This window comes from Amycolatopsis orientalis DSM 43388, assembly GCF_000411975.1.
GTDB lineage: Bacteria > Actinomycetota > Actinomycetes > Mycobacteriales > Pseudonocardiaceae > Amycolatopsis > Amycolatopsis orientalis_D.
This window is the reverse complement of sequence record NZ_ASXG01000127.1, coordinates 1-56,709: the sequence shown is the minus strand read 5'-3', so window position 1 is coordinate 56,709 and position 56,709 is coordinate 1. Positions and strand designations below refer to the sequence as shown.

Genomic DNA, 56,709 nt, shown 5'->3' with positions numbered 1-56,709 from the left:
TCGGTGGGTCGAACCCAAGCAGCTCCGCGGCCCCGGCGGTGAGGTGGGCCAAGTTGTCCACAGCTTCGTTGAGCGGGTGGCTGACGCAGGCGATGTCCAGCTCCAGCGCACCGAGCAACTCCGTGCCGAGCGCGAGCCCAGCCGCGGTAGCCCCGCTGGCGTGCGGGGCAATGACGCGAGCGCGGTCCAGACCCAGGTCGGCCAGCTGAACCGCCAGTTCCCGAGCGGCATCCACATAGCCGAGAACGCCGAGTGGGTCGGACCCACCGACGGGAACTGTCCGCACTTTCCGGCCCTCGTCCGCGGCTTCGGCGAGCAGCCGTTCGTACGTCGCAGTTGCTTCCGCGCCAGACGCGCGGATGTGCACCCGCGCGCCGAAAAGCAGGTCGAGCGGGACATTGCCGGACCGCTCGTAAGCGTCGCCGGATCGAGGCACCTCGGCGGTCAGCACCAGTTCGCACCGCAGGCCCAGCTTGGCGCACGCCGCGGCGGTCTGCCGCCCGTGGTTGGTCTGGACCGCGCCGAAGGTGAGCACGGTGTCCGCCCCGTCGGCGAGCGCCGCGCCGAGGTGGAAGTCGAGTTTGCGCAGCTTGTTGCCGCCGACGCCGAGCGGATGGACGTCGTCGCGCTTGAGCAGCAGCCGGGGAATGCCGAGCGCCTCGCCAAGCCGCGGCGCCGGGACGAGCGGGGTCGGGCCGTGGTGGAGACCGGCGCGCGGAAAGCCGGCGAAAGAAGGGAACCGAGCGAAGTCGAACGTCATCGATCCTCCGATGCGCTGGCCGGGCTGGTGATGAGCAGTTTAGGGGGATTTTCCCGCCGCGGCCCCGGCTGCGCGCTCGATTTCGGCCCGCCGGGCTTGCCAGAAAGCGGCGTCCTGGCCGCGTTTGGCCATGGCGTCCGCGTCCACTTCGACCGTGCCGTCCAACTGCTCGCGCAGGATGTCGGCGTGCCCGGCGTGCCGGCTCGTTTCGGTCAGCAGATGGACCAGCACGTTGAACAGCAGCACGTCCGGCCGCGGCCACCAAGGCACGTGTCCGGGCGCATCGATGGCGAGCGCGGCGATAGTGACGTCGGAGTGCGCGCAAGCCCGTTCGTAGCGGCTGGTGATTTCCGCGCGAGTCTCATGCTCGGTCGCCCACAGGTCGCGACCGCGCTGGTCCAGGTCGTCCCACCGCGGGACCGGCTCCGGAAACGGCCGGCCGAAAACCTCGCCGAAGTACCGGGCCTCGGCTACCGCCAGGTGTTTGACCAGGCCGAGCAGGTTGGTTCCGGTCGAGGTCAGCGGGCGGCGAATGGCGTATTCGGACAGTCCGTCCAGCTTCCGCAGCATCACCTGCCGGACCTCTTTCAGGTCGCTGTGCAGGTACTCCTTCGCGAAGTCATCGATCACGGCTGCCAGCCTGCCCGAACTTCGCCGTCCGTGGTCAGGGGTGCGTTTCCGGAGATCGCCGTGATACGTTCGTTCGAGCGAACGAGAGAACGGGGAGCTGCCGATGCCTTCCGCGACGACAGAGTTCACGACCCTTGCCGAGCAGGCCGCCGCGCTCGCATCCGGCGAGGTCACGGCCGTGCAGCTCACCGAACACGCGCTCAAGCGGGCGCACGCGAGCCAGCCGGTGCTCAACGCGTTCCGCGTGCTGCGGGACGACGCCGCGCTCGCCGAGGCCGACGAAGCTGATCGACGCCTCGCGAACGGGGAACGCGCGCCGTTGCTCGGGGTGCCGGTGGCGATCAAGGACGACGTGGACCTCATCGGCCTGCCCACCGCGTTCGGGTGCCCGGGCGACTTCCCGGCGGCGACGGCGGACGCGCCCGCGGTAGCGAAGCTCAAGCAGGCCGGCGCGGTCATCATCGGCAAGACGAACACGCCTGAGCTGGGACAATGGCCGTTCACCGAGGGACCCGCCTTCGGCGCGACGCGCAATCCGTGGCAGCCCGCGCACACGCCGGGCGGGTCGTCCGGCGGATCGGCCGCGGCGGTGGCGGCCGGGATCGTGGCCGCCGCGCTCGGGTCGGACGGGGCCGGTTCGGTGCGCATCCCGGCGGCGTGGACCGGGCTTGTCGGGATCAAAACCCAGCGCGGCCGGATCCCGACCGACGGCGAACTGTTCCACGGCCTCACCGTCCTCGGCCCGCTGGCCCGGACGGTCGCCGACGCGGCCGCCCTGCTCGACGTCACCGCCGGCACCGGCGCGTCGTTCCAGGCCGCCGCACAGCGCGAACCCGGACGGCTGCGGATCGGCCTCTCCACCCGGATTCCTTTCACCGCCACCAAAACCAAGCTCGACCCAGTGGTCGAAGCGGCGGTGCGGGAGACCGCCGAGACCCTTGCCGGACTGGGGCACGACATCGTCCCGGTCGAACCGGGATACGGCCTGATCGGCCTCACCTTCCTGCCCCGCTCGCTCACCGGCGTGCGCGATTGGGCCCGGCGCGTGCCGGAACCGTCCGCGCTCGACCCGCGCACCCGCAGCAACGCCCAGCAAGGCGGCTTGCTCGCCGGCCCCGCCTTGAAACTCGCCCGCGCAGCGGAACCCGTGCTGCGCCGCCGGATCGGCGGGATGTTCGGCGACATCGACGTCCTGCTCACACCGACCACCGCTACCCCGCCGCCGGCGATCGGGGCGTTCGACGGGCTTTCCGGCTGGCAGACCGACCAGACGATGATCGCCGCGTGCCCGTACGCTTGGCCGTGGAACGTGCTGGGCTGGCCCGGGGTGAACGTGCCTGCCGGACTGACCGCGGACGGGTTGCCGCTCGGCGCCCAGCTGCTCGGCCCGTCGTATTCCGAGGAGCGGCTGATTTCCGTTGCCGCGCAACTGGAAGAGGAGCTGCGATGGCCGGACCGGCACCCCGAGCCGGAGTGGTGAGCACGCGCGACGCGATCCTCCGCGCCACCCTGAAGGTGGTCGGCGAGCAGGGCGTCGGCGGGCTCACCAACCGGCGCATCGTCGCCGCCGCCGGGGTTTCGCTCGGCACGCTCACGTATCACTTCCCGAGCCAGACGGAACTGCTGCGCGAGGCGATGCTGCTGTTCGCGGAAGAGGAAACGGCGAAACTGGCGGGAATTGTCGAGGCCTACCGAGAACAGGGGCTGAGTCTCGAACAAGCGGCGACCGTCGTGGAGCACGTGATCAAACAACTGCCGTTCGGCACGGACGAACTCGCGCCGCACGAGCTGTACCTGCAGGCCGCGCGCGACCCGGGATTGCACGAGGCTTCCGCGAAATGCTTTGCGGCGTATGACGAATTAGCGATCACGATCCTCACCGCGCTCGGTTTGCCGGATCCCGAACGAGTGGCCGGGCCAGTGGTCGCGCTGATCGCCGGGCTGCAGTTGCGTCGGCTAGCGACCGGCACGGACGTTCCGGCTGCTGAGCCGTTGATGATGCTGTTGCACGGCGCGCGAGGCTGAGATGGCCCCGCCGATCGTCCGCGGCACCGCGGCTTGGCGTTATTTCGGCGACTTCCGCGACGCGCTCCTCGCCGGTCAGGTGCTCGTGCTCCAAGTCGCGCATCCGATCGTGGCGGCCGGAGTGCGGGATCATTCGGACTACCGCGAGGACCCATGGACCCGGCTGATGCGCACTGTCGCTTCGCTGTCGATCTATGTGTACGGCGGGACAAAGGGCGCGCAAGCCGAGGCCGCGCGGTTGCGAAAACTGCACCGTTCGTTCACTGGAATCTCCGATGGCCGCCGATACAGCGCCCTCGATCCCGGCGCCTACGCGTGGGTGCACGCGACGCTGGTGATGGCTCCCGTTGACGCGCAACGGTTCTTCGGCCGTCCGATGTCCACTTCGGAGCTTACGGAATATTACGGGCAGATGTGCGGCATCGGCCGGATCCTCGGCGTGCGCGAGCGGGACCTGCCGCCGACCTGGCCGGAATTCGAGCGCTATTACCGCGAGATGATCGCCGGGTTCGGTCCGAACGAGACGATCAGCACCTTGTTCGAGACCATCGACACGGTACGGAATCCCTTCTCCCGCATGTCGGATCGCCGATGGTCGAAACTCCGGAAAAAATACTCGACCGCGCAGATGTTCCTGATCCGCGCGACGCTGCCGCCCGAAGTGCGGGACCGCCTCGGTTTGCACTGGACCGCCGAAGACGCGCGCAAGTTCGCCCGCTTCCGCCGCGTGACCAGAATCCTCGGCACGATGACTCCGCCCTCACTGCGCACTGTTCCGATGAGAGCGGTCGGCAAACTGAATGTCTGGCTACGCGCCCATCCGTGGGCTTACCGGTTCTTCGTCCGCTCGTAATGCGCCCGGGCCTTCGCCCGGTTCCCGCAGCGGGACATCGAGCACCACTGCCGCGTCCGGCGGGGCGAGGTGTCGACGAACCGCAAGCCACAGTCGTCCGCCGCGCAGATGCGAAGGTCTTCCGCGCCGGTCGCGAGGTCGACAGCGTCAGCGGCCAGCACGGCGAACGCCGTCGCCACCGGATCCGCCGGTGCGGGTTTCTCCCGCTGGAGCACGCCGTCCTTCAACCGCAACCGGTCCGGCTCCGGGGCGGCCGCGAGCGCGTCGTTGACCAAGCGGACATCCGCGGCCAGCGGCTTGGCGGTCAGCAGCCGGTTGACCGCCTCGCGCAGCTCCTTCGCCGTGGCCAGCTGAGCGGCGGTCACCGGCAGGCGGCCGAATCCGGCCAGCTCAAGCCATTCCACGAGGGCGTCCGGGTCGGTGAGCAACTCGATGCCCTCGGGGAGATGCCGCGAGCGGAGCGTGTTCACCAGGTGCAGACACGGCCGTCCGGCGTCGAACACCCAATCCATGCCGCTCATTCTAACCATTGAAACCGGTGAGAACCCGCGCTACCGTCTAACCTCATGAGCCGGTTAGAAGCAGCGATGGCCCAAGTAGACGACCTGCGCATGCACTACCTTCGCGGCGGCGACGGTCCGCCGCTGTTTCTCCTGCACGGCTGGCCACAGACGTCCCACTGCTGGCACCGCGTCGCCGGACCGCTGGCCGAGACGTACACGGTGATCGCCCCGGACCTGCGCGGATACGGGCGCACCGACAAACCCCGCACCGGCTACGACAAGCGCACGATGGCGGCCGACGTCGCGAAACTGGCCGAACAGCTCGGATTCGCCCGGGTCTCGGTGGCCGGGCACGATCGCGGCGGCCGGGTCGCGCATCGATGGGCACTCGACCGTCCGGACCAGGTCGAACGGCTGGCCGTACTGGACATCGCGCCGACGCGGGAGATGTGGCGTCGACTCGACAAGGATCTCGGGAAGGCTTACTGGCACTGGCTTTTCCATCTCCAGCCAGACCTGCCGGAGCTGCTGGCGGGCCAGAACGTCGCCGCCTACCTCGGGTACTTCTTCGAGCGCTGGACCTTCCAGCGGCAAGGGCTGGCCGCCGAGGACGTCGCCGAGTACGTGCGCGCGTTCGAAGCACCCGGCGCGCTCCGAGCCGGTTTCGACGACTACCGCGCCTCCTTCCCGGACGACGCCGAGCTGGACGACGCGGATTACGCCGCCGGGAAACGCCTCACCCAGCCGGTACTGGCGGTGTGGGGCAAGGCCGGCCTGCTCGGCAACCTGCCCACGCTCGACATCTGGCGCGACTACGCGGACCACGTGACCGGCATCGGCCTCGAGGACTGCGGCCACTTCCTGCCCGAGGAACAACCTTCACAAGTCGTGGCGCATCTGCGGGAATTCCTGGCCAGTTAACGAAATCCGCGCGAAACCCGCCCCCACGGCCCCGTTCGGAAGGTGATCCCCTCCAGCCGCGAACGCGGTGGCACCGAGGGTCGGCATGGTGAGTGCGTCGAAGCGCGCGAACACCGCGTCCAGGCGGGCACGGATCGCCACTTCGACCGCGCGGCCGGTTTCGTGTCCACCGTGTTCTCGACGCCTTTGCGTGCGAAAGCCTGGCAGTACGGCGTGATGACGCCCGGATTCCGCCGGTCCAATTCCAGGACCTGAGGCCACCGGGAAATCGCCAGGCGCTGGGCAACACGCAACGCGGCACCCTGGCACGAGGCCCAACTCGATTCGCGCCGCGGGCAGCCGCGAATGCGGGTCCTCGCCCGCCATGACGTTCTGCAGGAGCGCGCAATCGGCGACGATCCGGGCATCGGGCTGTGGTGGCAGTACGTCTCCAATCCGGCGGGCGGGAGGACCAGGTTGCGGCCGCGCGGCGGCTTGAATCCCACGACACCGGTGAAGGACGCGGGCGCCCGAAGCGATCGCCGATGTCCGAACCCGCAGCAAGAACGTCGGTTCCGGCCGCCAGCGCAGCCCCCGAACCGCCGGACGGGCCGCCCGCCGCGGCCTCGAAGTTCCACGGATTGCACGTGGTCCCCAACGCCACACGTGAGACAACGGCAGGCAGCAGAACTCAGACGCCGGTACGAGCGTGCAGAATCCCGCCGGCCGCCTGGATCCGGCTCAGCCCGATCGCGGTCTCCTGCGCCACCCGAGGCGGGCGCAGCAGAGTGCCCTCGGTGATCGAGTACCCGGCCAAGGGCTGTTCTTCCTTCGCCGCGATCGGCAGTCCCTCGAGCGGCCTCGGCTGGCCACCGGGCGCGTGCTGCTTCTCCGCGACGGCCGCCAGTCGCAGCGCCTGCTCGAACCGCTGCTCGGCGAACGCGTTGACGTCCGGCTCCGCTCGTTCCACGACCGCGTGCATCAGCTCGACCGGCGAGAGCTGCCGAGTCCGGAAAGGCGCAGTGCTTCGCCGACTGGGGAAGTGGGGCCATGGCGCGCTCCGCAAGCCGCACCGCTCAACCTGCCCAGCTGGCGACTCTCGCCAAACCGACATTCAGCCCACGACTCCAACCACCCACAGTGACCAGGGCACCCGCCAAGACCACCCGATCGAGTGACTGTTTGCGAATCGCTCTCCGCGGAGACCTCGCCGTGGTGGACTACTCGCTCGGCGGCAGGTCGAACTGCCCCGCCTTGACCGCGACGAGGAAGGCGTCCCACTCGCCGCGGTCGAACACCAGCACGGGGCTCGCCGCGAGTTTCGTGTCGCGCACGCCGATCAGCCCGGGACGGGAGAGGTTGACCTCGACGCAGTTGCCGCCGTTGGGTTCGCTGGCGAACGACTTCGCCCAGGCCCCGGCCGCGAACAACGACTCCGCCGTGTCCGGGTCGTAATCCTGGGGCGACGGATAATCCGCCATGGGTCGTCCACCTCCGAGCCTTGTGCAGGGCGTGCGTTCTGCTGCACGGTCCCCGGCTTCTTTGCGTCACTACGGAGCAAACCGCAGGGCCAAGCGGGTGATCAACTCGACCCGATCTCGACATGAAGATTATTCCAGGAGTAGGATTAATCGCAGCGATCGGGGCGTCAGTGGTGGGTGAATGGCTTGCGACATTCAGTCCAACACCGGCGGTACCGGCCCGGGCACCCGGCCCGGGCGGCGGAACAGCCGCGAGACATCGGGAGGTGTGCGGATGCGAGCCGACCCGTTCGGCGAGACGAGCAACTCCGCCCGCCTCGCCGGGATCAGCGCTGGTCCAGGTGCCGCGACGACCCTGCGGAGACACCGCAACGAGGCGGTTTCCCTGGTGCCCGGCGTTGACCCGCCGAGCGCGAACCACCCCGATCCGGCCGGCGCCGACCCGCGCTGGTTCCCGTTATCCGAACTGGGGGTGTGATCCCATGGCCGTCCGGCTCACCACGCTTTTCCGCCGTGAGGACGAACACACTCGCGGCCGGCGTGGGATCAATCACGAGTTGCGCAGCCGGTTCGGGTTCAGCCTGATCCAGGCCCCGCTGCGCAGCCCCATGGTGGTGGACACCGAGATCGAAGTACCGGCTCCGCGCCAAGCGGACACCGTCCACGCCACCAGCCACCGTCGCGAGACACGAGTACCGCTGCTTCACGGGCTCGGCTGAGCCGCGGTCCGCATCGTCCACGCTCCCCGGAACTCCTTGCCCCGGGGAGCGTTTTCGTATCCGGAACCAAGACCGCGCAGGTCCGGACCATGCCAGCCGGTCTAGACCATGCACTCCGCGGAAGTCCGGGAGGGAAAGCTGGTTCCCCTCCCGGACCTTCGCTTCGGACTCCGTGCGCGAGGGTCAGGGCTTGCGGCCCAGGGCGCAAATCCCGCCGCTGAAGGAGGGATCGTCCGCCATCCGGTCGCCCGCGCTCGATTCGCCGGCCTCCGGGTGCCAGTCCGAGACCCACGAGATGCCCGGCTCGACCAGTTCCAGCCCGGAGAAGAACTCCGCGAACTCCGCCCGCGAGCGGAAGTGGAACGGCGTGCTCGACTGCTGGTACTGCTTGTGGATCGCGTCGCGGCGGTCACCGTCGTGCGTCGGCACGCCGTCGTCGGTCAGGTGCGAGGACAGGAAGTACGAGCCGGACGGCAGCAGCGACAGGTACTTCTGCACGATCTCCCGCGCCGGTTCGTCGCGGCCGATGAAGTACAGCACCCCGACCATGATCAGCCCGATCGGGCGCTTCGGGTCGAGCACGCCGGTGTCGAGCGCGCGCGGCCAGATGTCGGCCGGCTCGCGCAGGTCGCCCTGCAGCACCGCGTGCCGGTCGGCGACGCCCTCGCGTTCCAGCAGGATCTGCGAATGCGCGACGGCCACCGGCTCGTTGTCGACATAGACACAGCGCGCGTTGGGGTTCACCGACGTGGCGATCTCGTGCACGTTGCCGACCGTGGGCACGCCGGAGCCGATATCGAGGAACTGGTCGATGCCTTGTTCGGCCATGTACCGCACGCCGCGGCCGAGGAATTCGCGGCCGGCCCGGGCGATGGTCTTGATCATCGGAAAGGTCTGGACCGCCCGTTCGCCGAACTCGCGGTCGATCGCCCAGTTCGCGGTGCCGCCGAGGAACCAGTCGTAAATCCGCGCCGCGTTCGGCCGGTCGAGGTCGACGCCCTCCGGGGCTTCCGGATCCGGTGCCTGAGTCATCAGCTTCCCCTTCCGTGCGGGTACCAGTGTGCCCACTCGCCGCGGTCGCGCGCCGCCAGCCCCCGGCGACCGCCCCGAAAATGCCACGACCGACCTGCCTCCGGGCCGCTAGGTTGCGGTGGATGCGCATCCTGTTTTCGTTCGTCGGCGGTCGCGGCCACTTCGACCCGATGGCACCGGTCGCGCGAGCACTGGTCTCGCGCGGTCACACCGTAGCCGTCGCCGGCGGTGGTTCGCACGTACCCGCGCTCGCCAAAGCCGGGTTCACGACCTTCGCGGTCAGCGAGCCACGCGAGATCGACGCGACGCGTCAGCCGATGCCGCCGGTCGATCCGGCGCGCGACGACTGGGAAATCCAGGAACTGTTCGCCCGCCGCGCGCCGCGCGAACACGTGCCGGTGCTGCTGGAGCTGGCCCGGGAATGGCGGCCGGACCTGATCGTCCGGGACGAGGTGGACTTCTCCGCCGCGATCGCCGCCGAGGTGCTGGACCTGCCGTGCGCCACCGTCCTGGTCCTCGCCGCGGGAACGTTGCTGCGCAAGGAACTCCTCGCCGAGCCGCTTGCCGAGGCCCGCGCCGCGCACGGGCTGCCGGACGACCCGGGGCTGGAAATGCTGACCCGCGGCCAGGTGCTTTCGCCGCTCCCGCCGTCCTTTCGCGACCCCAGCTCGCCACTGCCGCCGGGCACTTTCTCGTTCCGCCAAGGAGATCCGGTCGCGCCTCGTCCGCCCGCCAAGCGGCCGCACGTGTACTTCACGCTCGGCACGAACTTCAACCTGGAGTCCGGCGACCTCATCGAGCGCACCCTCGCCGGGCTGGGCCGCTTGGCCGCCGAGGTGACCGCCACCGTCGGCACGCAGATCGACCCGGCCGAGTTCGGGCCGCAACCAGCGCACGTCCGCGTGGAACGGTTCGTCCCGCAGGCCGAACTGTTGCCCCGCCTCGATTTGATGGTCTCGCACGCCGGGTCCGGCAGCGTGGTCGGCGCGCTCTCGCACGGGCTGCCGTCGCTGCTCTTCCCGATGGGCGCCGACCAGCCCGGCAATGCCCGGCGCTGCGCCGCGCTGCACGTCGGCCGGGCGCTCGACCCGGAAACGTCCACTCCGGACGAAATCTGCCAAGCCGCCGCGGAGTTGCTCGCCGAGCCCGGCTATCGCGAGGCCGCGCAACGCGTGCAGGCGGAGATCAACGCGCTGCCCGCCGCCGAAGAAACCGTGCCGGTGCTGGAAACGCTGGTCACGACATTTGCGCGCGGTAGTGTTCCGCCAGTTCCTTGAGGAACTGCCGCGTCTCGCCGCGCTCCAGGGCGGCGCCGCGCAGCCGGTCCCACGAGTCCACGAAGATGTTGAAGTCCTTCACGTCGTCGAGGTACAGCCCGCCCGCGGAGTGTTCGATGTAGACGAAGTCGCGGGTGCGGTCCGGGAACCGCATGATCGTGAAGTCGTTGGGCACCGCGGCGAGCTTCGCGCTGAACGGCAGCACATGTACGTACACGCGCGGGTGCCGGTCGAGCGCGAGCAGGTGCTCGACCTGGTCCAGCATCACCGCGGGCGCGAACCCGCCGGGCGCGCGGCGCAATGCACCCTCGCTGATGATGAACCGGTAGTACGGCGGCTGCTGCTGGTCGAACACCGCCTTGCGGTCGAGCCGGTTGCGCACCAGCGACGTGACGTCGGTGGCTCCCGCTTCGGTGAACTGCTTGAGCATGTAGTGCTCGGACTGCAACGGCCCCGGCACGCGCTCGCCGTGCCAGGTGAGGATCTCCGCGGCGGCCGGCTCGAGGTCGGTGAAGGTGCGGAACCAGTGCGGCACCACCGACCGGTAGCCCGACCAGTGGCCGCGCTGCCCGGCCGCGGCCCGGGCCAGGTTCATCAGAGTGTCGGCTTCTTCGCCGTTGATCCCGAACGCGTTCAGCATGGTCCGCACATCTCCGAGCTTGACCCCCACCGCACCGGACTCGATCTTGTTGACCTTGCCCTGGGTGCAGCCGAGTACCTCGGCGACTTGCTGCTGCGTCATCTTCGCGGCGTTTCGAGCATGCCGGAGCTCATTGCCGAGCTGCTTGCGGCGCGAGGTGACGGTGCTCGCCATCTCCCCTTGCTCTCCTGGACCCCTACTGCCGACGGGCTCTCCGCCGGACCGCGAACTACGAACCACCCAGGCCACTGCGACCCAACGGGGTTCGATGATGACACCCGGCAGCGTTTCAGGAAATGCGCGAGAACGCCAGTCACCCGGCATGTCACCCTGCCGGAGCAGTGTATGCGAGGCAGCGCGGACATCTCGGCTACTCCATTCGGACTAACAGGAGACTTCCGGGCACAGCTCGGCCGCGGACTCCCCACGCCGGCGGTCCGGGCGGCATAGTGTCGGCGTGATCGATCGATCCCCGGGCGCGGCGAGCGTCAAACAGCTGGCAGACGGCGCGTTCGGCTACGTCCAGCCCGACGGCTCCTGGTTCATCAACAACTGCGGCTTCGTCGACGCCGACGGGCACGCTGTGCTCATCGACACCTGCGCGACCGAACGACGGACGCGCGCGCTGCTCTCGGCCGTCGGCGACACCGTCGGCCCGGTCACGACGCTCGTCAACACCCATCACCACGGCGACCACACCAATGGCAACTATCTGGTCGGCGGCGCGACCGTCGTCGGCCACCGCAAGACCCGCGAAACGCTGCTGGCCGACGGGATCCAGCGGTACGAGGGCGTATTCACCGACAGCGACTGGGGCAAGCTCGAACTGCGCGTGCCCGATCTGGTCTTCGACGACACGGTCACCCTCTACGCCGGACAAACCCGGATCGACCTCATCCACCCCGGCCACGCCGCGCACACCACCAACGACGTCCTGGTCTGGCTTCCCGAGCAGCGCCTGCTGTACGCGGGCGACCTGGTGTTCAACGGCGGCAGCCCGTTCGCACTGATGGGTTCGGTGGCGGGCTGGCGGGCCGCACTGAACGTGATCCGCGAACTCGACCCGGCGGTCATCCTGCCCGGCCACGGCCCGGTGTGCGGACTCGAGACGGTGGACGCGGTCGACGACTACCTGGAGTTCGTCCAGCGCACGGCGGAAACCGGCAAGGCGGCCGGGCGCGCGCCGCTGGAGCAGGCGAAGGCGACCGACCTCGGCCGGTTCGCCGAGCTGACCGAACAGGAACGGCTCGCCGGGAACCTGCACCGGGCGTACGCCGAACTGGACGGGGCGCAGTGGGGTGCGCCACTCGATCTGGTGGCTCCGCTGAAGGACATGCTGGCCTGGAACGGTGGTCCGATCCGCTGCTTCTCGTGAGCACCGGTTTTGTGGCTAGGCTCGGAATCCGGCAGAGGTTTTCGGAAAGGTTTCGGATGAGCAAGAAGGCGAGCATCGGGGTCACCGGCCTCGCGGTCATGGGCCGCAACCTGGCGCGGAACCTGGCCCGGCACGGGCACACGGTCGCCCTGCACAACCGCTCCGAGGAGCGGACCCGCTCGCTCGTCGAGCAGTTCGGCGACGAAGGCGACTTCATCCCGGCGTACTCCGCGCAGGAGTTCGTCGACGCGCTGGAGCGGCCGCGGCAGATCGTGATCATGGTGAAGGCGGGCGGCCCGACCGACGCCGTCATCGAGGAGTTCGCGCCGCTGCTGGAGCCGGGCGACGTGATCGTGGACGCGGGCAACGCGCACTTCGCGGACACCCGCCGCCGGGAGCAGGCGCTGCGCGAACGCGGCCTGCACTTCGTCGGCACCGGCGTGTCCGGCGGCGAGGAAGGCGCGCTGCACGGGCCGAGCATCATGCCCGGCGGGTCGAAGGAGTCCTACGAGTCGCTCGGGCCGCTGTTCGAGGACATCTCGGCGAAGGTCGACGGCGAACCGTGCTGCACGCACGTCGGCGCGGACGGGGCCGGGCATTTCGTCAAAATGGTGCACAACGGCATCGAGTACGCCGACATGCAGCTGATCGCCGAGTCGTTCGACCTGCTGCGCGGCGCGGCCGGCTACTCCCCGGCGGAGATCGCGGACGTCTTCGGCACCTGGAACACCGGACGGCTCGACTCGTACTTGATCGAGATCACCGCCCAGGTGCTCAAGCACGTCGACGGGGCGTCCGGCAAACCGTTCGTCGACGTGGTCGAGGACGCGGCGGAGCAGAAGGGCACCGGCCGCTGGACCGTGCAGATCGGGCTCGACCTGGGCGTGCCGATCAGCGGCATCGCGGAGGCCGTGTTCGCGCGGTCGCTGTCCGGGTCCACCGGGCTGCGCTCGGCCGCGCGCGGACTGGGCGGCCCGACGCGGGCACCGCTGACCGGGTCCGCGCTGGAGACCTTCGCGGACGACGTCGAGCAGGCGCTGTACGCGTCGAAGGTGGTCGCGTACGCGCAGGGCTTCAACCAGATCCAGGCCGGCGCCGCGGAGTACGGCTGGGACATCGACCTGGGCCGCGTCGCCGCGATCTGGCGCGGCGGCTGCATCATCCGGGCGAAGTTCCTGAACGACATCACGTCCGCTTATGCCGCCGAGCCGGGCCTCCCGACGCTGCTCACCTCCGGCGGCTTCCGCGCAGCGGTCGAAAACGCGCAGGACTCGTGGCGATCGGTCATCTCGACGGCGGTCCGCCTGGGCATTCCGACGCCCGGCTTCTCGACCGCCCTGGCCTACTACGACGGCCTGCGCGCGGACCGGCTTCCGGCCGCGCTCGTGCAGGGGCAGCGCGACTTCTTCGGCGCGCACACCTACCGGCGGGTCGACCGTCCCGGCTCGTTCCACACGCTGTGGGCCGGGGATCTGTCCGAGGTCGAAGCCTGATTCTTGGCGCCGCGGAAGGGCTCTCCCCGCTGGTGTGCGGGGAGAGCCCTTCAGATTAGGGTCAAGACAAACAGCACCATGAGCGCGATGGCGATCAATTTCGCAGCGTGCTGAGGATTTCGGCAAGGAATTCTTTGATCTTCGCTTCGGCCCGTTCCTTGTCGACCCCCAGTGCGGCAAGGGTTTCGTAGCCCGCGCCCTCGCCCTGTTCCAGCAGCGCGAGAAGAATGTGCTCGGTGCCGATGTAGTTGTGCCCGAGCCGCAACCCCTCGCGCAGGGTGAGTTCGAGGGCTTTCTTGCCCGCCGACGCGAACGGCACCGGATCCGGGGCGTCGTCGACCGGTTCCGGAAGCCTCGCTTCGGCGGCTTCCTTCACTGCCTCCAACGTCACGCCTTGGGCGACGATCGCGCCCGCCGCTAATGCGTCGGGTTCGGAAAGCAGGCCGAGGAGCAGGTGAACGGTGTCGATTTCGGGATTCTTGTGATCGAGAGCGGCCTTCTGCGCAGCGACGATGACGTGCCGCGCCCGGTCAGTGTAGCGACCGAACATCCGTTGTATTCCGCCGGAGGAGTCGTCGCTCTTCGGAACGAATCTCTTCTGGGCGGCTTGTTTGGACACGCCCATACTGGCCCCGATGTCGGTCCACGACGCCCCGCTGCGCCGGGCCTGGTCGACAAAGTGGCCGATCAGGTGGTCCGCGACCTCGCCAAGATGCTGGCCGACGTACACGGCGTCGGTGAGCTGGGCGAGGGCGTCTTTCTCGTTGTTGGCCTTGATGGCGCTGATGAGGTCGTCGAGTTTCACTGAGTCGGTCATGTCGTCAACTGTAGGTTGACGACATGCGAGTCGTCAACCTTGGGTTGACCAGGACTGCGGTTATTCGCCGAGCATGACCTTGCTAGTGCGCCGATAGCGAGCGTTTGGACTGCGCGGCGACTCACCGATCAACTCCACCAAGCCTTCGTCACGCAGGACCCGCAGCCAGCGGGACACGGTCTTGTCCGGCATGTCCAGCCGCACCGCCATTTCCGCCCGGGTCAGTTCGGCACCGCCCAATGCGTCCAGCACCTCGCGTCGCCGGTCTCGCCTGCCCACCGGCCGAAGACCGGTGCCGACTGAAGCGACAAGTTCATAGCGCGCCCACCGTCGACTCCCCGTCTGCCGCAGCAGACCACGCGCCACCAAGTCGCCGAGTTCGGCAGTCGCGCGCCGCGAGTCCACCCCCGTCGCGCTGCGGTAGGAATGGTTGTCCAGCACGTCTCCGGCTTTGCTCATGGCCAGCCCAAGACACTGGCTGTCGGTCAGTCCGTACTCGCCAAGCCCTCGGATCCAAGCGATCACCTCGTCGCTGATCAATGCGTGGCTGGGGAATTCGACCCGGAAAAAGGAGATCTTGTCGACGAACCGCGGCGGACTCAACGAGGCGTCTCGCAATGCCATGAGCATCGTGCGGATTCCCGAACCGCGGTTCTCGCATACAGTCCGCGCCGTGCCCGGGAGCGGCACGTCCTCAAGGAGCTTGAGCAAAGTGGCGTTCCGCGCCGAGGAAACGCCTTCCTCTCCCAAGGTGTCTTCGGTCACCGGCCCGTACAGGCCGCCAGGATTGCGGATGACGAGCCGATCCGGATACATCTCGATCTGCACCTGGGCACCACGAGATTCTGGCGAGTAGTCGCGATGAGCCAACGCGTTGACCACGGCCTCGCGCAGCGCTGGCTCTGGATACTCCCAGCTGTCTATACGCCCGGCACCCCGCACTGTCGCCCGGCGTGACATGTTCGCCCGGAGCACAGCCAGCGCGTCGCGAACCATCGTCGGTATCGACCCTTCCAGAACCCGGTTGTCGAGGAACCTGTCTCCGGTGCGGACGTCCGGCCCCTCCGGCGTGGGGTAGTGCACGAAGGAGATCATCAGCTGAGGAAAGAAATGCTGCGGGTAACGCCCGAGCGCCAGCAATCCGGCGACCGTTACCTTATCTCCGACCAGAACTTTGACCCGACGCAGAACATCATCGCGAGAAAGGTCCGCGAACGCGTAGGGCCGCTGTTGCTGAAGCCGCCCGACAAACGTCGAGACGAGTTCGGAGTCCAAGTCGGCGAGACTCGCTTCCGGAACTGCTTCCTCGTCGTCTCGCGGCTGACCGCGGTTGGCCACCATGAGGTGCACCTCGTAACCACTGAGCCGCCGATCGCCATCGCCGACCCGGACGTAGCTGCCCTGCGCCATCCCGAGCCGCTTGGCGAAACAGGGCCGGCTGCGATTGTCGAGCGCGGGAATCTCGGCGACGACAAGGTCGGCCCCTTCGAAACGATGCGCCCTGATCAACGGCCGTAGCGGCGGCTCCATCTCGTCCGCGCAGACCGCGGCGAGATCGGCAGTCATTTTCGCCGGGTCACGCACCCCGTTCGCACGGAACCCCGCGGTCTCGTCCAGGCCAAGAATCAGCACTCCGCCACGCGTATTGGCGAACGCGGAGACAGTGTCCCGAACCGATTTGGGCAGGCGCTCCTCAGCGCGCTTCGCCTCGACGTCTGCATCGTCGCCACCAAGGCGACGAAGGTTGCTCACGATGTCCGCCAGCTCGTCGTCAAGCATCCTGCCCTCGCCCACCTTCTACATGCTCACTTACATGCTCACTTTAACTTAAGTGAGCATGTAAGTGAGCATGTAGCGCTCAGGCGAACGGCAACCCCACGTAGTTCTCCGCCAAACTCGTCGCCGCTGCCCTCGACGAGGCCGTGTACCGCAGTTGCGACAGTTGCAGCCGCCGGGCGAACGCGTCCGCCTCCGGGTCCACGTGGAGCATCGTCGTCATGAACCACGAGAAGTGCTCCGCTCGCCACACCCGGCGCAGGCAAGTGTCCGAATAGGACTCCGCCAGCGACGGATCCCCCTGCAGCAAGGCTGCCAAAGCCCGCGACAGCACCACCACGTCCGCCACGGCCAGGTTCATTCCCTTGGCCCCGGTCGGCGGCACGATGTGCGCCGCGTCGCCGGCGAGGAACAACCGGCCATGGCGCATCGGCTCGGTCACGAAGCTCCGCATCGGAGTGATGCCCTTGTCCAGGATCGGACCTTCCTGCAGCGTGAACTCCCCTTCGACCGCCAGGCGCGTCGACAACTCCGACCAGATCCGGTCGTCCGACCAGGCCGCCAGGTCCTCCCCGGGAGCCACCTGCAGATACAGCCGCGTGATCTCCGGGGACCGCATGCTGTGCAAGGCAAATCCCCGCGGATGATGCGCGTAGATCAGCTCCTCGTGCGACGGCGGCGTCTGCGCCAGGACCCCGAGCCAAGCGAAGGGGTACTCCCGTTCGAAGGCAGTCAGCACACCGTCCGGAATGGACGGACGCGAAACCCCGTGGAAACCGTCGCAACCCGCCACGGCGTCGCATTCCAGGGTTTGCTCGACTCCAGAAGAATCCCGGTAACGCACCACCGGCCGCTCGGTGTCCAATGAGGACAGAGAAACCTCCGAAACCTCAAAATGCAACGGCAGACCCGCGGCCTCATGCGCGTCCACGAGGTCCTTCACGATCTCCTGCTGACCGTACACCGTGATCGCCTTGCCGGTCAGTTCAGTGAGCGCGATGCGGTGATCGGCGCCGTCGAACCGGAGCGAGAAACCCTCGTGCGGCAAGCCTTCCCTGGCCAGCCGACCGCCCAGGCCGATCTCGGTGAGCAGGTCGACCGTCGGTTGTTCGCAGACCCCGGCGCGCACGCGTTGCCGCACGTACTCGCGGTCGCGGGTTTCCAGCACCACCGCTTCGACGCCCGCTTGGTGCAGCAAGTACGACAGCAGCAACCCGGCCGGACCGGCACCGATCACAGCGACCTGCGTGCGCAACGGAACCTCCGATCAAGCCGCGGTGCGCGACTTCAGGTGTGCTTTGAGATCGAACGAGCTGGCTTCCAGATCCGCATACGCCGGACGCGGATCCGCGGCGAACAGCCGGCGCGCGGCGATGTGGTCCGGCGCTCGGTTGACCGATTCGACGGCGATCAGCACGTCGTCGCGGAAGGACAGCACGGAGAACTTCCCCGCGGACCGGTCACCGGTCACCACGGTCCGGTCCGCCGCGCCGAGGATGCCCGCGATCTGCAGTTTCGCCCCGGTCTGGTCGGTCCAGAACCACGGCAGGCTGTCGTACCGCGCGGGCTCCCCAGTGATCGCGGCGGCCACCGAACGTGCCTGGTCCACGGCGTTCTGCACGGATTCCAGCCGGGTCGCGGCACCGGCCTGCACGCACGGGAAGCACGCGCAGTCGCCGATCGCGAAGATCTTCGGGTCCTCGGTGCGCAGGTGTTCGTCCACGACAATCCCGTTGCGGACCTCCAGCCCGGCCGCCTCGGCCAACGCCGTCTCCGGCAGGACGCCGACCGCGACGACCACGAGGTCCGCGGGCAGCCGTCGTCCGTCGGAGAGTTCGACGGACTCCACCTGGCCCGAGCCGTGCAACGCGGTGACCCCGACGCCCAGCAACAGCGTGTGCCCAGCCGCCCGGTGGTGCTCGGCGAAAAACTCCGAGATCTCCGGCGACGCGACCCGCGCCAGCAGCCGGTCCTGCGCCTCCACCACGGTGACCGGACGGCCGGCGTGCGACGCGAACTCCAGCCCGATGAACCCGCCGCCGATCACCACGACGTCGCTCGCGGCGTCCAGCGAAGCCCGCAGCCGGTCGGCGTCGGCCCGGGTGCGCAGCGTCAGAACGCCTTCAAGGTCGGCACCGGGCACCGGCAACGCGCGGTTGCGCGCGCCGGTGGCCAGCACCAGATGGTCGTACCCCAGCTCCGTACCGTCCTCGAGCCGGACCTTCGCCGCCTCCCGGTCGATCGCGGCGACCCGGCCGCGGACCAGCTCGATGTCCTTCTCGGCGAAGTAGTCCTCCGGCCGCAGCACCAGCTGCTCGGCACCCGCGCTGCCGGCCAGGTACGCCTTCGAGAGCGGCGGTCGCTGATACGGCACCCCCGGCTCGTCGCCGATCAGAACCACGCGTCCGGCGAATCCTTTGTCCCGCAAGGACGCCGCGGCCTGGAAGCCGCTTTGCCCACCGCCGACGACGAGAACGGTCTCGGTGCTCATCTCGCTCCTCCCGACATCTCGCTCCATCTGAGCACACCTCAGCCAAGATCGTCGAGGAGCCGCCGTCAGACCCGACGCAGGAACGCGATCGCATCCGCCGCTTCGACCGCGTCGAACGGCAGGTACCCGCGTCCGTCGCCGGGCCGCGCGGGCAGGCCGGGGTCGATTCCGGCGGTTTCGACCAGCTCACGGTCCGGCACCGTCTCGGCGAGATACGCCTGCAGTGTTCCCGGCGCGGGGTCCTGTACCGCATCGGAGGAGCCGAAATCGGTGGCAATGAACACATACCGGTCCCCGAGCCGGTGCGCGACCTGCGCGCCCGCGCTCCACCACTGCGCACCCATCATCGAGGCCGCGCGCCGCTGCAGGTGCTGGTTGTGCGCGGAAACGAAGGTGCCCGGCAGAGCCAGCAGGTTGTCGGCCATCATCGCGTCCCGTTGTGCGCCGAGCCGGCCGAGCCGTTCCGCCGACGTGTCGGCCATCAGCGAGTGGTAGCGGCAGAGCCCGACCGCGGTCCGGGAGAGCAGGTCGCCGCCGGCCGGCAACGCGGGGCGGGACCGGGCGAATACGCCAGCGAGATCGTCGGCGATCAACCGCAGCTCGCGCGCTTCTGGACTGTTCCCGTGCGCCTTCGCCCCGTCCCACATCGCCGCTTCGTCCGCCCAGACCGCGTCGTCGCCGGCCAGCCGCTCGATGGTCGCGACGTCGGACGGCACGTCGGCAAGGTGCTCGGACAGGAAGCCGTGCAGTTCGGTGAGCACCGCGCGCGGGCTGGGTGCGCTGGCCATCTCCAGCGGAGCGTCGAAACCGTGGAAGCGGACCTGGTCCTCAGGCGCGCGGCCGGCGTTGTGGTCGCGCAGCCACTCGACCAGCGCGCGGTTCGACGGGAACGCTCCGAAGCCGTGGCTGAACCCGGTGGCCAGCACCTGGTCGAGGTCGCCTTCGCCGGTGGTCACGTAGCGGTCGACCAGCCGTCCGGCCAGGCAGTCGCTCTCCAGCGCGATCGAGCGATACCCGTGTTCGAGGACGAGATGCTGGAAGACTTCGTTGCGGAACAACGGGAAAGCCTCGATCCAGTGCGTCGGTTCGCCGAACCCGAGCAGCGTCGGCGAACGGCGGGCGAGGAAGTCGTCAAAGGTCTTCATTGCTTCGACCGTATCGTTGAACTCTCTATTGGCACTTCTTCCGGAACGAGCTGGTTGAATAGCGTGGAAACCCTCAAACCGGAGGTGACATGCGTCCGAAGGACCTCGCCCGCGAACACGGCTTGTCGACCCAGGCCGTCCGCAACTACGAGGAGGACGGCATCCTCCCGCCCGCCGAGCGCGGGCCGCAGGGCTATCGGACGTACACCGAACACCACGCGCAAGCGTTGCGGGCCTTCCTCGCCCTGCGCCCCGGCTTCGGCCACGCCCGCGCGGCGGCGATCCTGCGGGCGGTCAACGAGCAGTCGGAAGACACCGCGTTCCAGCTAATCGACGAGGGCCACGCCGAGTTGCTGCGCGACCGCGGCACGCTCACCGAAGTCGAACACGCCCTGCGGAACCTGACCCAGCAGCCGAACGTACGCCAGGCCCTGCCGTCGATTGGCGCGCTCGCGCACCAGCTGTCCGTGCACCCCGCCACGCTGCGCAAATGGGAGGCCGCCGGGATCCTCCACCCGGAACGCGATCGAGCCGGAAACCGCCGCTACCCGCCGGTCGCGGTGCGCGACGCCCGCCTCGCGCATCAACTGCGCCGCGGCGGCTACCCGCTCGCCCGAATCGCCGCGGTACTGGAGCAGGTCCGGCACGCGGGCGGGGTCGCGCCGCTGGAAGAAGCCTTGCGTACCTGGCGTTCCCGGCTCACCGCCCGCGCGCACGCGATGCTGGACGGGGCCGCCCAGCTGTCGCGCTACCTCGCCTGATCACTCCGGCAGCAATGGCCGCAGGAACGTCCGCCGGTACCGGAGCACGCAGCCGCTCTCGTCCCGGATCCGGTCCGCCGCCACGAACTCCGGGTCGACTCCGAACAGCGATCGGTACCGCTCGTAGGCAGCCAGGCTTTCGAAGCTGAACAACGCCCGGGCCTCGTCGCTGGCCCCTTCCGCGGGCAGGAAATACCCGTGGTGCACTCCGCCTTCGCGCCGCACCAGCCGCATCCATTCGGCGGCGAACCGTTCGAAGTCCGCGATCTTCTCCGGGTCGATCACGTAGTCGACCGCGCAGGTGATCACGACCGGCCCCAGACCCGCTCGGCCGTCGCGACGATCAGCTCCAGCTTCCGCAGCTGGTCGCTGGCGGTCAGGTCGTTTCCCTCCTCAGTGGACGAAAACCCGCACTGCGGCGACAAGCACAGCTGGTCCACGTCCACATACCGCGACGCTTCCTCGATCCGCCGCACCAGCGCGTCCGGGTCTTCCAGCTCCGGGCGCTTGGTGGTGACGAGCCCGAGCACGACCCGTTTTCCCTTCGGCACGAACCGCAACGGCTCGAAGCCGCCGGAGCGTTCGTCGTCGTACTCCAGGAAAAACCCGTCCACCGCCAGCTCGCCGAACAACGCCTCGGCGACGAACTCGTAGCTCCCGGACGCGACCCACGACGAGCGGAAATTTCCGCGGCACAGATGCGTCGTCACGGTCAACTCGTCCGGTTTCCCGGCGAGCGCGGCGTTGATCGTGGAGATGTTGCGCAGGTGCATGGTGTCCGGGTCGCTGCCCATCCGCGCCACCAGCTCGCGCTGCTCCGGGTCGTTGAGATACGCCAGGCTCGTGTCGTCCAGCTGCAGATACGTGCAGCCCAGCGCACTCATCGCCCGCACCTGTTCCGCGTACGCCGCGCTCAGGTCGGTGAAGAACTCGTCCAGCTCGGGGTACACGGTCTCGCTCACCGCCGCCCGGCCGCCGCGGTAGTAGACCATGCTCGGCGACGGGATGGTCAGTTTCGGCGTGATGCCCGGGTCGGTGTGCGCTTTGAGGAACTCGAAGTGGTCGGCGAAGATCGGCTGGTCGAGGCGCACTTTGCCGTCGACCTGCAGGCCCGGCGGGCTGAACTCCAGGTCGCCGGCGAGGTTGTGGAATTTCACGTGCAGCCGTTCGTCGCTGCGCGAGACGCCGCCGAGCTGGTAGATGAAGTCCATGTGCCAGGAGGACCGGCGGAACTCGCCGTCGGTCGCGGATTTCAGACCGGCCGCCTTCTGCATCTTCACGACGTCGCGGATCGCGTCGTCCTCGACGGCGCGCAGTTGTTCGGCGGAGATCTCCCCCGCCGCGTGGTCTCGCCGCGCTTCGCGCAGCACCGCCGGCCGCAGCAGGCTCCCTACATGATCGGCACGGAACGGAGGTCGTGCAGTCATGCTGGCATGGTCACACACAAACCGGCGGTATGTGCAGCGATAATCCGGCGGGACCACACCGAAGGAGCCGCTCATGACCAACGCCGCGCACCCGGTCGACCGGGGCCTCCCCGCCGGACGGCTGCTTCTGCTCGGACTGCAGCACATGGCGATCATGTACACCGGCTGCATCGCCGTGCCGCTGGTCATCGGCAGCGCGCTGCACCTGGACACCGCGTCGATCGCGCTGCTGGTGAACGCTGACCTGTTCGTCGCCGGACTGGCCACTTTGGTCCAGTCGGTCGGCATCGGGCGGGTGTTCGGCGTCCGGCTGCCGGTGGTCGCGGGCGCGACGTTCACCGTGGTCAACCCGATGATCCTGATCGCCGCGCAGTACGGCCTCACCGCGGTGTACGGCGCGATGATCGCCTCCGGCGTGTTCGGCCTGCTGATCGCGCGGCCGTTCGCCGCGCTGATCCGGTTCTTCCCGCCGCTGGTCTCCGGGACGCTGCTGCTGGTCATCGGCATCTCGCTGCTCGGCCCCGGCACGGCGATGATCGGCGGGCACGACACCGGCGACCCGTCCTACGGCGATCCGGCGAACCTCGGGCTGGCGTTCGGGGTGATCGCGCTGGTCGTGCTGTTCACCCGGGTGCTGCGCGGGTTCCTCGGCCAGATCGGGCCGCTGGTGGCGCTGGTCGCCGGAGTGCTGATCGCGATCCCGCTCGGCCGCACGCACTTCTCCGGCGTCGGCGAGGCGAGCTGGTTCGGCCTGGCCTCGCCGTTCCACTTCGGAGCGCCGACGTTCCCGGTCGCCGCGGTGGTGTCGATGTGCGTGGTGATGCTGGTGTCGTTCACCGAAACCACCGCCGACCTGATCGCGGTCGGCGAGATCACCGGCCGCCCGGTCACGCCCGCGGACCTCTCGCGCGGCTTGGCGACCGACGGCCTGTCCGCCATCTTCGGCGGCTTCATGAACTCCTTCCCGGACACCGCGTTCGCACAGAACGTCGGGCTGGTCCAGATGACCGGCGTGCGCAGCCGCTGGGTAGTCGCGACGACCGGCGGCATGCTCGTCGTGATGGGCCTGGTGCCGAAGATCGGCGCGTTCATCGCCGCGATCCCGGAACCGGTCGTCGGCGGTGTCGCGGTGGTGATGTTCGCGATGGTCGGGGTGGTCGGCGTGCAGACGCTCAAGAAGGTCGACTTTTCCGCCAACCACAACGCTTTCATCGTGTCCGTGGCGCTCGGCGTCGGCTTGCTCCCCGCGTTCGGCCTCGACCGGTTCGGCAACTCGGTATTCTTCCAGCACTTCCCCGCCTGGCTGCGCACCATCTGCGGCAGCCCGATCACCGTCGCCGCGATCCTCGCCTTCGTGCTGAACCTGCTGTTCAACCACCTTGGCCGACGGCGGGAGAAAGACCTGCTGCCGTAAGCAGGCGACCCGCAAGCTTCACCCCGATCCCATACTCCCCCCTCAGGATCCACACACACAACCGCAGCCGCTGCACCCACCCATCGAGGCACCCAGCCCCTCCCCCGCACCCCGATACGAAGCCTCCCTGCGGTCTTGGGGTGCTTGTCAAGGCACGCTTTCCCGCCTTGACAAGCACCCCAAGACCGTCAGCACAATCAAGCTTCGGGGTGCCCCACACACACCGGAGGGCGCAATGTCGCCGCCAGGCGACGAGCCGCCCCCGTCACCCCACATGAACCAACGGCCGCCGATGCGGATCGGGCTCCGCCCTCCGCAACACCTCCCGGGTAACCGGCGGCACATCCCCATCCCCGAAAAACAAATACCGAACCAAAAACTTAAACGGATTCCCCTCCGTCCAAGCAAAGTAAATATGCGGCTGCAACCCAGTCTCATCCCGCAAATACAACAACACCGCCGCAATAGCATTGGCAATAGAAGGACTCTTCATCCGCAAAATCCGATACCCCGCCCGCTTCTCCCCATGCACCCGCAGAGTAGTCTCAAAATCGGAAGCATCCGAAATAGTGACCTCAAGGAAGAACAACGCACTGTCCCGGGGAATATGGTTGTCTTCCCGGGCCTCCCGCTCCTTGTCCCGATACTCCGCCTCGTCCCGGGCATCCGGCTCGTTGGCGATGATCCGCACCGCCCCGGACCGCACCGCCTTGTCCACGATCCGCTGCGCGGCCGCGTCCAGTTCCACCTTCTCGACGCGCAACTCCAACGACCGAGTAGCCCGCGAGATCAACGAGGTCACCACGATCGCCCCGATGAAGAACCCGGCGATCTTCACCCCCTCCGGCCGCTCCACGATATTGGCGATCGTCGTGTACGAAAACACCAGCGTAATCGCCAGATAAGCCCAGAACGCCCGCTGCCGGAGCCGCCGGGCCGACAAGGTCACCGCGACCGACGCCGACGAGATCAGCACCAGCACGCCAGTCGCGTACGCGCCGCCCTGCGCCTCGACGTCGGCATCGAAGATCAACGTGATCACAAACGCGATCACCGAAACCACGATCACCAACGGCCGGGTAGCCCGGGCCCAATCCGGAGCCATCCCATACCGCGGCAGATACCGGGGCACGATATTCAGCAACCCAGCCATCGCCGACGCCCCGGCAAACCACAAGATCGCGATGGTGCTGACGTCGTAGACCGTGCCGAAGCCGTCACCGAGGTAACTGTGCGCGAGATAAGCCAGCGCCCGCCCGTTGGCCTTGCCCCCGGCCTGAAACTCCTGCTGCGGAATCAGCACCGCGGTGGCGAAACTGGACGTGATCAGAAACGCGCTCATGATCAACGCCGCGGTGAGCAGCAACCGCCGGGTGTTCCGGATCCGCCCCACCGGGTCCGCCTCCGTGTCCCCGCGGGACCCGCGGACCAGCGGCATCACCGAAACCCCGGTCTCGAACCCGGACAACCCCAGCGCGAGCTTCGGAAACACCACCAGCGCCACCCCGACCATCAACCACGGATTGGGATGCTCGCTGACCAGCAGATGCTGCCAGTTGACAATCAACTGCGGCGCCCCGAACACGTGCGCCAGCGCGGTAACCACCACCACGACGTTCAACGCGAGGTAAACCCCCACGAGAACCACCGCGACCCCGATCGCCTCGGCGAATCCCTTGAGGAACACCGCGCCCAGCAACGCGATGAGCACCAACGTGATCCAGACCTGCCCGCCGTGCAGCGCGGCCGGAACGAACGGATTCTCGATCACGTGCGCGGTCGCGTCGGCCGCGGACAACGTCACGGTGATGACGAAGTCCGTCGCGGCAAATCCAAGCAGCGCAAGCACTAGCAGCTTGCCGCCCCACCGAGACAGCAGCTTCTCCAGCATCGCGATCGAGCCTTGGCCATGCGGGCTTTCCTTCGCGACCCGGCGGTAAATCGGCAGCGCGCCGGCGAGCGTCAGCACCACCAGCACCACGGTGGCCAGCGGCGACAGCACTCCGGCCGCGAGCGCGGCGATGCCCGGCTGATATCCGAGCGTGGAGAAGTAGTCGACGCCGGTGAGGCACATGACCTTCCACCACGGCTGTTCGGCCTTTTTGGTCTCGCGCTTGCCACCGGTCATCTGCTGGGCGCGCTTGTGCTCGCCTTCGAGGAGCCAGGCGCGAAGCTGTGTATTCGGCACGCGGCCGATCATGCCGGGTTCCGCCGCCTCGCGCGGAGCAAGCTCAGCAGTCGCTCAGGGTCACAGGCAAATGATGTTGAGCACGCACGGCGGCTCGTGGCTGCTCGGGGACGACGACTGGCTCGAACTCGGCGGAGCCGACGAGCTCGACGGCGGCCGTGTCGGCTCGGTCGGCCCGGTCGGGGCGGTGGTTTCCGGCCGCTCGCTCGACGACGGATGCGCCGGGGCGGAATCAGTCGGGTGGTCCGGGGTGCTGTCCTCGCCGAACGGATTGACGTTCGGCTTGGTCGACGGCGCGTCCCCGGCTCCGGCAGTGCCCTCTTCGGTCTCCTCGCCGGTGGGCGTGGGCGGGTTGGTCTCGTCTACGCCACCGGCCCCGTCGATGCGGTCCGGCATCTCGATCACGCGCATCTCGGTGATCCGGGCGGCCCCGTCGTTCGCCGTGGTCCCGTACGAGACGAGCGTGGCCGCGGCCCCGCAGCCGACGATCACCGCGAGCATCACCGCGACCATGCGCCACCGGGACCGGGACGGCGGCGGGATCCGTCGTTCGTGTCCCTCGCGCACCAGCAGCTCGGCGACCGAAACCTCGTCGTGCACCAGCGAGACCTTTCACCAGGAGTGGCCTATTCCTACCGGATACGGCCACCGAACGGGTGACAAAGAGTAAAACCTTCTACCCAGAGTGCTCACTCTAGCGGGGGGTGAATCACAGCGCATTCACAGCTGCGCTTAGCCAAAATCCCAGCATGCCCAGCCACTCTGGACACATGACGCTGCGTGAGCCGGATCCGGCACCCCGCCCGGCGCGCAGTGCTGCTACCACGGGAAGTCCCCGAAAGTGGCTCTCGGTGCGCTGGCTGGGCAGACCGACCCCGGCCGAGCCCGGCCCGGTCCCGATGCCCGGCGCCACCAGCCTCCTCGAGCAGAATGTGTCCCCGGCCACGTCCCCGGCAGCCGGAACCCAGGTGGCCGACGTCCTCGCCTCCCCGACGGCGACCGCCGTGCTGCCGGAGAACACGCTCGTCCAGCCCGCTCCCCGGCCCACCTTCCTCGCCGCCATCCCCGCGAACTGGCGGCCGAACCGCGCCTGGCTGAGCCTCATCCCCAGCCCGCGGTCCACGCCGTTCACCTTCGGCTACCTCGTCCTGCTGCTCGGCACCTCGCTGCTCATCCGGTTCGGCAGCTCCAAGCTCACCGACAAACTCCTCGCGGCTTCCAGCACGGACGCGCACAACATGGCGCGTCACCCGTTCACCGCGCTTCTGACCAGCGCGTTCTGGATCGCCGACGGCGGCTGGCTGCCGTATGCGGTCATCTTCGCGATCGCCGTCGCCCCGTTCGAACGCCGATTCGGCGGGCTCCGGACGGCCCTGGTCTTCTTCAGCGGGCACGTGTTCGCCACGATCGCCACCGAACTGCCGGTCATGGCCTTGATCCACACCGACGTCCTGCCGCATTCCGCGGGCCGCTGGCTCGACATCGGGGTCAGCTACGGCTTCCTCACCACCGCGGGCGTGCTCGTCGCGATGCTGCGCGGGCGGTCCCGGATCGTCGGCATCGCCGCTCTTGAGCTATTCGTTATCGGCGTCTACGTGACCGACGATCCGGCCACTCTCGCCTCGGTCGTGACCGTCCTCGGGCACGCCTGCGCGGCCCACTTCGGCCTGCTCGTATGGGGTCCGCGACTGCGCAGCGTGCCCCGCATCGCCCGATAGCACCCACTGTTGGCGTCCAGACGAGTGATGCAAGCGGCTCCCCGTGCGGATATACACGGGCTTCACTCGGTGGTGTAATCGACGGGCCATACGCCGACAAGGGGGATCGGAAGCACCATGGAGGCTGACGCCCTGGCCGGCGAACCGGGTGGGATCGCCCGGCGCGCCCAGCTCGCGGGCCTGCGGCCGGACGCCGGCGCGGGGGTCCTGTTCTCCCTGCACGCCTCCGAACCGGTGACCCTCACCTGGCTGCCCGGCCTCGACGCGGTGCTCGGCCTCCCCGGCGCGACCGGCAAGGAGCTGTGCGACCGGCTCACCGAGCTGCTCCGCCCGCTCACCGCGAACCTCCGCCGCACCCCGCCCGGGCGCGATTTCGAACTCGAACAGCCGCAGGACGGCCCCGACGGCACCCCGCGCCGGATCCGGCTGCGCGCGCGGACAGTCGGCGACCGGGACCGCACGACCGGGCTGCTCGGCGTCGCCTCGGCGGTCGCGGACCCCGCGCCGGAGAAGTCCGACCTCGCGGAGCTGTCCGACCGCTACCGGCTGCTGATGGAACAGAGCCCGGACGCGATCTGCGTGCACTCGGGCGGCGTCGTCACCTATGCCAACCAGGCCGCGCTCGACCTGTTCGGAGCCCGGGCGGCACGCGAGGTCGTCAGCCGCCGGTTCGCGGACTTCGTGACCGCGGAATCCGCACAGCTGCTGGACGATCCCAGCGCCGAACCCCGCGAAGCAGTGCTGAGACGGTTGGACGGGAGCAAATTCGTGGCGGAAACCGTCTCGGTGCGGACCAGCGACTCGGATCCGCCGTCGTTCCAGGTGGTGATCCGCGACAGCACCGTCAAGCACGCCGCCGCGGCCGCCGTCCGCGCGCAGGAAGCGCTGGTCACGCACGTCAGCGACGCCATCGTCACGATTACCACCGAGGGCATCGTCACCGGCTGGAACCCGGCCGCCGAGACCGTCTACGGCTGGCCCGCCCCGGAGGCGCTCGGCAGGCGGGTGTCCGAGGTGCTCGGCATCGACCCGAATCCGGCCGCGATCCGCGACGGCGGTGTCCAGCAGATCCACCGCGGCCGGGACGGTTCGCCGCGGCGGGTCCGGGTGTCGGCGACCGAGACCGCCGACGGCTTCCTCCTCGTCTGCACGGACGAAACCGCCCGTCGCCGCGTCGAACAGCACTACGCGACGGTCGTCGCCGCGCTCGACGAGGGCGTGCTCGTGATCGGCCCGACCGGGCTGATCCAGTCGGCGAACCCGTCCGCCTGCCGGATCCTCGGCGTCCCGGAGGCGGAGCTGCTCGGCGTGCCGTGCACGACGCTCGTGCTGTTCGACGAGGAAGGCAACCGGATCCCGGACGACGAGCTGCCGTCCGTGCACACGCGCCGCACCGGAATCACGCACAACGGCCTGGTCGTGCGCCTGCGCCGCCCGGACGGCCGCGACGTGTGGGTGTCGCTGACCTCGCGGCTGCTCGATTCGGACGACCCGAACGGCGTCTCGGTGGTCACGTCCTTCACCGACATCACCGAACGGCGTGCGATCAGCGCCCGGCTGGCCCACGAGGCGACTCACGACCCGCTGACCCGGCTCGCCAACCGCACCCTCGTCCTGGACCGGCTCGACCGCCGCGACGGCGCCGAGGCGGCCGCCGTGCTGTTCCTCGACCTCGACAAGTTCAAGCTGATCAACGATTCCCTCGGCCATCCGGTCGGCGACCAGGTCCTGCGCATCGCGGGCGAACGCCTGCGCCGGGCCACCGGTCCCGACGACGTCGTCGGCAGGCTGGGCGGCGACGAGTTCGTGGTCGTCACGTCCGCGACCACCGGCAAGGCACAGGTCGGCGTGTTCGCCGCGCACCTGCGTTCCGTCCTCTCCGAGCCGGTTTCGGTGCACGGCAGGCAGTTGCATCTCGACGCGAGCATGGGCATCGTGCTCGTCGAACCGGGCGACCGGCGCAGCGCGGAAGACTTGCTCCGGGATGCGGATGTCGCGATGTACCAAGCGAAATCCCGCGGCCGCGGCCGGTTCGAATTCTTCGACGTCGCCCTGCGGGAACGCATGCAGCGCCGGCTGCGGATGGAACAGGACCTCCGCGACGCTGTCCACAGTGGACAGCTATGGCCCGCCTACCAGCCGGTGGTCGACCTGCGCACCGGCGAAATGGTCGGGGTCGAGGCGCTGCTGCGCTGGACCCACCCGAAGCACGGCGCGATCTCGCCCGCGGAATTCATCCCGCTGGCCGAGGAAAGCGAACTGATCAACGTGCTGGGCAAGTACGTCCTGCGCGACACCACCCGCGAACTGGCCGCCCTGCGCACCGGCCGGGGCCTCGACCTCAGCCTGAAAGTCAACCTCTCCGTCCGGCAGTTGGACGACCCGCACCTGGTCCCCGCGGTCCGCGACGCACTCGCCACGACCGGCCTGCCGCCCGGTTCGCTGACGTTGGAAGTCACCGAAAGCGCGCTCATGCGTGATGCGTCGGCAGCCGCGGAAGTGTTGTCCGCCTTGCGTTCACTCGGTGTTCTGCTGGCGATCGACGACTTCGGCACGGGCTACTCGTCGCTGGCGCAGCTGCGTCGCTTGACGCTGGACACCCTCAAGATCGACCGCTCGTTCATCACCGGAATCGCGGATTCCCGTGACGCGGCAGCGATCGTCACCAGCATCATCGCGATGGCGCACGCGGTGGATCTGACGGTGGTGGCCGAGGGCGTCGAGACCGCGGAGGAGCTGGAGCTGCTGCGGGAACTCGGCTGCGACCAGGCCCAGGGTTACCACCTGGGCCGGCCGCTGGCCGCCGCGGAGTTGTTTCAGTAGGTCTCGAGCAGCGCCGCCAGCTCGTCCTCGGTGAGGAAGATGTCGAGGTCCTCGAGCGTCTTGCCGAGATCGACCGGTTCGATCGTGCGCGTCTCGACCGTCCCGTCCGGATGGCTTTCCTGGTATTCGCGGCCGAGCAGCCGGCGCAACCGGCCAGGCTCCAGCCGCATCACCACGATCCGCCCGGTGAACGGGGACTTCGGATGCGTGGACGTGTAGTGGTGGAACACCTGGTAGTCGAGCGGGCGGCTGTGCACCAGGGGCAGGAACTCGTGCAGGTCCTCCCAGCCGTCGCCGTCCTGTTTCTGCAGCACCCACCAGCCGTCGCGCAGGGTCATCCGGTGGATCCACCCGGCCTGGTCGACCTCCGCCCCGTCGCGCAACGGCATCGGCACCAGAATCCCGGCCCCGAATCCGACATCCACCAGAAACTGTTGCTCCGCAACGGTGATCACGAGCGTCATGTGCGTGTACGGCCCGCTCTTGCGCGGCTGCACCCGTGCGACCGTCCGCTGCACCTGGTAACCCAGCTGCTCGGCGACGGCCGCGAACAGCCCGGCCTGCTCGTAGCAGTACCCGCCGCGCCGCCGCCCGACGAGCTTCTCGCTGACGACGTCCAGCTCGATCCCGCGATGCCGGCCGATCACCACATCGACGTTCTCGAACGGGATCGTCTCGACGTGCGCCCGCGCCAACCGCTCGAGCGCCGCTGCGGACGGTTCCTCCCGGCGCTGTCCCACGCGCGCGAGATAAGCGTCGACGTCCACTGCCTCGATGTTCCATTCCCCAGCCATGGAGACAGTCTGCAACCTCCAGCTGGCTCTAGGTCAAACAGTCACCCAGGGTCACAACGGTTGTGACTGGCACCACTCTCTGGTGTGATGTATCGGCGACGCCTACCAGTCAGTAGCACACGTCCGAGTGAGTGCTGGCTTTTCGAAGGGAGCCCAATGAAGACCCCTCGACCACTGGCCCGGGCAAGCGCGGTGACGGCACTGGCCACCGCCGCCGCATTGCTTCCCGCCACCGCCTGGGCCTCGACCCCGACCTGGGCCCCCGCGGACACCGCCGCCGTGCACCCCGGGGTGCAGACGCACACCAACGGGGCGCAATGCACCTCGAACTTCGTGTTCAGCAACGGAACGGACGTGTTCCTCGGGCAGGCCGCGCACTGCTCCGGGACAGGCAGCACGACCGACACGAACGGCTGCTCCGCCGGTTCGCTCCCGCTCGGCACCCCGGTCGAGATCGCCGGCGCGAGCAAGCCCGGGACGCTCGTCTACAACTCGTGGCTGACCATGCAGTCCCGCCACGAAACGGACGCGAACACCTGCCAGTACAACGATCTCGCGCTCGTGAAGATCGACCCGGCGGACGTCTCGAAGGTCAACCCGAGCCTGCCGTTCTGGGGCGGGCCGACCGGCGTGAACACCACCGGAACCCAGCAACTCGCCACCGTGCTCAGCTACGGCAACTCCGAGTTGCGTGGCGGAATCACCCAGCTGTCCCCCAAGCAGGGCGCCAGCCTGGGCGACACGGGCGGCGGCTGGAGCCACACGGTGTTCACCGTGACCCCCGGCATCCCCGGCGACTCCGGCAGCGCCTTCCTCGACCGCGACGGCAACGCCCTCGGGGTGCTGAGCACACTGAACCTGGCCCCCCAGCCAGGCACGAACGGCGTCGGCGATGTTTCGCGTGAACTGGCATACGCGAACGCGCATGGCGGGCTGGGCACTATTCAGCTGGTGCCCGGGACGACGAAGTTCCGCGGACCGTTGATCTAGGACGCTTGGTCGACCGCGGGCTGTGCCCGGCACGATTCAGCTCGTGCCGGGCACAGCCACGTCCGGCACCCCACCGAGCCAGGTAGCGCGCGCCCCAGCGCTAGCTCCGTGTTGGACCAGCGGCCGTGGATCCCGCACCTTGTGCCGTGCACGACCAAGCCCTGGCCAGGTCCCGCGCGGTCCTCGCGGCAGTCCAACCGACGCGCCCGTGCCGAGAGGTAACCCACCGCAATGGCGCGCAGGTTGTGAGCCTTTCGCGGCGTTTCCGCCGTTGGCCGGCAGGCCAACCCTCGAGCACGGCCACTACTGCCTTCCAACTGGCGTCGAGCACCTGCTGCTCGGCGGCCACACCGCCGACAACTGAGAGCACCCTGGCCGGTTTCGCGCGACCGCGCACGGCCAGCAATCCGCCCGACCTCTCCCGGCACTCTCGACTCCAGTGGTCCAGACCTCCGAGGGCTCCGTAGCGATCCGGAGATTTGGCAAGACTACTTCCGAAGGGCACGGCCGGGCCCTGTCGCGGACGACGAAAAAGCCCCCATCCGACGGGATGGGGGCTGCTTCAATGCAATTCGTTGTGGCCAGGGCCGGGGTCGAACCGGCGACCTTCCGCTTTTCAGGCGGACGCTCGTACCAACTGAGCTACCTGGCCGGGAACGCCGGCTAGGAGCCGAACGATCTTGCGACCCTGACGGGACTCGAACCCGCGACCTTCGCCGTGACAGGGCGACGCGCTAACCAACTGCGCCACAGGGCCTTACTGGTACTGCGTACTCCCAACGGGATTCGAACCCGCGTTGCCGCCTTGAAAGGGCGGAGTCCTAGGCCGCTGAACGATGGGAGCCCGACCGGTTTCGGAGGACCGACCGACCGCGCTCTCAGGTGTTCCCCTGGGAGCGATTACAAGCATAGGGCACGTTCCCGGGGCCGTGCACCGGGGGTTCCTTAAGCGATCGGCAAGCCTCCAACCTGCGATAACGTCCACCTCAGCGATCTGACCGCACCACGACCCGCCGATCGTCCGCCGCGGAGCCGAGTCAGGCGATCGGTGTGCTCCACGCCACTCTACGCCGGAGACGACGCCGGACCGTCGGTCTTGCCCGGGCGTCCCGGCAATCGAGACACGAGTTCGAGGCAAATACTCAGTCCGCCGACCCACACGCGCGCGCCAACCATCCAGGCCCACGCTCAGCCCTCGCCGAGGCAGACTCAACTCGCGGGATCAGCGCTGAACCGGCGCCTGGCCGTCTTCGCCGGGGCTCAGCCCGAGCATCTCCAGCAACTGCGCGCAGTCCGCCACGTCGAGCGCGCCGGCCGCGACGGCGAGGCGGGCTCGGCGGACCTGGTCGTCGGAGACCCGTTGCCCTTCCGACGACCCGCGCTGCGCCGGCACGCCGCCGGACAGGGACGTGCTGCCCCCGTCGGCACCTTCGTACCGAAGGAGGAACTGACGAACTTCGACCGATCCGCTCATGGCCCCTCCACGCGGTTCGCAACAACTGGCCGCGAGGCTAACCAGCGGCGAGCAGCACCGGCAGCCCCCCGGAGAGTGAACCTGCGAACACTCTCCGAAGCTCCCCTGGTAACGCATTCCAAGATCGCGCAGAACGATTTCTCGCGGCTTCCCCTCGCCGATCCCCGGAACTCGTGCAACAATCGGTGTTGCTGACACACCCCCGGTCAGCGCCTGTGGAGATCCCCTCCGACCCCCGCGTTCCTCCCCCTGGCGCGGGGGTCTCTCCATTTCCGCACACCGGCACTGACCTGCGGATCTACTCTCCGTACCCCCGATCAACAGACAGTCGCGAAATGTGTTTACCGGCTGAGCTGAACAGGTGATCGAATTAGGCTGGCCGAGCACCGAAATGCGTGTGTCGTGGCTCACAGTGGTTTCTTTGCCGAGACCCAACCGTTATCGTGTCCGCGTGCCTCTTCCCTCCCTCGGCCGCCTCAGCAGCCGCACGAATCTCAAAGCCGTCTCGAGCGGGCGGCATCGCAATGCCGCCAAGGCCGCCGGCGACGAAGTCGTCGAGGACAAGGAGCTCACCAGCTACCTGGCCGCGCTCGCCCCGGACTCCGACCCGGAGAGCACCGGCACCGGCAGCCGCTTCGGCGACGCGCAGGTCTACCAGCTGCGCATGAACCTCATCGCCAGCCAGCAGCTCAAGGAAATCGCCGTCGCCCGGAACCTGACCCCGCAGGCCTTGGCGCAGGAATGGATCCTGGAGCGCCTCTCGTGGGAGGGCCAGGCCGCCTCCGCCCAGGAGCGCCGCCACTCCGACGCGATGACCGACGAGTTCCACTTCCCGGCGGACGCGTTCGACCAGCGGCCCCTCGTCGGACGCTGACCCCGCCCCCAGGACGAAAACCCCCGGCTTCCCCCGACGGCCGGGGGTTTTCCCCTTTCCGGGGTCCCGGTGCGCCGATGCTCCGAGGCGGGCCCAGGTGATGGCACGACTAGGTCCGGTTAGCGCGACGCAGCAAGGTCGCGAGCGGCGAGCGCGGCTAGCACCATGATCGCCGCTCACGAGGACCGGCGGCAGCGCATCCCTGCTACGCCGACCGAACGACTGCCCCGGCGACCGCCCGCCACCCAGCTCCGACCCCGGCCGGTACCCGCACGCTCGGGCACGCTCGCCTGAGCCCGCGCCAACCACTCCGGGCCGCCGACGCCGACAGCCAGCCCGGCCACCGCCCGCAATCCAGATCCGCCCGCAGCCGATGCCCGCGCACACCCGCCCCGCGGCATCTCGCCAACCACTCCGAATCGCCAACCCCGGCAGCCAACCCCAGCCACCGCCAGCCGACCAGCTCCGACCCGGCCGGTGCACGCGCACCCGGACACACCCGCCTGGTCCGCGCCAACTCGCCAACCACTCCGGACCGCCAACCCGGGCCAGCCCGCCACCCAACTCCGACCCCAGCCGGTGCCCGCGCACACCCGCCAACCACTCCGGACCGCCAACCCCGGCAGCCAGCCTTAGCGACCGGTGCCCGCACGGGGGCACGCCAGCTCCTCGTCCACTCCGGACTGCCGCCCGCGGCGGTCCGCACGGCGCGCCCACGAACCCCGGCAACCCGCAGACATCACCCGCCCGGGTCGAACCGAGGGACCCACGGGCAGTCGAGCAACCAGCCGATCCGGCGTCGCCCGTACGTGCGGCCGAGTCCAAGCGGCACCCGATCCCAACCGCGGCGAAACCCGGCCAAGCCCCGAGGCACCCGGGCCCGCCCACGAGCCGCGGCGGACCACCAACCCGGCCCGGACCCGGACCGACCGCGGTAACCGTCGCTCCAACGATTACCCACAACGGAACCCGCAATGAAAAAAGGCCCCGACGGGAAATCCCGTCGGGGCCCTTCATTCAGGCCTGAGAAAACGCGCGGGCCTGACTCAGATCGCGCGGACCTTCTGGGCCTGCGGGCCCTTCTGTCCCTGGCCGACCTCGAACTCCACTCGCTGGTTCTCCTCGAGGGTGCGGAAGCCGCGTCCCTCGATCTCCGAGTAGTGCACGAAAACGTCGCCTTCGCCGCCGTCCTGCGCGATGAAGCCGAAGCCCTTCTCCGCGTTGAACCACTTCACAGTGCCTTGCGCCACCGCTGTACTCCTCGTAACAGATCCGCTTCGAATGCCACCGAAGCGGCACCCAGGCCGTCCCGGGCGGTTCCAACGAGACGAGCGAAGAGCTTTACGGCCCCACGGCCCGCGTCAGAAGTTCCGCGAGTGTGAAGCCACGAACACGCAAAACGACGGCCTGGTCAGCAGCCTACCGGGATCTCACCAAATCTGAACCCCGTTGATCGCAAGGATCGGTTCCATCGTGCGCGCATCACCGGAACGTCGTATCGCCGCCTACGCAGCGCTGTCGGGCCTCGCGGCTACTCTGATCCAGTACCCCCAGCGCGCTTCGGGGATGCACAGTGCGCGGTCGATCGAGCCGTCTCCGTAATGGTCACTCGGTGCAGTGTGATGCTGGTCACCCCGTTTCCGGTGAACGTGGAGGCTGCTCGGGACGTCTGGGTGTTCGGGGTACCAAGGGGAGATTGGGGATCGGTGTGACAATCCGACACTTCGCCCGCCGCCGGGGCGGCGTCGCGGTGCTGGGCTTGATCGCCGCGCTGACGCTCGGGGCGTGCAGCAGCGGCGGGTCGAGCGTGAACGCGGGCGGGACCGCGGGCGGCGGACCCACCGAGGCGCCGGCCGCGCCCGCGAAAGCGGCGGCCGTGGCGTTCACGCCGGCTTCCGGGGCGGGCGACGTGTCGCCGGGCCAGCCGGCGAAGGTGACTGTCGCCAACGGCACCATCAGCGCAGTCACGCTGACGAACGCCGAGGGCAAGCAGGTGCAGGGGCAGCAGTCGCCGGACAAGAAGAGCTGGAGCAGCACCGAAGACCTCGGCTACGGCAAGACCTACACCTGGTCCGGACAGGCCACCGGCGAGGACGGCAAGCAGGTCCCGATCAACGGCTCGTTCACCACGGTCAAACCGCGCCGCCAGATGCAGGGCAGCCTGAACGTCGGCGACGGGCAGACCTACGGCATCGCGATGCCGATCGCGCTCACGTTCCCGAGCGCGGTCAAGGACAAGGCCTCCGTCGAGCGCGCGCTGTCGGTGGAGACCACGCCGAAGACCGAGGGCGCGTGGGCGTGGCTCGACGGGGACACTTCTGTGCACTGGCGGCCGAAGGAGTACTTCCAGCCGAACACGAAGGTCGTCGTCTCGGCCAACATCTACGGCGTTTCGATGGGCGACGGCGTCTACGGCAAGCAGGACGTCTCGGCGAGCTTCACCATCGGCCGCTCGCAGATCGTCAAGGGCAACACCCAGCAGCACCGCATGCAGGTCATCCGCGACGGCCAGCAGGTGATGGACTTCCCGGTGAGCTACGGTCTCGACTCCGACCCGGGCCGGGTCACGCACAGCGGCACGCACGTGGTGATGTCGAAGCACGCGACGTACTCGATGAGCAACCCGCGCTATCACTACACCGACGTGAACGTGCCGTGGGCGGTCCGGATCTCCAACAACGGCGAGTTCATCCACGGCCTCGCGGCGTCGATCTGGGCGCAGGGCAAGAAGAACATCTCGCACGGCTGCCTGAACCTGTCGCCGGCGAACGCGAAGATCTACTACGACAGCGTTCTTCCCGGCGACCCGGTGGAGATCTCCGGCAGCACCCAGCAGCTAGGCCCGAAGGACGGCGACTACAGCGACTGGACCTACGACTGGGCGTCGTGGACCAAGCTGTCGGCGCTGGCTGCCTGACCACCGCGGCACCGCACCAACCGGACGGCCGGGAGCTCGAACGCTCCCGGCCGTTCGGCTGTCCCGGCCGGAAAATTCGATGCAACCCGAGCGAACGCCGACCGCATGACTAGTGCAGAGAAGCGCCACCCGGCGCTCGTGGAACCTGGAGGAAACTCGTGCGTGTTCGCTTCGCTCTCGCCATCGGCTCCCTGCTGCTCGCCGGAGGCGCGCTGACCGGCGGCGCGGTCGCCTTCGCCGCGGACGCCCCGCCGTCGGTCTCGCAGCCGGCCCCGCAGCAGACCGCCGCACCCGGCGTTCCCACCGCCGCCCCGGCGCCCGCGCAGCGCTCCACCGCCGCGCCGAAGGCCGCCGCGCCGGGCCAGCCGGCGAAGTCCAAGCGCGTTCCGACCGCGGTGCCCGCGGGCCCGACCGGCGACCTGCACCTGCCCTCGGTCTGGGGCTGATCGCCCGGTGCCTTCCCGCTCCCGTCCGGCGTCCGGGCAGAGCTCACCGTGGGACGGTGAGTTCGCCCGGTACTTCGGCGAGCGCGCGCACAGCCTGCGGTCCACGGCCTACCTGCTTTGCGGAGACTGGCATCGGGCCGAGGATCTCGCCCAGGCGGCGCTGCTCAAGCTGTACCTCGCCTGGCCGCGGCTGGCCCGGCACGACGCGCTCGACGCTTACGCGCGCAAAATCGTGCTGCGTACTTTCCTCGCGGAAAATCGCCGCAGCCGCTGGAAACGGGAGCGGCTCACCGACGCACCGCCCGATGTCCCGGCTCCGGCCGCCGAGACCGAGCACGACCAGCTGATCCAGCAGGCACTCGCCGCGTTGGCCCCGCGGCAGCGCGCGGTGCTGGTGCTGCGGTACTTCGAGGACCTGTCCGTCGAGGAGACCGCCGCGGCGCTCGGCTGCCGGACCGGCACGGTGAAGAGCCAGGCCGCACGCGGTCTGGCCACCCTGCGGGCCCGGCTGGGCCCGCATTTCGAGGCATTGCCTGTCCCGGGAGGGAGGTGAACGAGATGGTCCCCGATGACTCCAGCGACGCCGAAGCCGTACGCGCCTTGTTCGCGCGGACGCCGGACGGCCCGCCGATGCAGGTCGAAGCGGCGGACGTGATCGTCCGCGGAGCGGCGGTGCGGCGCAAGCGCAAGCGCTGGGCGGTCGCGGGCAGTTCCGCCGCGACGGTCGCGGTGCTCGTGGTGGCTGGTCTCGCGGTCGGCAGCCGCGGGACCGAACAGCCGCCGGTCATGCCCGCCGGACCGGGACTCGCCACCGTCTCGCCCACCCCGTCCAGTCCGGCGCCGAGCAAGGTCCCGCCGGGTCCGGCACAGGTGCCGACACCCGGTCCGCAGGTGAGCCCCGGCTCGCCGGGCAAACCACCGCGGACGGAACCGAGCGGTCCGCAGGCGGCGACGTCGCGACCGGGCGCACCGCCGCGCGCGCATCCGACCACGACCGAACAGCCCCCCGCTTCCTTGCGTTCACCTGCGGGAATCGGGGCGTTACCCAGCTCGGCCTCCGACTGAAACGCGTTCGCGGCAAGAGTGGCCGAGGTCACCAGATCAAGTGGGTTTTCGACGAAATATCCCGGGCTTTCGGGGCGATGTTCTCAGTGGCGGCCGGAGCGGCCGTCGAATCCGTCGCTCAGCCGGCACACCATTGGCCGGCCCGAGAACCCGAGGAGGAAGCACCATGGTGCTCGTCGCACTGATGATCGAAACCGTTGTCGCCGTCGTGGTCGCCGGTGGCCTGGCAGCTTGGGCACGTAAGCGCTTCGCTCCGCAGGCGGCCGAGGCGACGCAGAACAGCTGACTTGAACACGAAAACCGCCCTCTGTCCTTAATGGACGGAGGGCGGTTTTCGTGCTTGGCTCAGCAGCTCACTTGCTGGCTCCGGCGAGCTTGCCGCCGGTGTCGGCGGTGTCGATCTGCTCGATCGGCACCCGGGCCGTCTCCGGGATCTTGATGATCGGGACCAGCGCGATGAGGGCCGCGATGATCAAGTAGTACGCCGGCCAGTCCGCGTTGCCGGTGCTGCCGATCAACGCCGTGACGATCACGCCGCAGGTGCCGCCGAACAGCGACGTCGAGATGTTGTACCCGATGGCGAACGAGCCGTAGCGCACGCGCGTCGGGAACATCGCCGGGAACGTCGAGCCGATGACCGCCAGCATCAGCGCCAGCAGGATCGCCACGACCAGGAAGCCGACGACCAGCCACAGCAGGCTGCCGCTCTGCATCAGCTTGATGCTGGGCCAGCTCAGCACGATGAACCCGATGGCCGCGGTGAGCAGCAAGGGTTTTCGGCCGATCCGGTCGGACAGCGCGCCCAGCGGGATCAGCAGCGCGAACTGCACGATTTCCACGCCGATGACGATCAGGCTGGACTCGGTGTCGCCGATGTGCAGCGTGTCGGTGAAATACGTCGGCATCGTCGTGAGCAGCATGTAGTCGGCGATGTTCAGCAGCAGCACGATCCCGATCAGGTTCAGGATCATCCGCCAGTTGCGCTGGATGGTCTCCTTGAGCGGAGCCTTCTCCGACTTTTCGCCCGCCGCCTCGAGCCGGCGGAACTCCGGCGTGTCCTCGAGCTTCGACCGCAGGTAGAGCCCGATCGCACCGATCGGAAGCGCGATGAAGAACGGGATCCGCCAGCCCCACGAGTCGAACTGCTCGGTCGACAGCGACAGGTAGGTGATCAGCACGACCGCGTTGCCGAGCACGTAGCCGGCCAGCGTGCCCATCTCCAGGAACGAACCGAAGAACCCGCGCCGTTTGGTCGGCGCGTATTCGGCGATGAACGTCGCCGCGCCGCCGTACTCGCCACCGGTCGAGAAACCCTGGATCAGCCGCAGCAGCAGGATCGCGATCGGAGCCGCGATGCCCATGCTGTACCCGCCTGAGTACGTCGGCAGCACGCCGACCAGGAAGGTGCAGCCGGACATCAGCAGAATGGTGAGCGCGAGGACCTTCTGCCTGCCGAGCTTGTCTCCCAACGGGCCGAAGAACGCTCCGCCGAACGGTCGCACGATGAAGCCGACGGCCAGCAGGGCGAGCGATTTCAGGACCGCGTTGCCCTCGCCGGGGAAGAACAGTGTTCCGATACTGGTCGCGATCGCGCCCGAGGTGAAAACGCCGTAGTCGTACCACTCGGTCGCGTTACCCATCGCGGAAGCGATCACCGCGCGTTTGACTGTTCTCTGATCGACCTCGGGTTTCCCCGTCTTTGGCTCACTCATCCCGGCGGTGACCTCCTCCTGCACACGTCCCGGTCCATCCGTTGGAGCACATTTCCCCAGTCTTGACCCGTTCAACCGTGCTGGCAGGATGAGTCGCGAAATTTCTACCGTGCGGAATTTTCCGACTACCCTGCGCTGAAGAAATGCGGGCAACCCGGTCAGGGCGGGTGCTGGCGGGTCCTACCGCCGGGTTAACGTCGTCGCATGAGTCCTGTTTCCGGCCCGTGGCCGCCCGTGCCGGTGGAGCCGCCGGAGATCCACCCGAAAGCCCCCGCGCCGGGCACCGAACTCGGCGCCCACTTCGCCGAATGCTTCGGCTGCGGCGACGACGTGGACGACGGCCTGCACCTGCGGTCAGCGATCGGCGAGGGCTACACGGTGCACTCGAAGTTCACCGTGACCTCCGCGCACCAGGGCGCCCCCGGCCTCGCCCACGGCGGCCTGCTGGCCTGCGCCTTCGACGAGGCCCTCGGCTCGACAGTCGGCAACCTGCTGCACCGCCCCGCGGTCACCGGCAAGCTGGAGACCGACTTCCGCCGCCCCGTGCCAGTCGGATCGACGCTGTACATCGAGGCCCGCCTGGACGGCGTCGCCGGCCGGAAAATCTACGTAAGCGCAGACGGCCACCTGGACGCCGCGGACGGTCCGGTAGCGGTCAACGCCCGCGCAGTGTTCATCGCAGTGGGCTTCGAACACTTCAGCACCCACGGCGACCCCCAAGCGCTGGAAAAACTAGCCGAACAGCACCGGCGCAACAAACGCGAGTGGGACATCAACCCCTGACCCTCGCACGCAGGTCGTGAGGCCACCTTCACGGACCCTGATTCCCCAGGGTTCCCCTCACGACCCGCCGCAGTCCGTGAAGGGCCCCTCCACGGACTTAGATTCCCTCAAGGAGCCCTTCACAGCCCGCCGATCCGCCCGTGTGCCCACTCGCCTGTGATCGGCCCCCATTGCCACATCGGGGCGCTAGCCCCACCCACTCCCGAACCGCAGCCGCCGCACCCACCCATCGAGCACCCAGCCCCCGCTCCGCAGCCGCCGCACCCACCTATCGAGACACCCAGCCCCCGCCCCGCAGCCGCTCCACCCAACGATCGAGGCACCCAACCCCTGCCCTGCACCCCGATACGAAGCCTCCCTACGGGCGGCGGGTGCTTGTCAAGGCACGCTTTCCCGCCTTGACAAGCACCCACCGCCCGTCAGCACAATCAAACTTCGGGGTGCCCCACGCACTCACCACAGCAATGTCGCCCGCCAGGGCGACGAGCCGAAAACCTCAGGTAAGCGTCCGAGGCCGAATCGCATTGGCCCGATCCACCAACGCGATCCGCTCCCCAGCGTCATCCGCGAGCCGAGCCAAAGACCGATAACACCGCTCCAGCCCGAACCGAACGTCCCGCTCCTCCAGCGCACACCCCAGCACCTTGGCATTCGACGCCGACTTGCCCTGCCCAGGCACCTTCAACCAGTCGTAAGCCGCCTCAAGAACCTCCGCGCTGAGCCGCGTATGCCGCTCAGCATCCAGGTTGAGCCGCTCCAACCGTCCCGACGCGTCCACCAGGTCCCCCTCGGTCACGGCCGGCTGCTCCCCCGCACCCGCTCCCTGCGCCCGAGTCTTGATCTTGATCGCGGCGACCTGCGCGTCCACGTAATGCGTCGAAGTGGCCGGAACCCCTTCCAGCACCTCCACCGCACTCGCCCGCGCTCCCTGCGCGAGATACACGCGAGCCAGCCCGAACGCAGCACTCACGTACGTCCGGTCGGTCCGCCAAACCAGCTCGTAGAACCGGGCTGCCCCGAAGTAGTCCCCGACGCCCTCCGCGCTCACCGCCAGCGCCAGCTTGGGTGCGATCTCCCCCGGCAGGTCGTCGTAAACCGCGTCGAACGCCACGTGCGCCACCCGCGGCCGGCCGCCGGCCAGCTCGATCAACCCGCGGTACCAGTCAATCCGCCAGTCGTGCGGGAATCCGTGCCGGATCGCCAGGTACTGCGCCGCCTGCAACTGCCGCTGCGCCTCCACGAACTCGCCCAGTTCGATCCGGGCCCGCACGATCCGCAACCGCACCTCGATCGACTCCCGAGGCGCGGTAGCCAGCGCCTCGATCGCCTCGTGCGGATCCAGCGCGGTCGTCGTCGCGAGCACCCCGGCAGCCGGGTCGTCCGTGTCGACCTGCGGAATCGGCAGCCCGGCGACGACCTCGGCGGCATCGGGCAACGGCACCCGCTCGCCCTGCTCCGGCACCACCAGGTGGACGCCGAAGGTCCGGCTCTCCGGCCCGAACACGGTCGACGCGGCCGGACGCGGCTGGCCGGTGCCGAGCGCCATGATCTCGCGCAGCACGCCGGTCAGCTGGTCGGCCATGTCGTCCGCGGCGATGAACCGGCGGTCCGGATCCGCGTGCGTGGCGCGCTTGAGGAACCGGTAGTACGACCCGAACAGTGCGAACAGCGGCACCTGGTCCGGTCCGGGCAGCGTGTTCTTGTACTCGCGGGTGTAGCCGGCGAACTCGAAGCTCAGCACGGCCAGCGTCCGGCCGACCGTGTACAGGTCCGAGGACACCGACGCGCCCTGGGAAGCCAGCTCGGGCGCGCTGTAGCCGGTGGTGAAGAACAGCGGGCTCTCGTAGTCGTCGATCCGCCGCACCGCGCCGAGGTCGATCAGCTTGAGCTGCTCGCGGGTCTGGATGACGTTGTCCGGCTTGAGGTCGCAGTAGAGCAGGCCCTGGCTGTGCAGGTAGCCGAGCGCGGGCAGGATCTCCAGGCCGTACGCGATGACCTGGCCGATCGGCAGCGGCTCCGGCCGGTTGCTCTCCCGGTGGTGCTGCAGCGCGAGCTGACGCAGCGACTGGCCGCCGACGTACTCCATCACGATGTAGCCGACCGTGTTGCCGGTCTCCGGGTCCGGATGCTGCACGAAGTTGTGGATCTTGACGATGTTCGGGTGCTCGACCTCGGCGAGGAACCGCTGCTCGTTCGCCGCGGCGGCCATCGCGGTGGAGTCGCCGGTGTCGATCAAGCCCTTCAGCACGACCCAGCGGTCGGACACGTTGTGGTCCTTGGCCAGGTAAATCCAGCCGAGGCCGCCGTAAGCGAGCGCGCCCAGCACTTCGTACTGGCCGCCGACGAGCTCGTTCGGCTTCAGCTTCGCCACGAACGAGAACGGCGTGCCGCACTTTTCGCAGATGCCCTCGGGTTCGCCCGGCTGACCGTCCTTGCCGCGGCCGACCTTCGCGCTGCAGTTGCCGCAGAACCGCTTGTCCTCGGCCACGACCGGGTTCGCCAGCACCGCGGTCGACGGATCGCGGTACGGCACCGGCGGGACGTCGATGAGACCCGCGCCGAGCCGTCCGCGCCGGGAACGGCGGGTGCCGCGCGAGCCGGTGCGCCGGGAGGTGCCGGGGAACGAGCCCGTCCCGGTGCCGGTGCCTTGCGAACCCTGTGAGCCCTGGGAGCCGGTGCCGTGTCCCTCGCTGCCGCCGGACGGCAGGACGCTGTCCGTGCCGTGGTCGGGCAGCGGGCCGCCGTCGGCGGGGGCCACCCGCGGGGTCGGCGGCATGATGCTCTGGGTGTGCGGCGTCGGGTTGGCCAGCACGCTGGTCGGCATGGGCGCGGCCGGGTCGACCGGGGCCACCGGCTGGTTCGACTGCGGCAGGATCACCGGCGCGAGGTCGCCCGGCGGACGAGTGGGGGCGTCGCCTCCGTCCGCGGGAGGTTTGGCCGGCGCCGCGGCACCCATCGGGATCGGGCCGGAGTTCGGCCCGGCGGCGCGGTTCTCCGGCGGCCGGGACGCCCGGTTCCCCTGCGGCGGACGGTTCGGCGGGACCGGCCGCTGCCCGGTGCGCGACTGCGGCGGATACGGCTGGCCCTGCGACGGCGGCGCGGGCTGCCCCGGGTACGGCTGGCCTTGCGCCGGCGGCTGGCCCTGCGGACGGCCTTGCGGCGGCATCTGCTGGCCGCCGCGCGGAGCCGGACGGCCCTGCGTTCGCGGCTGCTGCCCGGGCTGGTTCGGCTGCTGGGCCTGGCCCGGCTGGCCTGCCGGAGCGGGCTGTCCCGGCTGAGCGGCTGGGGCGGACGGCCCCCGCTGAGCCTGCTGACCGGGCTGGCCGGGTTGCCCGCCCTGCGGCCGCTGCACCGGAGCGCTGATCAACGTCTCCGCATCAGGATCCGCGTCCGGGTTGAGCCGCCCGGACACCGACGGTTCCGGGGTGTCCCACCGCACCGGCGGCGGCGGGGTCCACGAGGCGTCGGCCGCCTCGCCCCGCCCGGACGGCTGGTCCGCGGCCTTCGCCTCGTCGCCGTCCCCCTCCGGTGCTGCGTGCCGAGGACGGCGCGCCTCCTCCGACACAACTACCTCCCGAACTCCCCGCGGCAAGCCTGCCGCTCAAAAAGTACAACTTGCGCCGTCCTGGCGCCGCGATACCGGCCTGGTCACCCGTATTGCGGGGACGGCGGATTGGCCGGTCCCAGCCGCGCGCCGACCCAGTTCTGGTAACTGTTCGCCCAGGTGCCGTCGCCGCGGATCTTGTCAAGCACCGCGTTCACGAAGCGGACCAGGTCCTCCTCGTCCTTCGGGATCCCGACGCCGTAATTCTCCTGCGTCATGGGGTCGCCCGCGACCTTCACCGTCGGGTCCTGCGCGGCCATGCCGGCCAGGATCGTGTCGTCCGTGGACACCGCGTCGACCTGGCCCTGCTGCAGCATCACCAGGCAGTCCGACCAGTTCGGCACCGACACCGCGACCGGTTTGGCCGGGTCGGTCGCGATCTTCGCGAGCGAGGTCGACTTCGCCGCCGCGCACACGCGTTTCCCGGCCAGGTCGGTCAGCGACTGCGCGTTCGACGACTTCGGCACCAGGATCTTCTGCCCGGCCACGTAGTACACCGACGAGAACTGCACCTGCTTCCGGCGGGCGCAGGTGATGCTGTAGGTCCGGACCACCACGTCGACCTGGTGTTCCTTCAGCACGGTTTCCCGCTGCGACGACGTGATCGCCCGGTACTGCACGTGCCCGTCGGAACCGAAAATCTGCTTGGCGATCTCGTTGACCAGGTCGATGTCGAAGCCTTCGAGCTTGCCGGTCTTCGGATTCCGGAAGCCGAACAGATAGGTCGTCTGGTCGACGCCCGCGATGAGCTTCCCGCGCTGTTTGATCTTCTGCAGGCTGGGCCCGGAGGTGTCCAGGCCGTTCGGCGCGAGGCTGACCAGCGGGTTGCAGCTGGTGTCGGAGTCTCCTCCGGCCGCGGCGTCCGGGCCGCCTACGCCCGCCGGGGCGGGCCAAGCCGCGTCGGTGACCGGTGCGACCTCCATCGGCTGCGCCGCCGTCCCGCAGGCGGCGGCGAGAAGCGCGACCACCGCGAGCACGGTGGTCCGGACGAAGTGCCGCGACCGGATCACCGGTACTCCCTCAGTCTCTCTCGCACGCCGACTGTGATGCCGCCCGCCGCGAGCACCGCCAGCACGCCGACGCCCGCCGCGAGCGCGGTGAGCGCGTTGTCGCCGGATCTCGTGCTGTCGAGGAATTCCTGCCGGCAGACGTCGATCGCGGCCTGGAGGTTCGTGTCCAGCCGGGCGAACGCGGCGGCGGCGCTGTTCGGGCTGACGCTCGTCGCGAAGTCGACCGCCTCCTGGTACTGCCCGCCGTCGTCGAGGCGGCGGACCTGAAGGTGGGCCAGCGACCATTCGCGCGCGGCCTGTTCCGCCGCTTCGATCTTCTGCTCCCCCGTGGTGCCGGACGCGAGGCCGCGCGCCTGCCCGAGCAGACCGCCCTTGCCGTCGGCCCCGACGAGGTTCTCGGCGAGCTTGATGAATTGCTGCTCGTACGCGCCGCCGTCGCCGCGCGCGACCAGCGTGAGGGTTTCGTCCGCGCGCGCCTGCAGGGCGTAGATGCGGGCGCGCACCAGGATGTCGACCTGCGACGTGCCGTCAGTGCGTCCGGTCGCGACGAGACTGCCCTGCACGACGAGCGCTACCGCGCCCCACAGCAGCGACAGCACGATGCAGCCGGTGGCCACGAGCAGTCCGATGTTCAGCACCCGGTTCGTCCGCCGGGTCAGGTAGATCTGCGCGGCCACGAGTGCCGCGAGGAGCACCACGACCAGCGCGACCGCCACCCACGGCACGTCGCTGCTGCTGTCCTGCTCGTCGGAAAGCTTCTGGGTGTGCGCTTTGTAGAGCGCGTCCGCGGCGGGAAGGATCGTGGTGCGCATCAGCTGCGAAGCCTCGCGCAGGTACGAAGCGCCGGACGGGAAGCCCTGCCGGTTGTTCGCCCGCGCGGTTTCGACGATCCCGGTGTAGACCGGGATCTTCTGGTTCAGGATGTCCACCTGGTGGGCGGCGTCGCCGACGTCGGTGGTGTCCGACGCCGCGCGGGCGAGCGCGGCTCCCGCTTCGGCGATGTCCTGCTCGTACCGTTTCCGCAGCGCGGGCGGTTCGGTGCCGACGGAAAGGAAGGCGCTGGCCGCGGTCGCGTCCGCGTCCGACAGCGAGCGGAACACCTGCTGCGCCGCCCCCGCGAGAGGTTCGCGATGATCGATCAGGCCGTTGATCGTGTTGTCCTTGTCCTTCACGGACAACACGCCCACCAGACCGGCCACCAGCGAAAGCAGCACCAGCGCGACCGCGATCAGCGAGAGCTTGCCGGGCGTGGTGGTCGTGGATCTGACGACCGCGCGCACCGCCTGGCCGGGCAGGTCCAGCAGCCCGGCGATTCCGCTGCGGCCCCGAAATTCCTCCGGTGGGGGCTCGGCAGTCGTTTCCGGCCGCGTCGCAGTGCTGCTCATCCCCGATCCTCCCCGTGTGCCACTCGCAGAAGGTAGCCGGTCGGGCAAGCCGCAGCACACGACACCCAGAAGGTGTCACCTGCACGTGATCTCAGCCGACGCACCGACCGCGGCTTCGGCCTTTCTCGCCGGTTCCGCTCGTAGCGGTACTGCGGAGCAACCCCTGGGTTGCTGCTTCAGCCATCGCAGCGCGTACGTCGACGCACCACGGGCCGTCGGCGCGCAGTTCAACGTACGCGCCTTCGCCGTTTTTCAGTTCCAGCTCGCGTTCTCCGTCGACCGCGATAACGCCGCCACCTGCGGCAAGGTCCACGCGTACGCCGGGACGCAGCACGCCCCAGCCGCGTACGCCGACTGGACGCACCACTCCGGGCGCGATGGCGGCGTGCACCACGTACGCGGAACTGTCCACCGGGCCAAGCTGAAGCGCGACGCCTTCCGCGCTAGAGCGAGAGCTCGGACACAGTTGTCCGGCAATGCTCGACAGGCCAATGCCATCCGGCTCGGCGAAGGTGCAATACAGCTCGGTGAGCGCGGTCGGATCCCAGAGCGCCTTCGCGCCGACGTGTTTGTTCATCGAGACCGCGACGTCCACCAGCGCGATCTCGCGGCGATTTTTGGTGACGACCTCGAGCATGCTGACCCGCTGGGTGACGAGGTCGGCGTCGACCTGCCCGCTCGCGACCATCCCGGCGGCGAGCCCGGCCACCGTGGCCTCTCCCGCCTGCGGAAACGCGTTGTTGGTGCCAGTCGGCAGCGCGAGCAACGGAACGTCGCCGCACGCCTTGGCGGCGACCCGGGCGGTGCCGTCGCCGCCGAGACACACGATCACCCCGGCCCCGGCGTCGACCATCTGGCGCACCGCGTTGACGGTGTCCTGCGCGGTGCCGGTGAGCGTGTCCTCGTCGCAGAAATCCACCTCGGGCAGCGGATCGCGGCCCAGATCGCGCAGCACGGCGGCGGAGATGCCGCCGAGGTCGCTGGACAGCAGCGCGCGATCGACGCCGGTCACCGCGAACGCCGACAGCAGCCGGCGCACCAGGGTGGCCTTCTCCTCGACCGGAACGGCCGACGCCTGCGTCACGAGTCTTCGGATGTCCTGTCCGGACGCCGGGTTCGCCACGATCCCCGCAACGACTTCCCCCATCGAGCATCCCCCTCAGTCTGCTGCCACCAGGGGACCAGCACACGCGTCCGGCCGCGCGGAGGAAAGGGTTGCACGGACGTTGCATCGGCCGCGCCTCCACGCCGGCCAGAGCCTACCCTGGGTTCCGGCGCGGCTACCTGTCGTTCAGACGAGGGAAGCAAGCCCTTCGTAGGTGTATCCGGCTTCCTCGACCGCGGCGCGGACCGCGGTCTCGTCGAGGGGCTCGGCGCTGCGGACCGTCACGTGTCCGGTTTCGACGTCGACGGTCACGTTCTCGACCCCGGGCACCTCGGACAGTTCTTCGGTGACCGACTGCGCGCAGTGGCCGCAGGACATCCCGGTGACGAGGTAGGTGTTTTCGCTCATGCCGCCGAGCCTACGAGCATCCGGACGCGTCACGATCGGGTGATCCACAATGGCCGGTGCGGCACACAAAGCCTTGCCGCGCAACACAATCCGCATCGTGAGACGGACGGGAAGCGGCAGAGACAAAAGAAGCCACCACCCCCGCGAGGGAGTGGTGGCGACTTAGCGATCAGACGTAGGTCAGATCACGCTGACCGACGTGGCCTGCGGGCCCTTCTGGCCCTGGCCGATCTCGAACTGCACGCGAGCGTTCTCCTCGAGGGTACGGAAACCGTTGCCCTGGATCTCGCTGTAGTGCACGAAGACGTCGCCGCCGCCGTTGTCGGGAGTGATGAAGCCGAACCCCTTCTCGGAGTTGAACCACTTCACGGTGCCCTCAGTCATCTAACAATCTCCATACATAACACCAAAACAGGAAGCCGACCGACGTCCTGGGCCCAGACACGGGCGAGATGCGTTCTCCGGAGAGGCGGCCCACGCCCGCTGAGTTCTGCGAGCGTGCTTTACCACGAACACAAAAATCGAGACCAAGGAAAGTAAAGCACAGCGGAGCGGTCGCGGACAACCCGACTCACCCCAGTTCGCGAGACCGCGTCACTCCCCGCTGGCTTGGCGAAGCGGCGTGCCGAACGGCGAACGCCAGTCGGCGCCCTGGTCGGGCACGACCACGGCTACGTCGTGCGCCTCCGCACTGGCGCTGAACAGCACCGGAACGACGCCGGACCGGGTCTGGGCGGGCACCTCGGCGGCCTGGCCCTGCTCCGGTTCCTCGCGCACCACGGACACCAGCGAACCGGCCCGCGCGGACCGGGCGCGGCCGCGAGCAGCCGCCCCTGCGGTACGGGATTTCCCGTCCTTTTCGTCGGCCATGACGAACTCCCCTCGTTCCTTCCCCGCCCCGAGCGGGGGATGACCGCGATGGTGCCATCCGGCACCGACAAAATCCGGCCGAAACCGGTTGTTCCCACCCCTGAAACGCGCCGAACGGCCGCGAACCGAGCCGGGGAACGGATCCGCCCCGGGAATTTCCCCAACCGAACGCCAGCCGCACCTCGCCGGGCGAACCGGGTCCGGATGCCGAACCCCGGGAACGCCTTCAGGCTACCCGAGCCAACCCCTGGCAGCTACTGAACATTCCCGGCGTTTCCTTGTGTTCTCAGGAAGATTTCAGGTCCCGGACGGACGCGGGGCCCCGAGAAGCGTGCTCAGCCGAACATCCGGGGTGACGACATCCGGGTCCGTCCGGACGTCGATCACACACGGCCGCTGCCGGACCAGCGCGCTCGCGATGATCGGCTCGAGCCGCTCGCGATCGTCCACCGTGTACCCGGCCGCGCCGAGCCCACGCGCCCACGACGCGAAGTCTGTCAGCGGGATCGTCACTCCGGACAGCCGTCCGTGCGTACGCGCTTGATGCATCGCGAGTGGACCGTGCAAGCCGTTCTGGAACACAACCACCATCACCGGCGCGCGGTAACGCACTGCGGTCTCGATTTCTTGCCCGGTCATGAGCGTGCCCGCGTCACCGACCATCGCGACCACAGCGCGCCGCGGTTCGGCGAGTTTGGCCGCTATGGCCGCTGGCACCGCGTACCCCATCGCAGCGTTGCTCGGACCGAGCTGGCTGCGCGGAGCGGTGAAACACCAGTAGCGGTGCATGAACTGCGCGAAGTTGCCCGCATCGCTCGTAACGATGGTGTCCTCGGGCGCGAGCTTTCGCAGCGCGCGCACGACGTCGACCGGATGTACGCGCGTGTTGTCGCTTGTGTTCGGCGGTGTCATGAAGGTGTGCACAGCAGCGTTCGCGGCCGACGCTCTGCGCGTACGCGGCGAAGCGATCGCACGCAGTTCCTTCAGGAACGGCTCGACCTCAGTGTCCACACGGAACGTCAGGCCGCGGCGGCGCTGTTCGTCGATACCGGTGCCGACAAGGACGAGCGTCTGCTGTGGAGTCGGATAACGGAAGCCTTGCGTCGTGACTTCGTCCAGTTGCGTGCCGAGCGCGAGCACGAGGTCCGCTCGTTCGAGCGCGTCAAGCTGGCGCGCCGGAATGCCGAGGCCGAGATGTCCGGCGTAGCGGGCGTGGTTCTCCGGGAACGCGTCTTGGCGGCGGAAGGCGTTGTACACCGGAAGCGCCAGCTCGTCCGCCACCGCGATCAGCTCGTCCCGGGCCGACCGCGCGCGTCCGCCGACGATGACCACCGGATAGCGCGCTTCGTCCACCAGCCCGGCTACCGCTTCCGCCGAACGGCCCAGCGTTCCGGTGGCCGGCGGGCGAACCTTCGCCACCGGTTTGGCCGAGTCGTACGGCACGCCCCAGGCGTCGCTCGGCACGCCGATCACGACCGGGCCCGGCCGTCCTTCGCGGCACCGGGCGAGGCCTTCGGCGAGCAGATGCGGCACGTCGTCGGGATCGTCCGCGCGCACGCACCATTTGGCGATCGATTCGAACATCGCGGTCGAATCGGACGCCGGGACCTCGCCGGTGAGCACCGGGTCGAGCGCCGGGGTTTCGAGCAGCACCACCATCGGCGTCTCGTCCTGGTACGCCGTCTGCACGCCCATGACCAGCGCCGCGGCGCTCGGGCCCCGGCTTCCGAGCAGCACCGCGGGGTGTTCGGTGAGCTTGCCCTCGGCCTCGGCCATGAAGGCCGCGCCCGAATCGTGGCGGGCCGAAACGAGCGTGACGTCGCGCTCGCGGCGGAGCGCGTCGAGCAATTCCAGGAACGACTCACCGACGACCGCGTACACCCGGCGGACCCGGGCCTCGTTCAAAACGCGTACGGCCGTTTGCGCGACGGTGGTTCCCACTTGGTATCTAATGGGGAGAGCTTAGGGCGGCACCGGGAACCGGCGTCAAGTGATCTTGAAAAGTCGCCGCGGGATTGTGCCGATTGCCGGATCGCGCTGCCCACCAGTTGGGAGGACGCCGTCGTGACATCCGCCGAACATGAGACTATTTTCACTTATGGGGCCCCGGCGCTCAAGTACGGAAGCTTCTCGAGCGACGAGATCGGATACGACCTGAGCCAGTTCGGCGCGCGGCGCGTGCTCGTGGTGACCGACCCGGTCGTGGCCGCCACCGGCTGGCCGGAGCGGATCGCCGAGGGCATCCGCGGCTACGGGATCGCGGCCGAGACCTTCGACGGCGTGCATGTCGAACCCACCGACGTCAGCATGCAGAAGGCGGTGGACTTCGCCCGCGGCACCGGCCCGTACGACGCGTTCGTCGCGGTCGGCGGCGGCTCCAGCATCGACACCGCGAAGGCCGCCAACCTGCTGACCAGCAACGACGGCGAGCTGATGGACTACGTCAACGCGCCGGTCGGCGGCGGCCGCGCGCCGGCGAACCCGCTGAAGCCGCTGGTCGCGGTGCCGACGACGACCGGAACCGGGTCCGAAAGCACCACGGTGTGCGTGCTGGACGTGCTGTCGCTGCGGGTGAAGAGCGGCATCAGCCACCTGCGGCTGCGCCCGACGCTCGCGGTCGTGGACCCGCGGCTCACGGTCAGCCAGCCCGCCGGGGTCACCGCGGCGAGCGGGATGGACATCCTGTGCCACGCCGCGGAGAGCTACACCGCCAAGCCCTACACCGAGTTCGGCCGGAAGCGGCCGGAGGAACGGGTGCCGTACTGCGGGGCGAACCCGCTGGCGGACATGTTCGCGGAGAAGTCGCTGCAGCTGCTGTCGTGGGCGCTGCCCGCCGCGGTCCGCGACGGCGAGGACATGGCCGCGCGCGAGGCGATGGCGCTGGCCGCGACGTTCGGCGGGCTCGGCTTCGGCAACGCCGGCGTGCACATCCCGCACGCCAACGCGTACCCGATCGCCGGGCAGGTCCGGGATTTCCACCCCGACGGCTATCCCGGCGACGAAGCGATGGTGCCGCACGGCATGGCTGTCTCGCTGACCGCGCCCGCCGCGTTCCGGTTCACCTTCGCCGCGAACCCGGAACGCCACGAGCGGGTCGCCCGGCTGCTGGCCCCGGACTTCGAATGGCCCGGCGACCTCGCCGATCACCTGCCCGCCGTGCTGACCACGCTGATGCGCGAAATCGGCCTGCCCGCCGGGATCGGCGCGGTCGGCTACGCCGAGTCCGATGTGGACTCTCTGGTGGAGGGAACGCTGAAACAGCAACGGTTGCTGGCCACCGCGCCGCGCGAACCGTCCGAAGAGGACCTGGCGGGAATTCTGCGGGACTCGGTGCAGCTGTGGTGAACTATCCGCATTGGCAGACGGTTCCCTTGCGCTGGAAGGACAACGACGTCTACGGCCACGTGAACAACGTGGTGCATTACTCGTTGATGGACACCGTCATCAACACCTGGCTGATCGAACGCGGCGGTCTCGACATCGAGTCCGGGCCAGTGATCGGGCTGTGCGTGGAATCGCGTTGTGCTTACCACGCTTCGGTTTCGTTCCCGGACACGCTGCGGATCGGGCTGCGGGTGGCACACCTCGGCCGATCGAGCGTGCGGTATGAGATCGGGATGTACACGGCCTCGGAAACCTTGGTGGCGGAGGGCCATTTCGTGCACGTTTTCGTGGACCGCGATTCGCGTCGGCCAGTGGAAGTGACCGGCAAACTGCGGGAATCGTTGGCAGAACTGGCTGTCTGATTACTCCGGACGGACCGCACGCAGCGCCCGGCCGGCGAGTTCGCGCAGGTGCTCGGCCAGCTCGGGCGGTTCGTGCACCTCGAACTCGCGGCCGAGGCTGGTCAGCCGGAACGCCAGCCATTCGAGGGTGTCGGCCGGGCTGACGACGCGGCAGGTGCGTTCGTCCACCGCGGCCACTTCGCTTGCCGCGCCCCAAATCCGCGCCACCTCGTCCGCCGGCGCGTGCACCGTGACCACCGCCCGATGCGTCGGACGGGAGGTGTGCAGCTTCTTGGTCACGTACTCCGCCGGGTCCTTGGCAGGCAGTTCCCTCGGGTCGAACCGGGTCCCGATGGCCTGCGGTTTTTCAATGCGATCAACCCGGAAGACCCGCCAGTCGTCGCGGTCGCCGTCGAACGCCAGCAGGTACCAGCGACGGCCGGACGACGCCAGATGATGCGGCTCGACCAGCCGTTTTGTCGCCTTGCCGTCGTTGGCGAGATAGCCGAACCGCAGCCGCTCCCGGTTCGCGATCGCGGTAGCCAGGACCGTGAGCGCTTCCGGATCCACCCGCGGCCCGTCGTTGCCCAGCAACGGCACCGTCGCGCTGCTCAGCACACTCACCCGACGCCTCAGCCGAGACGGCAGGACCCGTTCCAGCTTCGTCAACGCACGCACCGATGCCTCGTCAATCCCGGTCACCGCGTGCCCGGACGCCATCCGCAACCCGACCGCGATCGCGACCGCCTCCTCGTCGTCGAGCAGCAACGGCGGCATCGCACTGCCCGCGACCAGGCGATACCCGCCCTCCGCACCCATCGTCGCCTCGACCGGGTACCCGAGGTCACGCAGCCGCTCGATGTCCCGACGCACCGTGCGGCCGTCGACGCCCAGCCGCTCCGCCAGCTCACTGCCCGGCCACTGCCTCGGCGTCTGCAACAGGGACAGCAACTGCAACAACCGTGCCGCACTCACGATCTAGGACCATATCTGGCCTAGATGGCCGCTAGCGTCCTCGCCATGACCATTCGCCCGTTCCGCATCGACATCTCCGACGCCGCTATCGCCGACCTGCGCGCCCGGCTCACCCAAACGCGCTGGCCGTCCCCGTTGTCCGGCGATGGATGGGACCGCGGCGTCCCAATCGACTGGCTGCGCGAGGTCGCGTCCTACTGGGCCACCGGCTACGACTGGCGCGCGCACGAGGCCCGGCTCAACGAGTTTCCCCAGTTCCGCACCGAAATCGACGGCGTCGACCTGCACTTCCTGCACGTCCCGTCCGCCGCGCCGGACGCCACGCCGGTCTTGCTGACGCACGGCTGGCCGAACTCCTTCGTCGAGTTTGCTGCCCTGCTCGAGCACCTGTCGGACTTCCACGTCGTGGTCCCGTCCCTGCCCGGCTTCGGCTTCTCCTCCGCCCCCGGCCCGGGCTGGGATGCCGCCCGCGTGGCCCGCGCGTGGGCCGAACTGATGCGCCGCCTGGGATACCGCGACTACGTCGTCCAGGGCGGGGACTACGGCGCATACGTCGCCCCGGAGGTCGCGCGGGTCGGTCCGGTGCTGGGCGTCTACGTCACCGCCGGCCTGGGGATTCCCACCGAAGCCGACTTGCCCGAGCTGGACTCTGCGGAGCGCTTGGCGTTCGCCGAGATGATGTCCCAGGACTGGACGAACGGCGTCGACCACCACGCCCTGCTGCGGACCGCACCGCAAACGTTCGCGTACGGCTGGAACGACTCGCCCGTGGCCGCGCTGGCGTGGATGGCGCAGAAGTTCCACGAGTTCACCGCGGGCGGGCGGGGGCTGGACGAGATGCTGGACGCGTTCCTGACGAACCTGAGCGTGTACTGGTTCACCGAGACGTTCGGGACGTCGTCGTGGCCGTACTACTCGAGCACCGGGTTCGCCTGGCCGCGGGGGCAAAAGTCGGCACCGACCGGGGTGTACAGCGGGATGCCGGGGATCCGTCGGCTGGCGGAGCGGGAGTCGGAGATCGTCCACTGGCCGGTCGACAACCCGGCTGGGCACCACTTCATCGCGATGGACCAGCCAGAGGCGTATGCAGCAGACCTCACTCGGTTCGTTAGGCAGGTCCGGTCGATGCGGTGATGGCGCCGGGCCCCGGCGAGGGGCCGGGTGCTGCCCGCTAGACTGAGCGCGCGGGCCGTTAGCTCAATTGGTAGAGCTGCGGACTTTTAATCCGTAGGTTCTGGGTTCGAGCCCCAGGCGGCCCACTCAAACTTCCAGGTCAGCGGCCTGTCTCGGACCTGCGGTCAAGATCGGCTCCTCGGTTTTGGGCCGACCGGTTATCCAGCAGCCCTTCGAGGGCCTTCGCCGTGATCGGGTCGACCGCCTTCCGCTCCAGGTAGTTGACCTGGGTCATCGACACCCGCGAGTGGCGCATACGGAGCGTTCGATCTCCGAAACAGGGATATCGCGGCCGCCCGGCACTAGATAACGGCTGCGGAACTCCTCGGGTCCGGCTTGTTCCCCCTCGTGCCACCCGTATTCGGCGAGGAAGCCTCCGACCTCGTCCGGGGTCATGCCGAAGCGCCAGAGTTGCTGCTTGACGACGAAGTCGGAGTAGGCGGCCTCAGCGCCGTAGAGGTTCGTGCCGTCGAGGAAGTCCTTGCGGATGTACGTGAACGCCAGGTGGCTGCCCGCGGGGGCGGTGGCCAGGAAGTCGAAGGTGCGGCGGACCCCGGCTTCGGTGAGGTACTGGGTGACGGCTTCCCAGAGGAAGAAAGTGCGCCCGGAGGAGTAGCCGTGTTGGGCGAGGGTGTCGGCGAGGTTCTCGGTTTCGAAGTCGACGGGCACCAGCGTCACATGGTCAGGGACGTGGCCGAGTGCTTTGGTGAGCGCGGCGCGTTTTCGGTCGATGTTGGCCGGCAGGTCGACCTCGTAAACCGGGATCGCCGCGAGGGCGGGCAGGCGGTAGGCGCGCGTGTCGAAGCCCGCGCCGAGGATGACCACGGTGTCGATCTCGCCGAGGGCCGCGCGGAGGGCGTCGTCGAAGTAGCGTTTGCGGCACAGCATGCTGGCCCACAGGCCGGGGATCTTCTTCTCCGTCGCGGCGATCAGCGCGCGCCGGATGGGGCGAAATCTCGTCAGCGCGACGGCGAGCCGCGCGCTGGCGGGCAGGAGGCGGCGGGCCCACGGGTCATCGATCAGGGGCCGGGATTCGTGCTGGTCGGCGGCGACGATGACCATCGGGCCGAACGCGGTCCGGTCGGCTCCGGTGCTGATAGCGGTACCTTCTTTCATGGCTGGGACCTCCGGGGAACGCTTCTGGTGCTTGT

The 56,709-nt window shown here is 68.9% G+C and carries 53 protein-coding genes, 4 tRNA genes and 1 pseudogene (1 of these 58 only partly in view); 25 read left to right on the top strand and 33 right to left on the bottom strand.

Annotation, left to right across the window (positions count from 1 at the left end):
• Positions 1-760, bottom strand: partial view of a D-cysteine desulfhydrase family protein gene (locus L942_RS26745; RefSeq protein ID WP_037365594.1) — the 5' portion only. The gene continues 269 nt to the left of window position 1, outside the view; 760 of the gene's 1,029 nt are visible here — the first part of the coding sequence; it begins with the start codon at positions 758-760; its stop codon lies off the left edge, out of view.
• Positions 761-799: 39 nt separating this feature from the next.
• The gene (locus L942_RS26740; protein WP_037365592.1) at positions 800-1,390 is read right to left on the bottom strand and encodes a DinB family protein; all 591 of its coding nucleotides are present in this window, start codon (positions 1,388-1,390) and stop codon (positions 800-802) included.
• A 103-nt stretch (positions 1,391-1,493) separates the two neighbouring features.
• Here L942_RS26740 and L942_RS26735 point away from each other — a divergent pair, with 103 nt between their 5' ends.
• From L942_RS26735 to L942_RS26725, 3 genes are read left to right on the top strand one after another with little or no spacing between them, the layout of a single operon-like run.
• On the top strand, positions 1,494-2,870 hold the full coding sequence (locus L942_RS26735) for an amidase (protein WP_037365591.1): 1,377 nt from the start codon (positions 1,494-1,496) through the stop codon (positions 2,868-2,870).
• A complete protein-coding gene (locus L942_RS26730; protein WP_037365590.1) occupies positions 2,837-3,415 on the top strand; it encodes a TetR/AcrR family transcriptional regulator in 579 nt (192 codons plus the stop codon). Before L942_RS26735 ends, L942_RS26730 begins: the two co-directional genes overlap by 34 nt.
• 1 nt (position 3,416) lies before the next feature.
• Positions 3,417-4,268, top strand: coding sequence for an oxygenase MpaB family protein (locus L942_RS26725; RefSeq protein WP_037365588.1), 852 nt, complete (start codon positions 3,417-3,419; stop codon positions 4,266-4,268).
• On the opposite strand, the gene L942_RS26720 is transcribed toward L942_RS26725, so the two are convergent.
• A complete protein-coding gene (locus tag L942_RS26720) occupies positions 4,244-4,780 on the bottom strand; it encodes a CGNR zinc finger domain-containing protein (protein WP_037365586.1) in 537 nt (178 codons plus the stop codon). The genes L942_RS26725 and L942_RS26720 overlap by 25 nt on opposite strands.
• Before the next feature lie 54 nt (positions 4,781-4,834).
• Between L942_RS26720 and L942_RS26715 the strand changes: the two genes are divergently transcribed.
• Together L942_RS26715 and L942_RS42190 are read left to right on the top strand one after the other, a co-directional pair.
• A complete protein-coding gene (locus L942_RS26715; RefSeq protein WP_037365584.1) occupies positions 4,835-5,692 on the top strand; it encodes an alpha/beta fold hydrolase in 858 nt (285 codons plus the stop codon).
• A 42-nt stretch (positions 5,693-5,734) separates the two neighbouring features.
• Positions 5,735-5,947, top strand: a complete 213-nt coding sequence (locus tag L942_RS42190) for a hypothetical protein (protein WP_051166257.1) — start codon at positions 5,735-5,737, stop codon at positions 5,945-5,947.
• A 274-nt stretch (positions 5,948-6,221) separates the two neighbouring features.
• On the opposite strand, the pseudogene L942_RS42185 reads toward L942_RS42190, so the two are convergent.
• Both L942_RS42185 and L942_RS26705 read right to left on the bottom strand, forming a co-directional pair.
• Positions 6,222-6,653, bottom strand: a pseudogene (locus L942_RS42185) (amidase family protein); the annotation flags it as partial.
• Positions 6,654-6,891: 238 nt separating this feature from the next.
• Entirely contained in the window at positions 6,892-7,152 is a 261-nt protein-coding gene (locus tag L942_RS26705) for a DUF397 domain-containing protein (RefSeq protein ID WP_037365582.1), read from the bottom strand.
• A 274-nt stretch (positions 7,153-7,426) separates the two neighbouring features.
• On the opposite strand from L942_RS26705, the gene L942_RS26700 reads away from it, so the two are divergent.
• The gene (locus L942_RS26700; RefSeq protein ID WP_037365580.1) at positions 7,427-7,630 is read left to right on the top strand and encodes a hypothetical protein; all 204 of its coding nucleotides are present in this window, start codon (positions 7,427-7,429) and stop codon (positions 7,628-7,630) included.
• Between the two features lie 4 nt (positions 7,631-7,634).
• Positions 7,635-7,871 (top strand): hypothetical protein, encoded by a 237-nt coding sequence (locus L942_RS26695; protein WP_037365578.1) that lies wholly within the window; start codon positions 7,635-7,637, stop codon positions 7,869-7,871.
• A gap of 183 nt (positions 7,872-8,054) precedes the next feature.
• On the opposite strand, the gene L942_RS26690 is transcribed toward L942_RS26695, so the two are convergent.
• Positions 8,055-8,903, bottom strand: a complete 849-nt coding sequence (locus L942_RS26690; protein ID WP_037365576.1) for an SAM-dependent methyltransferase — start codon at positions 8,901-8,903, stop codon at positions 8,055-8,057.
• Positions 8,904-9,025: 122 nt separating this feature from the next.
• On the opposite strand from L942_RS26690, the gene L942_RS26685 reads away from it, so the two are divergent.
• Positions 9,026-10,180, top strand: a complete 1,155-nt coding sequence (locus L942_RS26685) for a glycosyltransferase (RefSeq protein WP_037365574.1) — start codon at positions 9,026-9,028, stop codon at positions 10,178-10,180.
• Here the strand turns inward: L942_RS26685 and L942_RS26680 are convergent.
• On the bottom strand, positions 10,140-10,994 hold the full coding sequence (locus L942_RS26680; protein ID WP_037365572.1) for a helix-turn-helix domain-containing protein: 855 nt from the start codon (positions 10,992-10,994) through the stop codon (positions 10,140-10,142). The genes L942_RS26685 and L942_RS26680 overlap by 41 nt on opposite strands.
• A gap of 283 nt (positions 10,995-11,277) precedes the next feature.
• Here L942_RS26680 and L942_RS26675 point away from each other — a divergent pair, with 283 nt between their 5' ends.
• Both L942_RS26675 and gndA read left to right on the top strand, forming a co-directional pair.
• A complete protein-coding gene (locus L942_RS26675; protein ID WP_037365570.1) occupies positions 11,278-12,195 on the top strand; it encodes an MBL fold metallo-hydrolase in 918 nt (305 codons plus the stop codon).
• A gap of 56 nt (positions 12,196-12,251) precedes the next feature.
• Positions 12,252-13,688 carry an NADP-dependent phosphogluconate dehydrogenase gene (gene gndA, locus L942_RS26670; RefSeq protein ID WP_037365568.1) on the top strand — a complete coding sequence of 479 codons (1,437 nt, stop codon included), beginning with the start codon at positions 12,252-12,254 and terminating at the stop codon, positions 13,686-13,688.
• Positions 13,689-13,782: 94 nt separating this feature from the next.
• Here gndA and L942_RS26665 read toward each other — a convergent pair whose 3' ends face one another.
• From L942_RS26665 to L942_RS26645, 5 genes are all read right to left on the bottom strand, one after another.
• Positions 13,783-14,505 carry a Clp protease N-terminal domain-containing protein gene (locus L942_RS26665; protein ID WP_037365566.1) on the bottom strand — a complete coding sequence of 241 codons (723 nt, stop codon included), beginning with the start codon at positions 14,503-14,505 and terminating at the stop codon, positions 13,783-13,785.
• Positions 14,506-14,565: 60 nt separating this feature from the next.
• Positions 14,566-16,284: an ATP-binding protein gene (locus tag L942_RS26660; protein WP_037365640.1), complete on the bottom strand. Its 1,719-nt coding sequence runs from the start codon at positions 16,282-16,284 to the stop codon at positions 14,566-14,568.
• A gap of 79 nt (positions 16,285-16,363) precedes the next feature.
• The gene (locus L942_RS26655; protein WP_037365564.1) at positions 16,364-17,536 is read right to left on the bottom strand and encodes a 4-hydroxybenzoate 3-monooxygenase; all 1,173 of its coding nucleotides are present in this window, start codon (positions 17,534-17,536) and stop codon (positions 16,364-16,366) included.
• 12 nt (positions 17,537-17,548) lie between these two features.
• On the bottom strand, positions 17,549-18,772 hold the full coding sequence (locus L942_RS26650) for an NAD(P)/FAD-dependent oxidoreductase (RefSeq protein WP_037365562.1): 1,224 nt from the start codon (positions 18,770-18,772) through the stop codon (positions 17,549-17,551).
• A gap of 65 nt (positions 18,773-18,837) precedes the next feature.
• Positions 18,838-19,917, bottom strand: a complete 1,080-nt coding sequence (locus L942_RS26645) for an erythromycin esterase family protein (RefSeq protein ID WP_037365560.1) — start codon at positions 19,915-19,917, stop codon at positions 18,838-18,840.
• An 89-nt stretch (positions 19,918-20,006) separates the two neighbouring features.
• Here L942_RS26645 and L942_RS26640 point away from each other — a divergent pair, with 89 nt between their 5' ends.
• Positions 20,007-20,678, top strand: coding sequence for a MerR family transcriptional regulator (locus L942_RS26640; protein WP_037365558.1), 672 nt, complete (start codon positions 20,007-20,009; stop codon positions 20,676-20,678).
• Here the strand turns inward: L942_RS26640 and L942_RS26635 are convergent, their stop codons facing one another.
• The gene (locus L942_RS26635; RefSeq protein ID WP_037365555.1) at positions 20,679-20,987 is read right to left on the bottom strand and encodes an NIPSNAP family protein; all 309 of its coding nucleotides are present in this window, start codon (positions 20,985-20,987) and stop codon (positions 20,679-20,681) included. It lies immediately after the preceding gene.
• Positions 20,984-22,105, bottom strand: coding sequence for a 5-methyltetrahydropteroyltriglutamate--homocysteine S-methyltransferase (locus L942_RS26630; protein ID WP_037365553.1), 1,122 nt, complete (start codon positions 22,103-22,105; stop codon positions 20,984-20,986). Before L942_RS26630 ends, L942_RS26635 begins: the two co-directional genes overlap by 4 nt.
• Before the next feature lie 73 nt (positions 22,106-22,178).
• Between L942_RS26630 and L942_RS26625 the strand changes: the two genes are divergently transcribed.
• Complete coding sequence (locus L942_RS26625) at positions 22,179-23,519, top strand: nucleobase:cation symporter-2 family protein (RefSeq protein ID WP_037365552.1); 1,341 nt, start codon at positions 22,179-22,181, stop codon at positions 23,517-23,519.
• Between the two features lie 265 nt (positions 23,520-23,784).
• Here the strand turns inward: L942_RS26625 and L942_RS26620 are convergent, their stop codons facing one another.
• Together L942_RS26620 and L942_RS42180 are read right to left on the bottom strand one after the other, a co-directional pair.
• Complete coding sequence (locus tag L942_RS26620) at positions 23,785-25,719, bottom strand: APC family permease (protein WP_037365550.1); 1,935 nt, start codon at positions 25,717-25,719, stop codon at positions 23,785-23,787.
• A 48-nt stretch (positions 25,720-25,767) separates the two neighbouring features.
• The gene (locus L942_RS42180) at positions 25,768-26,307 is read right to left on the bottom strand and encodes a hypothetical protein (RefSeq protein ID WP_051166255.1); all 540 of its coding nucleotides are present in this window, start codon (positions 26,305-26,307) and stop codon (positions 25,768-25,770) included.
• A gap of 251 nt (positions 26,308-26,558) precedes the next feature.
• On the opposite strand from L942_RS42180, the gene L942_RS26610 reads away from it, so the two are divergent.
• Together L942_RS26610 and L942_RS26605 are read left to right on the top strand one after the other, a co-directional pair.
• The gene (locus tag L942_RS26610) at positions 26,559-27,425 is read left to right on the top strand and encodes a rhomboid-like protein (RefSeq protein ID WP_200862922.1); all 867 of its coding nucleotides are present in this window, start codon (positions 26,559-26,561) and stop codon (positions 27,423-27,425) included.
• Between the two features lie 117 nt (positions 27,426-27,542).
• The gene (locus tag L942_RS26605) at positions 27,543-30,248 is read left to right on the top strand and encodes a sensor domain-containing protein (RefSeq protein ID WP_081655243.1); all 2,706 of its coding nucleotides are present in this window, start codon (positions 27,543-27,545) and stop codon (positions 30,246-30,248) included.
• On the opposite strand, the gene L942_RS26600 is transcribed toward L942_RS26605, so the two are convergent.
• Positions 30,242-31,042 (bottom strand): arylamine N-acetyltransferase family protein, encoded by an 801-nt coding sequence (locus tag L942_RS26600; protein WP_037365547.1) that lies wholly within the window; start codon positions 31,040-31,042, stop codon positions 30,242-30,244. The genes L942_RS26605 and L942_RS26600 overlap by 7 nt on opposite strands.
• 156 nt (positions 31,043-31,198) lie before the next feature.
• Here L942_RS26600 and L942_RS26595 point away from each other — a divergent pair, with 156 nt between their 5' ends.
• Positions 31,199-32,032 (top strand): hypothetical protein, encoded by an 834-nt coding sequence (locus L942_RS26595; RefSeq protein WP_037365544.1) that lies wholly within the window; start codon positions 31,199-31,201, stop codon positions 32,030-32,032.
• 578 nt (positions 32,033-32,610) lie between these two features.
• Here L942_RS26595 and L942_RS26590 read toward each other — a convergent pair.
• The 4 genes from L942_RS26590 to L942_RS26575 form a co-directional block, all read right to left on the bottom strand.
• Positions 32,611-32,684, bottom strand: a tRNA-Phe gene (locus L942_RS26590).
• Positions 32,685-32,715: 31 nt separating this feature from the next.
• Positions 32,716-32,789, bottom strand: a tRNA-Asp gene (locus L942_RS26585).
• A 14-nt stretch (positions 32,790-32,803) separates the two neighbouring features.
• Positions 32,804-32,876 (bottom strand) — tRNA-Glu (locus L942_RS26580).
• A 378-nt stretch (positions 32,877-33,254) separates the two neighbouring features.
• Positions 33,255-33,506, bottom strand: a complete 252-nt coding sequence (locus L942_RS26575; RefSeq protein WP_037365542.1) for a hypothetical protein — start codon at positions 33,504-33,506, stop codon at positions 33,255-33,257.
• Positions 33,507-33,957: 451 nt separating this feature from the next.
• On the opposite strand from L942_RS26575, the gene L942_RS26570 reads away from it, so the two are divergent.
• On the top strand, positions 33,958-34,380 hold the full coding sequence (locus L942_RS26570; RefSeq protein ID WP_037365540.1) for a hypothetical protein: 423 nt from the start codon (positions 33,958-33,960) through the stop codon (positions 34,378-34,380).
• A gap of 1,046 nt (positions 34,381-35,426) precedes the next feature.
• On the opposite strand, the gene L942_RS26565 is transcribed toward L942_RS26570, so the two are convergent.
• Positions 35,427-35,630: a cold-shock protein gene (locus L942_RS26565; protein WP_003097368.1), complete on the bottom strand. Its 204-nt coding sequence runs from the start codon at positions 35,628-35,630 to the stop codon at positions 35,427-35,429.
• 458 nt (positions 35,631-36,088) lie between these two features.
• On the opposite strand from L942_RS26565, the gene L942_RS26560 reads away from it, so the two are divergent.
• The 4 genes from L942_RS26560 (at position 36,089) to L942_RS26545 (ending at position 38,808) form a co-directional block, all read left to right on the top strand.
• Positions 36,089-37,297 (top strand): L,D-transpeptidase, encoded by a 1,209-nt coding sequence (locus L942_RS26560; RefSeq protein ID WP_037365537.1) that lies wholly within the window; start codon positions 36,089-36,091, stop codon positions 37,295-37,297.
• Between the two features lie 158 nt (positions 37,298-37,455).
• Positions 37,456-37,743 (top strand): hypothetical protein, encoded by a 288-nt coding sequence (locus tag L942_RS26555; RefSeq protein WP_037365535.1) that lies wholly within the window; start codon positions 37,456-37,458, stop codon positions 37,741-37,743.
• A 7-nt stretch (positions 37,744-37,750) separates the two neighbouring features.
• A complete protein-coding gene (locus L942_RS26550) occupies positions 37,751-38,296 on the top strand; it encodes a SigE family RNA polymerase sigma factor (RefSeq protein WP_037365532.1) in 546 nt (181 codons plus the stop codon).
• A 5-nt stretch (positions 38,297-38,301) separates the two neighbouring features.
• Complete coding sequence (locus L942_RS26545; protein ID WP_063695808.1) at positions 38,302-38,808, top strand: hypothetical protein; 507 nt, start codon at positions 38,302-38,304, stop codon at positions 38,806-38,808.
• A gap of 353 nt (positions 38,809-39,161) precedes the next feature.
• Here L942_RS26545 and L942_RS26540 read toward each other — a convergent pair whose 3' ends face one another.
• Positions 39,162-40,448 carry an MFS transporter gene (locus L942_RS26540; protein ID WP_235079413.1) on the bottom strand — a complete coding sequence of 429 codons (1,287 nt, stop codon included), beginning with the start codon at positions 40,446-40,448 and terminating at the stop codon, positions 39,162-39,164.
• A gap of 276 nt (positions 40,449-40,724) precedes the next feature.
• Here L942_RS26540 and L942_RS26535 point away from each other — a divergent pair, with 276 nt between their 5' ends.
• A complete protein-coding gene (locus L942_RS26535) occupies positions 40,725-41,303 on the top strand; it encodes a PaaI family thioesterase (protein ID WP_037365530.1) in 579 nt (192 codons plus the stop codon).
• Between the two features lie 496 nt (positions 41,304-41,799).
• Here the strand turns inward: L942_RS26535 and L942_RS26530 are convergent, their stop codons facing one another.
• The 8 genes from L942_RS26530 to L942_RS26495 form a co-directional block, all read right to left on the bottom strand.
• Positions 41,800-44,259, bottom strand: a complete 2,460-nt coding sequence (locus L942_RS26530; protein WP_037365627.1) for a serine/threonine-protein kinase — start codon at positions 44,257-44,259, stop codon at positions 41,800-41,802.
• A gap of 692 nt (positions 44,260-44,951) precedes the next feature.
• Positions 44,952-45,884 (bottom strand): glutamate ABC transporter substrate-binding protein, encoded by a 933-nt coding sequence (locus L942_RS26525; RefSeq protein WP_037365624.1) that lies wholly within the window; start codon positions 45,882-45,884, stop codon positions 44,952-44,954.
• A 29-nt stretch (positions 45,885-45,913) separates the two neighbouring features.
• The gene (locus L942_RS26520) at positions 45,914-47,302 is read right to left on the bottom strand and encodes a hypothetical protein (protein WP_037365527.1); all 1,389 of its coding nucleotides are present in this window, start codon (positions 47,300-47,302) and stop codon (positions 45,914-45,916) included.
• A gap of 91 nt (positions 47,303-47,393) precedes the next feature.
• The gene (locus L942_RS26515) at positions 47,394-48,449 is read right to left on the bottom strand and encodes an ATP-NAD kinase family protein (protein WP_037365525.1); all 1,056 of its coding nucleotides are present in this window, start codon (positions 48,447-48,449) and stop codon (positions 47,394-47,396) included.
• A gap of 144 nt (positions 48,450-48,593) precedes the next feature.
• Entirely contained in the window at positions 48,594-48,815 is a 222-nt protein-coding gene (locus L942_RS26510; protein ID WP_037365523.1) for a heavy-metal-associated domain-containing protein, read from the bottom strand.
• Positions 48,816-48,995: 180 nt separating this feature from the next.
• A complete protein-coding gene (locus tag L942_RS26505; protein WP_037365521.1) occupies positions 48,996-49,199 on the bottom strand; it encodes a cold-shock protein in 204 nt (67 codons plus the stop codon).
• A 210-nt stretch (positions 49,200-49,409) separates the two neighbouring features.
• On the bottom strand, positions 49,410-49,685 hold the full coding sequence (locus L942_RS26500) for a hypothetical protein (RefSeq protein ID WP_037365518.1): 276 nt from the start codon (positions 49,683-49,685) through the stop codon (positions 49,410-49,412).
• A 297-nt stretch (positions 49,686-49,982) separates the two neighbouring features.
• Positions 49,983-51,626 carry a thiamine pyrophosphate-binding protein gene (locus tag L942_RS26495; RefSeq protein ID WP_037365515.1) on the bottom strand — a complete coding sequence of 548 codons (1,644 nt, stop codon included), beginning with the start codon at positions 51,624-51,626 and terminating at the stop codon, positions 49,983-49,985.
• A 123-nt stretch (positions 51,627-51,749) separates the two neighbouring features.
• Between L942_RS26495 and L942_RS26490 the strand changes: the two genes are divergently transcribed.
• Both L942_RS26490 and L942_RS26485 read left to right on the top strand, forming a co-directional pair.
• Positions 51,750-53,030, top strand: coding sequence for a hydroxyacid-oxoacid transhydrogenase (locus L942_RS26490; RefSeq protein WP_051166253.1), 1,281 nt, complete (start codon positions 51,750-51,752; stop codon positions 53,028-53,030).
• Positions 53,024-53,431, top strand: a complete 408-nt coding sequence (locus L942_RS26485; protein ID WP_037365514.1) for an acyl-CoA thioesterase — start codon at positions 53,024-53,026, stop codon at positions 53,429-53,431. Before L942_RS26490 ends, L942_RS26485 begins: the two co-directional genes overlap by 7 nt.
• Here L942_RS26485 and L942_RS26480 read toward each other — a convergent pair whose 3' ends face one another.
• Positions 53,432-54,388: a helix-turn-helix transcriptional regulator gene (locus L942_RS26480; RefSeq protein ID WP_200862923.1), complete on the bottom strand. Its 957-nt coding sequence runs from the start codon at positions 54,386-54,388 to the stop codon at positions 53,432-53,434. It abuts the gene before it with no gap.
• Between the two features lie 42 nt (positions 54,389-54,430).
• On the opposite strand from L942_RS26480, the gene L942_RS26475 reads away from it, so the two are divergent.
• Both L942_RS26475 and L942_RS26470 read left to right on the top strand, forming a co-directional pair.
• The gene (locus L942_RS26475) at positions 54,431-55,519 is read left to right on the top strand and encodes an epoxide hydrolase family protein (RefSeq protein WP_037365615.1); all 1,089 of its coding nucleotides are present in this window, start codon (positions 54,431-54,433) and stop codon (positions 55,517-55,519) included.
• A 52-nt stretch (positions 55,520-55,571) separates the two neighbouring features.
• A tRNA-Lys gene (locus L942_RS26470) sits at positions 55,572-55,644 on the top strand.
• Positions 55,645-55,789: 145 nt separating this feature from the next.
• Here L942_RS26470 and L942_RS26465 read toward each other — a convergent pair.
• Positions 55,790-56,674, bottom strand: coding sequence for an SAM-dependent methyltransferase (locus L942_RS26465; RefSeq protein ID WP_037365612.1), 885 nt, complete (start codon positions 56,672-56,674; stop codon positions 55,790-55,792).
• Between the last annotated feature and the right edge of the window lie 35 nt (positions 56,675-56,709).

Bases quoted from the DNA above. Each gene is read 5' to 3' on its own strand.
- L942_RS26725 (WP_037365588.1), top strand. From the start codon at position 3,417: ATGGCCCCGCCGATCGTCCGCGGCACCGCGGCTTGGCGTTATTTCGGC.
- L942_RS26645 (WP_037365560.1), bottom strand. From the start codon at position 19,917: ATGAAGACCTTTGACGACTTCCTCGCCCGCCGTTCGCCGACGCTGCTC.
- L942_RS26690 (WP_037365576.1), bottom strand. From the start codon at position 8,903: ATGACTCAGGCACCGGATCCGGAAGCCCCGGAGGGCGTCGACCTCGAC.
- L942_RS26720 (WP_037365586.1), bottom strand. From the start codon at position 4,780: ATGGATTGGGTGTTCGACGCCGGACGGCCGTGTCTGCACCTGGTGAAC.
- L942_RS26660 (WP_037365640.1), bottom strand. From the start codon at position 16,284: ATGCTTGACGACGAGCTGGCGGACATCGTGAGCAACCTTCGTCGCCTT.
- L942_RS26705 (WP_037365582.1), bottom strand. From the start codon at position 7,152: ATGGCGGATTATCCGTCGCCCCAGGATTACGACCCGGACACGGCGGAG.
- L942_RS26500 (WP_037365518.1), bottom strand. From the start codon at position 49,685: ATGGCCGACGAAAAGGACGGGAAATCCCGTACCGCAGGGGCGGCTGCT.
- L942_RS26575 (WP_037365542.1), bottom strand. From the start codon at position 33,506: ATGAGCGGATCGGTCGAAGTTCGTCAGTTCCTCCTTCGGTACGAAGGT.
- L942_RS26640 (WP_037365558.1), top strand. From the start codon at position 20,007: ATGCGTCCGAAGGACCTCGCCCGCGAACACGGCTTGTCGACCCAGGCC.
- L942_RS26605 (WP_081655243.1), top strand. From the start codon at position 27,543: ATGGAGGCTGACGCCCTGGCCGGCGAACCGGGTGGGATCGCCCGGCGC.
- L942_RS26625 (WP_037365552.1), top strand. From the start codon at position 22,179: ATGACCAACGCCGCGCACCCGGTCGACCGGGGCCTCCCCGCCGGACGG.
- L942_RS26730 (WP_037365590.1), top strand. From the start codon at position 2,837: ATGGCCGGACCGGCACCCCGAGCCGGAGTGGTGAGCACGCGCGACGCG.
- L942_RS26620 (WP_037365550.1), bottom strand. From the start codon at position 25,719: ATGATCGGCCGCGTGCCGAATACACAGCTTCGCGCCTGGCTCCTCGAA.
- L942_RS26465 (WP_037365612.1), bottom strand. From the start codon at position 56,674: ATGAAAGAAGGTACCGCTATCAGCACCGGAGCCGACCGGACCGCGTTC.
- L942_RS26545 (WP_063695808.1), top strand. From the start codon at position 38,302: ATGGTCCCCGATGACTCCAGCGACGCCGAAGCCGTACGCGCCTTGTTC.
- L942_RS26600 (WP_037365547.1), bottom strand. From the start codon at position 31,042: ATGGCTGGGGAATGGAACATCGAGGCAGTGGACGTCGACGCTTATCTC.
- gndA (WP_037365568.1), top strand. From the start codon at position 12,252: ATGAGCAAGAAGGCGAGCATCGGGGTCACCGGCCTCGCGGTCATGGGC.
- L942_RS26540 (WP_235079413.1), bottom strand. From the start codon at position 40,448: ATGGGTAACGCGACCGAGTGGTACGACTACGGCGTTTTCACCTCGGGC.
- L942_RS26665 (WP_037365566.1), bottom strand. From the start codon at position 14,505: ATGACCGACTCAGTGAAACTCGACGACCTCATCAGCGCCATCAAGGCC.
- L942_RS26630 (WP_037365553.1), bottom strand. From the start codon at position 22,105: ATGACTGCACGACCTCCGTTCCGTGCCGATCATGTAGGGAGCCTGCTG.
- L942_RS26530 (WP_037365627.1), bottom strand. From the start codon at position 44,259: ATGGGTGCCGCGGCGCCGGCCAAACCTCCCGCGGACGGAGGCGACGCC.
- L942_RS26735 (WP_037365591.1), top strand. From the start codon at position 1,494: ATGCCTTCCGCGACGACAGAGTTCACGACCCTTGCCGAGCAGGCCGCC.
- L942_RS26515 (WP_037365525.1), bottom strand. From the start codon at position 48,449: ATGGGGGAAGTCGTTGCGGGGATCGTGGCGAACCCGGCGTCCGGACAG.
- L942_RS26715 (WP_037365584.1), top strand. From the start codon at position 4,835: ATGAGCCGGTTAGAAGCAGCGATGGCCCAAGTAGACGACCTGCGCATG.
- L942_RS26535 (WP_037365530.1), top strand. From the start codon at position 40,725: ATGAGTCCTGTTTCCGGCCCGTGGCCGCCCGTGCCGGTGGAGCCGCCG.
- L942_RS26505 (WP_037365521.1), bottom strand. From the start codon at position 49,199: ATGACTGAGGGCACCGTGAAGTGGTTCAACTCCGAGAAGGGGTTCGGC.
- L942_RS26695 (WP_037365578.1), top strand. From the start codon at position 7,635: ATGGCCGTCCGGCTCACCACGCTTTTCCGCCGTGAGGACGAACACACT.
- L942_RS26650 (WP_037365562.1), bottom strand. From the start codon at position 18,772: ATGAGCACCGAGACCGTTCTCGTCGTCGGCGGTGGGCAAAGCGGCTTC.
- L942_RS26680 (WP_037365572.1), bottom strand. From the start codon at position 10,994: ATGGCGAGCACCGTCACCTCGCGCCGCAAGCAGCTCGGCAATGAGCTC.
- L942_RS26685 (WP_037365574.1), top strand. From the start codon at position 9,026: ATGCGCATCCTGTTTTCGTTCGTCGGCGGTCGCGGCCACTTCGACCCG.
- L942_RS26475 (WP_037365615.1), top strand. From the start codon at position 54,431: ATGACCATTCGCCCGTTCCGCATCGACATCTCCGACGCCGCTATCGCC.
- L942_RS26595 (WP_037365544.1), top strand. From the start codon at position 31,199: ATGAAGACCCCTCGACCACTGGCCCGGGCAAGCGCGGTGACGGCACTG.
- L942_RS26700 (WP_037365580.1), top strand. From the start codon at position 7,427: ATGCGAGCCGACCCGTTCGGCGAGACGAGCAACTCCGCCCGCCTCGCC.
- L942_RS26520 (WP_037365527.1), bottom strand. From the start codon at position 47,302: ATGAGCAGCACTGCGACGCGGCCGGAAACGACTGCCGAGCCCCCACCG.
- L942_RS26510 (WP_037365523.1), bottom strand. From the start codon at position 48,815: ATGAGCGAAAACACCTACCTCGTCACCGGGATGTCCTGCGGCCACTGC.